This window comes from Trinickia symbiotica (assembly GCF_003028655.1).
Classification (GTDB): Bacteria; Pseudomonadota; Gammaproteobacteria; order Burkholderiales; family Burkholderiaceae; genus Trinickia; species Trinickia symbiotica_A.
In genome coordinates, this window is record NZ_PYUC01000021.1 from 1 (window position 1) to 57,671 (window position 57,671).

Annotated in this window: 52 protein-coding genes and 1 pseudogene (1 of these 53 running past the window's edge); 19 read left to right on the plus strand and 34 right to left on the minus strand. The window is 58.7% G+C overall.

What is annotated here, in order from left to right; translation table 11 throughout:
• Window positions 1–73: IS3 family transposase (locus C9I57_RS33720; RefSeq protein WP_146166288.1), on the plus strand; the 73-nt coding region annotated here is incomplete at its 5' end.
• A 290-nt stretch (window positions 74–363) separates the two neighbouring features.
• On the opposite strand, the gene C9I57_RS28915 is transcribed toward C9I57_RS33720, so the two are convergent.
• The 8 genes from C9I57_RS28915 to C9I57_RS28950 all read right to left on the minus strand — a co-directional run bounded on the left by C9I57_RS28915 (window position 364) and on the right by C9I57_RS28950 (window position 10,269).
• Window positions 364–3,327 carry an FAD-binding and (Fe-S)-binding domain-containing protein gene (locus C9I57_RS28915; protein WP_107153980.1) on the minus strand — a complete coding sequence of 988 codons (2,964 nt, stop codon included), beginning with the start codon at window positions 3,325–3,327 and terminating at the stop codon, window positions 364–366.
• Window position 3,328: 1 nt separating this feature from the next.
• Complete coding sequence (locus C9I57_RS28920; RefSeq protein ID WP_107153981.1) at window positions 3,329–4,357, minus strand: DUF1338 domain-containing protein; 1,029 nt, start codon at window positions 4,355–4,357, stop codon at window positions 3,329–3,331.
• Window positions 4,358–4,454: 97 nt separating this feature from the next.
• Window positions 4,455–5,900 (minus strand): NAD-dependent succinate-semialdehyde dehydrogenase, encoded by a 1,446-nt coding sequence (locus C9I57_RS28925; RefSeq protein ID WP_107153982.1) that lies wholly within the window; start codon window positions 5,898–5,900, stop codon window positions 4,455–4,457.
• A gap of 86 nt (window positions 5,901–5,986) precedes the next feature.
• Complete coding sequence (locus C9I57_RS28930; RefSeq protein WP_107153983.1) at window positions 5,987–6,355, minus strand: cupin domain-containing protein; 369 nt, start codon at window positions 6,353–6,355, stop codon at window positions 5,987–5,989.
• 190 nt (window positions 6,356–6,545) lie between these two features.
• Window positions 6,546–7,148, minus strand: a complete 603-nt coding sequence (locus tag C9I57_RS28935; protein WP_107153984.1) for a nitroreductase family protein — start codon at window positions 7,146–7,148, stop codon at window positions 6,546–6,548.
• 150 nt (window positions 7,149–7,298) lie between these two features.
• Window positions 7,299–8,216, minus strand: a complete 918-nt coding sequence (locus C9I57_RS28940) for a LysR substrate-binding domain-containing protein (protein ID WP_107153985.1) — start codon at window positions 8,214–8,216, stop codon at window positions 7,299–7,301.
• A 199-nt stretch (window positions 8,217–8,415) separates the two neighbouring features.
• The gene (locus tag C9I57_RS28945; protein ID WP_107153986.1) at window positions 8,416–8,916 is read right to left on the minus strand and encodes a flavin reductase family protein; all 501 of its coding nucleotides are present in this window, start codon (window positions 8,914–8,916) and stop codon (window positions 8,416–8,418) included.
• A gap of 27 nt (window positions 8,917–8,943) precedes the next feature.
• On the minus strand, window positions 8,944–10,269 hold the full coding sequence (locus C9I57_RS28950; protein ID WP_107153987.1) for an LLM class flavin-dependent oxidoreductase: 1,326 nt from the start codon (window positions 10,267–10,269) through the stop codon (window positions 8,944–8,946).
• Window positions 10,270–10,660: 391 nt separating this feature from the next.
• Between C9I57_RS28950 and C9I57_RS28955 the strand changes: the two genes are divergently transcribed.
• Window positions 10,661–12,118: an MFS transporter gene (locus C9I57_RS28955; RefSeq protein WP_258187882.1), complete on the plus strand. Its 1,458-nt coding sequence runs from the start codon at window positions 10,661–10,663 to the stop codon at window positions 12,116–12,118.
• Between the two features lie 17 nt (window positions 12,119–12,135).
• A complete protein-coding gene (locus C9I57_RS28960) occupies window positions 12,136–13,425 on the plus strand; it encodes an NAD(P)/FAD-dependent oxidoreductase (protein WP_107153989.1) in 1,290 nt (429 codons plus the stop codon).
• Window positions 13,426–13,727: 302 nt separating this feature from the next.
• Here C9I57_RS28960 and C9I57_RS28965 read toward each other — a convergent pair whose 3' ends face one another.
• From C9I57_RS28965 to nifH, 10 genes are all read right to left on the minus strand, one after another.
• Complete coding sequence (locus tag C9I57_RS28965; RefSeq protein ID WP_107153990.1) at window positions 13,728–14,879, minus strand: porin; 1,152 nt, start codon at window positions 14,877–14,879, stop codon at window positions 13,728–13,730.
• Between the two features lie 459 nt (window positions 14,880–15,338).
• Window positions 15,339–16,760 carry an amidohydrolase gene (locus tag C9I57_RS28970; protein WP_107153991.1) on the minus strand — a complete coding sequence of 474 codons (1,422 nt, stop codon included), beginning with the start codon at window positions 16,758–16,760 and terminating at the stop codon, window positions 15,339–15,341.
• Window positions 16,761–16,801: 41 nt separating this feature from the next.
• On the minus strand, window positions 16,802–18,157 hold the full coding sequence (locus tag C9I57_RS28975) for an MFS transporter (RefSeq protein ID WP_107153992.1): 1,356 nt from the start codon (window positions 18,155–18,157) through the stop codon (window positions 16,802–16,804).
• A 1,600-nt stretch (window positions 18,158–19,757) separates the two neighbouring features.
• Complete coding sequence (locus tag C9I57_RS28985) at window positions 19,758–20,930, minus strand: pyridoxal phosphate-dependent aminotransferase (RefSeq protein ID WP_107154034.1); 1,173 nt, start codon at window positions 20,928–20,930, stop codon at window positions 19,758–19,760.
• Between the two features lie 233 nt (window positions 20,931–21,163).
• Entirely contained in the window at window positions 21,164–22,420 is a 1,257-nt protein-coding gene (locus tag C9I57_RS28990; protein ID WP_107153993.1) for an ATP-grasp domain-containing protein, read from the minus strand.
• A 1-nt stretch (window position 22,421) separates the two neighbouring features.
• Window positions 22,422–23,495: a saccharopine dehydrogenase gene (locus C9I57_RS28995; protein WP_107153994.1), complete on the minus strand. Its 1,074-nt coding sequence runs from the start codon at window positions 23,493–23,495 to the stop codon at window positions 22,422–22,424.
• 1,182 nt (window positions 23,496–24,677) lie between these two features.
• A complete protein-coding gene (locus C9I57_RS29000) occupies window positions 24,678–25,475 on the minus strand; it encodes a DMT family transporter (RefSeq protein WP_107153995.1) in 798 nt (265 codons plus the stop codon).
• Window positions 25,476–25,760: 285 nt separating this feature from the next.
• Complete coding sequence (gene nifK / locus C9I57_RS29005) at window positions 25,761–27,320, minus strand: nitrogenase molybdenum-iron protein subunit beta (RefSeq protein ID WP_107153996.1); 1,560 nt, start codon at window positions 27,318–27,320, stop codon at window positions 25,761–25,763.
• 73 nt (window positions 27,321–27,393) lie between these two features.
• Complete coding sequence (gene nifD, locus C9I57_RS29010; RefSeq protein ID WP_107153997.1) at window positions 27,394–28,854, minus strand: nitrogenase molybdenum-iron protein alpha chain; 1,461 nt, start codon at window positions 28,852–28,854, stop codon at window positions 27,394–27,396.
• A 78-nt stretch (window positions 28,855–28,932) separates the two neighbouring features.
• Window positions 28,933–29,814 (minus strand): nitrogenase iron protein, encoded by an 882-nt coding sequence (gene nifH, locus C9I57_RS29015; protein ID WP_107153998.1) that lies wholly within the window; start codon window positions 29,812–29,814, stop codon window positions 28,933–28,935.
• A 509-nt stretch (window positions 29,815–30,323) separates the two neighbouring features.
• On the opposite strand from nifH, the gene C9I57_RS29020 reads away from it, so the two are divergent.
• Together C9I57_RS29020 and C9I57_RS29025 are read left to right on the plus strand one after the other, a co-directional pair.
• Window positions 30,324–30,932, plus strand: a complete 609-nt coding sequence (locus C9I57_RS29020; RefSeq protein WP_107153999.1) for a hypothetical protein — start codon at window positions 30,324–30,326, stop codon at window positions 30,930–30,932.
• Between the two features lie 216 nt (window positions 30,933–31,148).
• Entirely contained in the window at window positions 31,149–31,391 is a 243-nt protein-coding gene (locus C9I57_RS29025; RefSeq protein WP_107154000.1) for an FmdB family zinc ribbon protein, read from the plus strand.
• A 37-nt stretch (window positions 31,392–31,428) separates the two neighbouring features.
• Here C9I57_RS29025 and hisC read toward each other — a convergent pair whose 3' ends face one another.
• The 5 genes from hisC to nifB all read right to left on the minus strand — a co-directional run bounded on the left by hisC (window position 31,429) and on the right by nifB (window position 35,249).
• Window positions 31,429–32,496: a histidinol-phosphate transaminase gene (gene hisC / locus C9I57_RS29030; RefSeq protein WP_107154001.1), complete on the minus strand. Its 1,068-nt coding sequence runs from the start codon at window positions 32,494–32,496 to the stop codon at window positions 31,429–31,431.
• 199 nt (window positions 32,497–32,695) lie between these two features.
• Window positions 32,696–32,914, minus strand: coding sequence for a putative nitrogen fixation protein NifT (gene nifT / locus C9I57_RS29035; protein ID WP_102607366.1), 219 nt, complete (start codon window positions 32,912–32,914; stop codon window positions 32,696–32,698).
• A 31-nt stretch (window positions 32,915–32,945) separates the two neighbouring features.
• Window positions 32,946–33,224 carry a nitrogen fixation protein NifZ gene (locus C9I57_RS29040; protein ID WP_102607401.1) on the minus strand — a complete coding sequence of 93 codons (279 nt, stop codon included), beginning with the start codon at window positions 33,222–33,224 and terminating at the stop codon, window positions 32,946–32,948.
• Between the two features lie 11 nt (window positions 33,225–33,235).
• Window positions 33,236–33,631, minus strand: coding sequence for a nitrogen fixation protein NifZ (locus tag C9I57_RS29045; protein WP_102607365.1), 396 nt, complete (start codon window positions 33,629–33,631; stop codon window positions 33,236–33,238).
• A gap of 19 nt (window positions 33,632–33,650) precedes the next feature.
• Window positions 33,651–35,249, minus strand: a complete 1,599-nt coding sequence (gene nifB, locus C9I57_RS29050) for a nitrogenase cofactor biosynthesis protein NifB (protein WP_107154002.1) — start codon at window positions 35,247–35,249, stop codon at window positions 33,651–33,653.
• Between the two features lie 472 nt (window positions 35,250–35,721).
• On the opposite strand from nifB, the pseudogene C9I57_RS29055 reads away from it, so the two are divergent.
• The 6 genes and pseudogenes from C9I57_RS29055 to C9I57_RS29080 form a co-directional block, all read left to right on the plus strand.
• A pseudogene (locus tag C9I57_RS29055) lies at window positions 35,722–36,622 on the plus strand (homocitrate synthase); the annotation flags it as partial.
• Window positions 36,623–36,678: 56 nt separating this feature from the next.
• Window positions 36,679–37,017, plus strand: a complete 339-nt coding sequence (gene nifW / locus C9I57_RS29060) for a nitrogenase stabilizing/protective protein NifW (RefSeq protein ID WP_107154003.1) — start codon at window positions 36,679–36,681, stop codon at window positions 37,015–37,017.
• 14 nt (window positions 37,018–37,031) lie between these two features.
• A complete protein-coding gene (locus C9I57_RS29065) occupies window positions 37,032–37,880 on the plus strand; it encodes an electron transfer flavoprotein subunit beta/FixA family protein (RefSeq protein ID WP_102607362.1) in 849 nt (282 codons plus the stop codon).
• Window positions 37,877–38,992 carry an electron transfer flavoprotein subunit alpha/FixB family protein gene (locus C9I57_RS29070; protein WP_107154004.1) on the plus strand — a complete coding sequence of 372 codons (1,116 nt, stop codon included), beginning with the start codon at window positions 37,877–37,879 and terminating at the stop codon, window positions 38,990–38,992. Before C9I57_RS29065 ends, C9I57_RS29070 begins: the two co-directional genes overlap by 4 nt.
• A 10-nt stretch (window positions 38,993–39,002) precedes the next feature.
• A complete protein-coding gene (locus tag C9I57_RS29075; protein WP_102607360.1) occupies window positions 39,003–40,313 on the plus strand; it encodes an FAD-dependent oxidoreductase in 1,311 nt (436 codons plus the stop codon).
• On the plus strand, window positions 40,310–40,609 hold the full coding sequence (locus C9I57_RS29080; protein WP_107154005.1) for a ferredoxin family protein: 300 nt from the start codon (window positions 40,310–40,312) through the stop codon (window positions 40,607–40,609). The genes C9I57_RS29075 and C9I57_RS29080 overlap by 4 nt, the downstream gene beginning before the upstream one ends.
• A gap of 101 nt (window positions 40,610–40,710) precedes the next feature.
• Here C9I57_RS29080 and C9I57_RS29085 read toward each other — a convergent pair whose 3' ends face one another.
• The 8 genes from C9I57_RS29085 to nifE all read right to left on the minus strand — a co-directional run bounded on the left by C9I57_RS29085 (window position 40,711) and on the right by nifE (window position 46,226).
• Entirely contained in the window at window positions 40,711–41,184 is a 474-nt protein-coding gene (locus C9I57_RS29085) for a DUF2325 domain-containing protein (protein ID WP_107154006.1), read from the minus strand.
• A gap of 84 nt (window positions 41,185–41,268) precedes the next feature.
• Complete coding sequence (locus C9I57_RS29090) at window positions 41,269–41,838, minus strand: nitrogen fixation protein NifQ (RefSeq protein ID WP_107154007.1); 570 nt, start codon at window positions 41,836–41,838, stop codon at window positions 41,269–41,271.
• Window positions 41,839–41,854: 16 nt separating this feature from the next.
• Window positions 41,855–42,163 (minus strand): ferredoxin III, nif-specific, encoded by a 309-nt coding sequence (gene fdxB, locus C9I57_RS29095; RefSeq protein WP_102607400.1) that lies wholly within the window; start codon window positions 42,161–42,163, stop codon window positions 41,855–41,857.
• A 17-nt stretch (window positions 42,164–42,180) separates the two neighbouring features.
• The gene (locus tag C9I57_RS29100; RefSeq protein WP_258187883.1) at window positions 42,181–42,390 is read right to left on the minus strand and encodes a CCE_0567 family metalloprotein; all 210 of its coding nucleotides are present in this window, start codon (window positions 42,388–42,390) and stop codon (window positions 42,181–42,183) included.
• Window positions 42,390–42,884 (minus strand): NifX-associated nitrogen fixation protein, encoded by a 495-nt coding sequence (locus C9I57_RS29105; RefSeq protein WP_107154008.1) that lies wholly within the window; start codon window positions 42,882–42,884, stop codon window positions 42,390–42,392. Before C9I57_RS29105 ends, C9I57_RS29100 begins: the two co-directional genes overlap by 1 nt.
• Complete coding sequence (gene nifX / locus C9I57_RS29110; RefSeq protein ID WP_107154009.1) at window positions 42,877–43,293, minus strand: nitrogen fixation protein NifX; 417 nt, start codon at window positions 43,291–43,293, stop codon at window positions 42,877–42,879. Before nifX ends, C9I57_RS29105 begins: the two co-directional genes overlap by 8 nt.
• The gene (nifN, locus tag C9I57_RS29115; RefSeq protein WP_107154010.1) at window positions 43,290–44,705 is read right to left on the minus strand and encodes a nitrogenase iron-molybdenum cofactor biosynthesis protein NifN; all 1,416 of its coding nucleotides are present in this window, start codon (window positions 44,703–44,705) and stop codon (window positions 43,290–43,292) included. Before nifN ends, nifX begins: the two co-directional genes overlap by 4 nt.
• Before the next feature lie 21 nt (window positions 44,706–44,726).
• Window positions 44,727–46,226 (minus strand): nitrogenase iron-molybdenum cofactor biosynthesis protein NifE, encoded by a 1,500-nt coding sequence (gene nifE / locus C9I57_RS29120; RefSeq protein ID WP_107154011.1) that lies wholly within the window; start codon window positions 46,224–46,226, stop codon window positions 44,727–44,729.
• A 363-nt stretch (window positions 46,227–46,589) separates the two neighbouring features.
• On the opposite strand from nifE, the gene C9I57_RS29125 reads away from it, so the two are divergent.
• Complete coding sequence (locus C9I57_RS29125) at window positions 46,590–47,258, plus strand: ankyrin repeat domain-containing protein (RefSeq protein ID WP_258187887.1); 669 nt, start codon at window positions 46,590–46,592, stop codon at window positions 47,256–47,258.
• Window positions 47,259–47,270: 12 nt separating this feature from the next.
• Complete coding sequence (locus tag C9I57_RS29130) at window positions 47,271–47,777, plus strand: ArsC/Spx/MgsR family protein (protein ID WP_107154013.1); 507 nt, start codon at window positions 47,271–47,273, stop codon at window positions 47,775–47,777.
• A 54-nt stretch (window positions 47,778–47,831) separates the two neighbouring features.
• Here C9I57_RS29130 and C9I57_RS29135 read toward each other — a convergent pair whose 3' ends face one another.
• Window positions 47,832–48,026 (minus strand): 4Fe-4S binding protein, encoded by a 195-nt coding sequence (locus tag C9I57_RS29135; protein ID WP_102607351.1) that lies wholly within the window; start codon window positions 48,024–48,026, stop codon window positions 47,832–47,834.
• A 193-nt stretch (window positions 48,027–48,219) separates the two neighbouring features.
• Complete coding sequence (gene nifA, locus C9I57_RS29140) at window positions 48,220–49,890, minus strand: nif-specific transcriptional activator NifA (protein WP_107154014.1); 1,671 nt, start codon at window positions 49,888–49,890, stop codon at window positions 48,220–48,222.
• Window positions 49,891–50,300: 410 nt separating this feature from the next.
• Here nifA and nifV point away from each other — a divergent pair, with 410 nt between their 5' ends.
• Window positions 50,301–51,437: a homocitrate synthase gene (gene nifV, locus C9I57_RS29145; RefSeq protein WP_107154015.1), complete on the plus strand. Its 1,137-nt coding sequence runs from the start codon at window positions 50,301–50,303 to the stop codon at window positions 51,435–51,437.
• A 158-nt stretch (window positions 51,438–51,595) separates the two neighbouring features.
• Window positions 51,596–52,354 (plus strand): IclR family transcriptional regulator, encoded by a 759-nt coding sequence (locus C9I57_RS29150; RefSeq protein ID WP_258187888.1) that lies wholly within the window; start codon window positions 51,596–51,598, stop codon window positions 52,352–52,354.
• A 222-nt stretch (window positions 52,355–52,576) separates the two neighbouring features.
• On the opposite strand, the gene C9I57_RS29155 is transcribed toward C9I57_RS29150, so the two are convergent.
• Window positions 52,577–53,509 carry a LysR family transcriptional regulator gene (locus tag C9I57_RS29155; protein ID WP_102607347.1) on the minus strand — a complete coding sequence of 311 codons (933 nt, stop codon included), beginning with the start codon at window positions 53,507–53,509 and terminating at the stop codon, window positions 52,577–52,579.
• Window positions 53,510–53,599: 90 nt separating this feature from the next.
• On the opposite strand from C9I57_RS29155, the gene C9I57_RS29160 reads away from it, so the two are divergent.
• From C9I57_RS29160 to C9I57_RS29175, 4 genes are all read left to right on the plus strand, one after another.
• Window positions 53,600–54,610 carry an EamA family transporter gene (locus C9I57_RS29160; protein WP_107154017.1) on the plus strand — a complete coding sequence of 337 codons (1,011 nt, stop codon included), beginning with the start codon at window positions 53,600–53,602 and terminating at the stop codon, window positions 54,608–54,610.
• 268 nt (window positions 54,611–54,878) lie between these two features.
• The gene (locus tag C9I57_RS29165) at window positions 54,879–55,577 is read left to right on the plus strand and encodes an iron-containing redox enzyme family protein (protein ID WP_440130256.1); all 699 of its coding nucleotides are present in this window, start codon (window positions 54,879–54,881) and stop codon (window positions 55,575–55,577) included.
• A gap of 10 nt (window positions 55,578–55,587) precedes the next feature.
• Complete coding sequence (locus C9I57_RS29170; RefSeq protein ID WP_107154019.1) at window positions 55,588–56,823, plus strand: ATP-grasp domain-containing protein; 1,236 nt, start codon at window positions 55,588–55,590, stop codon at window positions 56,821–56,823.
• 213 nt (window positions 56,824–57,036) lie between these two features.
• A protein-coding gene (locus C9I57_RS29175) for a homocitrate synthase (RefSeq protein WP_107154020.1) crosses the window boundary here: on the plus strand, window positions 57,037–57,671 show its 5' portion. The gene runs 550 nt beyond the window's last position; 635 of the gene's 1,185 nt are visible here — the first part of the coding sequence; it begins with the start codon at window positions 57,037–57,039; the stop codon falls past the right edge of the window.

A 57,671-nucleotide genomic window follows, 5' to 3' on the forward strand; every position in this document is an offset into this window, starting at 1 on the left:
CTACAATCATGAGCGGATCAAACTCAAACTCAAGGGGCTGAGCCCCGTCGAGTACCGACTTCGATTCGCGTGAGATTCGTTCACCCACCGTCCAACTTCAGGGGTTCAGTTCAGATCTGGTGGGAATTAGGTTGCCGACTTCATGCCCTCATGAACAGACGGTGATGAGGCAACGCTTACGCCGTGGCGGCAAATTCGCATGTTGATTCTTTACCTCATTAGAACTGTCTTGACGGTCCAATCATGATATTGCTTGATAGTCGGGTAGCATCGTCCACACTGTCTCCGGAACAACGAGCATTGAGCGCCGCTTATGCTTGATCTGTCTGAATCGGCGCAAAGATGCACGGATTACAGCGGAATTCACGTCGCCCGCAATGCTGGATCTAGAACCAGATGGCCGGCGTTTGGGCTCGTGAGCGCACGAAGCACAAACTCGGCGATATGCAAGACCGGTCGCTTCACACCTTGTTGGATTTGCTCACGGCAACTGAAGCCGTTTGTGAGGATCAACGCATCACGCGGCGCTGCGCGCAAAAGCGGCAGTAGCTTGTCTTCCGCCACTCTCATCGACAGTTCATAGTGCTCGTTGTTGAAACCAAACGACCCGGCCATGCCACAGCATCCTGTTTCGAGCAGCTTCCAGCGCGCGCCGAGTTTGTCAAGCAGTGCGGCTTCGCCCGTCATGCCGAACAGCGATTTCTGGTGACAATGACCGTGCACGACGACTTCGGCATCGAGCGTCGGCCACTGAAAATCCGTCGCGACGAGGAAATCCGATAAGAGATGCGTTTGCGCTGAGAGCTTTCGCGCGATCCGATCCTGCGGCAACTGCTTGAGCAGTTCATCCTTGAACACGGACAAGCACCCCGGCTCGAGACCGACGACAGGAACGCCTAGCAGGATGTCCTCCGATAATTCGTCGACGGCGCGTCGCAACAATGCCTTCGCCTCATCGAGACGCCCATAGTCATACAGCGGACGCCCGCAACACAGACGTTTGCGGGGCAAGACGACGTCGTATCCGAGGAGTGTCAGGACATCGAATGCTGCGCTCGCGATTTGAGGCGAGAAATGATCGTTGAAGGTATCAACCCACAGAATGACCTTACCCGCCGGCCTCGCGTTCGGATGCCTGTCGTGGACGCGATGACGATCTGGAAGACGTCTGAACGGCTTCGGTGCGAACAGCGGCAGGTTGCGCTGCGGCGCGATGCCCGTGATCCACTTGCTGATAGGGGCCATGAAACGCGACGACGTCATGAGATTCGTTAGCCACGAAAAACGACTCGCCAGCGGCGCCCATTGCCCGATACTCCCCATGAACATCGCCTGTCTCGGCCGGCGATGACGCCGGTAGTAGTGAGACAAGAACTCGGCCTTATACGCCGCTATGTCAGTATGCGTCGGACAGTCCGACTTACAGCCCTTGCACGCGAGACAGCCGTCTAGCGCTTCCTTCACCTCGCGGCTGTTCCATCCGTCCGTGATGACTTCGCCTTGCAGCATTTCCCAGAGCAGATGCGCGCGACCACGGGTCGAATACTTTTCTTCGCGCGTCGCGCGAAAGCTCGGACACATGGTGCCGCCATTGAGAGAGCGGCACTTCCCCATGCCTATACAACGCTCTACAGCGCGCTGCAAACCATCGCCTTCGGGGCTAGCAAACGTCAGTTTCGTCGTGAGCTTCACGGGCTTGTACGAAGGCCCCATGCGCAGATTCTCATCCGCGCGATACGCGTTTACGACCTTGCCGGGGTTCAGGCGATTTCCCGGGTCCCAGATAGCCTTGAACTCTTCCATCGCCCGCATGATTTCAGGGCCGTACATGATGGGCAGGAACTCGGCCTTGGCTTGTCCATCGCCATGTTCGCCGGACAGGGAGCCGCCGTAGTCGACAACAAGTTGCGCTGCCTCCCGCAAAAACTCGCGCCACCTGATCACGCCCTGTGCCGCGCGAATATCAAAAGTTACGCGCGCATGCACGCAGCCGTCGCCGAAGTGACCGTAAAGGCACGTCTCGTAGCCGAAGCGATCGACGAGCGCCTGGAATTCGCGCAGATAGTCACCGAGACGCAGCGGATCGACAGCGGCGTCTTCCCATCCGACGATCGGATCGGGCTCATCGGGATCGATCGACAGCGCGACAGCAGATGCGCCAGTCTCGCGAATCGACCAGATTTTTTGCTGCTTCTCTTTCTCTTCGACGACGACGCCCGTCACGTTCTCGCCGCCCAATCCTGCTTTGAAAAATCGGTGCGCTTCGCGCGCTTGCGCGAGCGCAGCAGAAACCGTATCTGCGCCAAATTCCAGCACCACCCACGCATTGCCAACAGGAAGCAGCGCGATTTCTTCCGCCTTCAATCCGCGCACCTGCAAGCCGCGAATGATGGCGCGGTCCAACCCCTCGATTGCGATCGGTGAGAAGCGGTTGAAATGCGAAACGGCATCGGCCGCAGTGTAGATATCCTCGAAACCGAGGACAAGCAATACGCGGCACGACGGGCTGTGGACGAGCCGAACCTTGGCTTGAAGGGTCACGGCACATGTGCCTTCGGTTCCCACGAGGGCACGCGCCACGTTGAAACCATTTTCAGGCAGCAACTGATCCAGGTTGAAACCGGAGACGCGTCGCTTGATCTGCGGAAACGCGTCGCGGATGCGATCTGCATAGCGATCACGCAAATCGCGCAGCTTGCGATAGATCTCGCCCCGCCGCCCTCCTTCGCTGATGATCGCCTCGAGTTCGGCGTCGCTGGTCGGACCTACCCAGAAGCGCGCACCATCGTAGGTCACGATTTCGAGCGCTTCCACGTTCTCGACCGTCTTGCCCGCCATCACCGAATGCGCGCCGCATGAGTTGTTGGCGATCATGCCGCCGAGCGTACAGCGGCTGTGCGTGGCCGGGTCCGGCGCAAAGGTCAAGCCGTATGCTTCGGCGGCATCACGCAAGGTGTCACAGATTGCACCGGGTTCTACGATCGCGATGCGCGTCTTTGCATCTATCGATACGACGCGGTTCAAATATTTGCTTGCGTCGGCCACGACCGCCACGTTCACGCACTGCCCGTTCTGCGAGGTGCCGCCGCCCCGCGTCAGGAACGGCACATCCTTGCGACAACATACGTCGAGCGAGGCGACGAGATCATCGATATCGACAGGCACGACGACACCGAGCGGTATCTGCCGGTAGTTCGATGCATCCGACGCATACAGCGCTTTCGATCCCACATCGAAACGCACTTCGCCGCGCACATTCGCACGCAGTTCGGTTTCGACGTCCTGCAAAAGGCGCTCGCTCGCCCGAAACGGTGTGGCTTCTTTCACGTTACTTCGCCGCGTTGGCTGTCATCTTGAAGATACCGGTGGCGTTGCCTGCATCGAAGCGCAGGTCTGTCTGCCAACGGCGCTTTGCCCGATCGAACTCACGCTTGCGCGTAATGAACTCATAGAACGAGCCAGGCACCTCTCGGATAATCTCGCTCCCATCGGACGAGCGGAAGGCGCGGCGCACCGTGTCCGCCCTATAAGCTGTCTGAAACACGCGCCCCGAACGCGAACGTTCGACCTCGGGCTTTATTGGGCGGCCCTTCGACTTCTCATCTTCCGAGAGGCTGAACACGTCCTCGACGCGATCCGTTGCATGGTTGAAGGCGTTCCCCTCAGTCGCGATCCAGGCCATCTCGGCCGATTCGAGTAGTAATACGTCGTAATCCGTTTCCCGTGGAATGTCATGCTGACGGGAGAACGCACCGACGATCACGGGCAACAACTGTTCGGCAGCGTCGATGGGCAACGAACCATCCCGCTCCAGTTCCGAAAGCTGCGAGATCGCGAGCGCCGTCAGGGGATCTTTAGATGAAGCGACGACGTTCGTCACGGCCTGCTGGAACTCCTTCGAAAAACGCTCCGGGTGTAGCTCACTGACGAAGAACTGGGCGATCTCATCGGGGGCGTCCTCTTGCACATACGCACGGCCGGTCATGCCGAGCTTGTCGAGTGGATAGCGGCCGTTGAGCCTGAAGCCAAGGGGACGAAGAATGCGGGTGAACGCAGCCTCGCCGGGCGGCAGCGCGCCGTTATGTGGCCAGCGCACCGTGCGCAGCGCTCCGTGATCGAAGAACACTGAGCCGCCGCTCGCAATCGCTTGCTTCGTATAGGTGCGGCCGTTTTCCGACCGCTGTAGAAGGTCATCGAAGAGCGCCATATTCATCGCCTGGGCCAACTCAGCACGGGTTACAGTGCCTTCTTCCCAGTCGTTGAAAATGGAGGGGAAATTGAGCGTGGAAAAAAGGACACGAGTCTTTTCCTCGCCAAGTAGTACATTGAGCAGTGTGGATACATTTGCGTTGCGCATTGATCTATTCTCTTGAACTCACCGCCGCCGCGGAGTATGTGTTTGATGGTTTGCCTTGGCCCATGGGCCTTACACTCTGAGAAAGCGGTCAACGCCTCTACGTCGGTGATCCGCTTTTAACCGTGACGGCCTTGGTAACCAGGTAAGGTTCCAACGCCTCGCAACCACCTTCCGAACCGTAACCGGAATCGCCGACGCCGCCGAACGGCATTTCAGGCCACGGCGTAGCGCCCTGATTAATCCATAGCATTCCAACATTCAAACGTTGCGAAAGCTGATGTACGCTCTTCACGCTATTCGTGAATACGTATCCCGCAAGTCCATACGGAAGCCTGTTCGCTTCTGATATTGCTTCGTCGAGGTCATCGAATCCTCGTATCGCAGCAACAGGGCCAAAAGGCTCCTCATTGAAGATTGCCGCCGTCAATGGCACGTCGGAAAGCACCGTAGGCGCGAAAAAATTTCCTCGATCGCCGATCTGGTTCCCACCCGTCAATAATTTGGCGCCAGACTCGCGTGCGTCGTTAACGACCTCCTTCATGGCCGCCAAGCGACGTTTATTTGCCAATGGCCCTAGCGACGTACTTTTTTCGAGACCGTCACCTACTTTCAACTGTTCGGCATACGCGACCATCGCAGCCTCGAACGACCCGAGTAAGCTGTTATGCACCAGGAATCGCGTGGGCGAAACACAGACCTGTCCCGCGTTTCTGAATTTTGCGGCACCTAAAACTTTTGCAGCTTCCTCGACGTCAGCGTCTGCAGCGATGATCACCGGCGCATGACCGCCCAGCTCCATCGTCGTCCGTTTCATATGTCGGCCGGCCAAACTGGCCAGTTGCTTGCCGATAGCCGTTGATCCTGTGAATGTGACCTTTCGAACTGCCGGATGGGAAACAAGGAACTCAGAAACTTCCGTAGGGTTTCCGAAGACGAGGCCTAAAACGCCCCGAGGAACGCCGGCGTCCACAAATGCCCGAATTAGCGCCGCCGGCGAGGCGGGCGTCTCTTCCGGCGCTTTCACAATGAAAGAGCAGCCGGTGGTAAGCGCGGCCGAGAGTTTCCGAACGATCTGATTAACCGGAAAGTTCCACGGCGTAAAGGCTACGACCGGTCCGACGGGTTCCTTGAGCACCAATTGTTGAACATTCTGACTCCGCGACGGCACGACGCGTCCATAGACGCGCAAGCCTTCATCAGCGAACCATTCGATAATCTCCGACGCCGAGAAGACTTCCGCCCGCGCTTCCGCAAGCGGCTTTCCCTGCTCTTGCGTTAGGAGGGAAGCTATGGTCTCGACGCGCTCTCGCAGGAGCATTGCCGCGCCTCTCATCATCATCGCTCTGTCAACCGCCGCGACGTCGCGCCACTCAGCAAAGCCCGCTTCTGAAGCGGATGCAGCGCGTTCAAGGTCCTCCTTTGCTGCGCAGGCGACCACGCCAATCCTTTCGCCGGTAGAAGGGCTGATCACATTGATGGTCGCTCCATCAAGTGCGTCACACCAAGTTCCGTTAATGAATAGCTTGGTATCTGAATAGGTCATTTAACTACCTTCCGTCATAGTGCAGCTCAACGCGACTTTGCGAAGACGCTTCGCGAGTCAACTTGCGACGTCGTCGGTGACGCTTCTCAGGTGAGAAGAACGTATATTTTTCGAACTGCCTCGGTGACTCTCAAAGTTCCTGAGAAGCCGGCGGGAATAACGCCCGTGTCGCCCTTACAGAATTCGGTCTGCGGCGTGGTTTCGCTCTCGAGCGAAAAGGTACCCTCCAGGACGTGGAAGATCTCGTTTCGGTTTGATGGATAGACGAACTTCCAGGCGCCGACCTCTGCCTCCCAGAAACCGACACCCGGACGTGATGGTTCAAAGTCCACCAAAGGACGGCTGATTCTCTTCGGCTTACCAGTGATTAGCATTTCGTCAGCGGGATAGCTCATATTCTCCTGCAGCTGAGTCGGGTCGATCTTACAAATCCGTTCGAAAATCAACTGTTCCATAGTTTCTCCCAGTAAAAAGCGCTGTTAGGTAGCGCGTGTCATAAGGCAACGCGTATGAGACGGCGCATGCGGGCCCCTTCGGGCACCTTCTTGCTAGCTGCTGACACCTGGTCTGCACGCCGACGCATGCCAACTCCAATGGCCCCGAGGAACCCGCATGCATGCTAGAAAATGCTGTTTCTAAAAACAGCTATGTTCCGTCGACAAAACGTCCTTCCGCCGCCAACTCGACGAGCGGTCGACGCTCACTCGGCACCTCCTTTGCCTGGAGAAAATGCGGAAGTAGCGCAGCATCCCCAGCTCGGCCCAGTGCTATGCACGCTTCGATTGAAAAATCGTCTGGAATGCTCAGTTCGCTACGGATGTGGTCGCTGTTGATCCCTGCAAGAGCATGAGCGCCCCATCCTAGAAGGCTAGCTTGCAACGCAAGAAATGCCCAGGCAGCTCCGGCATCAAATGAATGCGTAGGCAACGATGCTTCCTCACTTTTTCCAGGAAGCCGAAAGGTCTGCTTTGACAAAACCACAACGATCGCCGCGGCACGGACTGCCCAGGAGCGGTTGAATTCGTTCAAAAACGAAAGAAACGAGACCCATTGATCTGTTTCACGACGGGCGTAAACAAACCGCCAGGGCTGAGAGTTATAAGAGGAAGGAGCCCAACGCGCAGCTTCGAGAATAGTGAGTATGGTACGCTCATCGATAGGATCCGATGTGAAGGCGCGAGGCGACCAGCGCTCGACGAACTGCGCATCGATTGGATAACTAGGTGTGCGAATCGTTTTGATAGCCATAGTCATAGCTCGATAACGATCTATTCGAAACCAAAAATAGACGCAACATTTGAGACGGATGTCTCAGGAGTCACGCCTGAGTCTTAATGTATTCATGACGTCAATCGAGACCGCCACTGCCACTGCAGGTTTAGAAGAGTCTCGGCAGAGTCATACATGACGTTTACAAGCTGCGGCCACCTCAGCGAACCATCGGTCACGACACTCCTTCATAAACGAAACAAATGTTCGCCCTACTTTCGACAACGGGCGAGATCTCGGGTATAGCAGTCCAACCCTGAAGGTTATGCAAGGGTCTACGAGACGGACCTCGACCCGATCAAGGTATCCGTGAACACTGAAAGGATCGATAAAACCGACACCCATTCCCAGTGCGGCCAACTCGCATGTGGAGTGGGAAAACGACGTATCGATACGCATGACACGGTGTATGCCTCGCGATTCGAAAAGGCGATCAACATGCGGCCGGGCTTGATAGTGTGCCGTGGTGGAGATAAACGTGCGCCCTTCGAAATCCGCCGGTGAAAGCATCGACTTTTCTCCGAGCTGATCCCCCTTCTTCATGACGGCGTAGTAGGGAACATTACAGAATTCGTCTACTGAAAGGTCTTCTCGGTCGTAAGGTACTTCTGCAAGACCAAGATCGATTCTTTCCGTCGCAATCCAGTCCTCCACCTTCGTGGAGCTTTGAACATCCAGTGAGATATCAACGTCTGGATGAGCTTCACAAAAACGGGCTATGACCGCGGGCAAAAAACTTATTCCTAGCGCCGGCATGCATGCGATCGAGATGCTGCCTACGCGAAGTTTCCTCACATCAGCGGCAAGTTCCCCGATCCTTTGGTACGCACGGAATGTGTTCTCTACTTGCTCGTGGATCATCCTTCCTTCAGGCGTCGGCACCAGCCTGCCAGCAGCGCGGTTGAACAATGTCACGCCGAGCTCCTTTTCGAGCTCGGTGATTAAGCGACTCACCGATGGCTGAGATAGCCCAAGTAAGTCCGCAGCACCGTTTACAGTGCCGACCATCATAGTCGTGCGGAATGCTTCAAGTTGCCGGATGTTCATAGTTTCCCAGTTGATAGCCCGCTTTCAACAGCCATCATCTATGTTTCGGACCAGCATCGCAAGGATGTGCCGACCATGGTGCTCGGACGGTCGGACATTTCTCGTGGTTCGCGGCTGGCACTGCTCAATAAGGATTCGATCACGATGAGCGATTACACTGGCCGACAATCCGTTCAACTTAAAGCACCGGCGTCTGCAGTCAAATAGTCAGAGGCGCACTCCGTGCAAAGCCGCGTTCGTGCCACAGAAGGCATCCCGCATCAGCGGTTTCATTAAATGCAATCTCTTTGATTACTCCAACGATGATGGAGTGGGTAAATCCGTCATGCTGATCACTGATTTCGCAGTCCAACGCAACCGTCGCATCAGCCAGGACCGGTGCACCAGTCACGAGAGATGCCCATTTGTTGGCTGTGAAGCGGGCTTGCCCTTTGGTTTTGCGAAATGTGTCAACGACCCCGCAGTGCGCTGTGGAGAGCAGATTTACGGCGAAACTCCCTGCTTTCAGGATCGCGTCGTGGGATGAAGCGCTCTTGTTCACGCAAACGATGACCGATGGCGGGTCGTCGGATAGACTGCATACCGATGTAGCGATGAGCCCGAATGGCTGTCCGTCGTGCCTTGCGGTAATAACTGTAACGCCAGCAGCGAACAGCGACATCGCCTGCTGGAAGTTGGCTCTGGAACCGATGGTTTGCATTTGGTCACCTGCCTCGACTATGACGGATCACGCAAGCTTGAAGACGCTGGGTTTGAGGCCAAGGTTCTCGCGCAGAGTTCGTCCTTCATAGCGATCCCTGAACAACCCGCGGCGACGCAGTTCCGGGATGAGGAAATCACTAATGTCGTCCATGCCACCCGGAAGGATGGCCGGGCAAAAATTGAAGCCGTCGGCGCCGTCATTCTTGAACCACTCTTCCATCTCATCAACGATGTCGCTCGCAGTTCCAATCGCGAGGCGTACCCAGAAAGTCGATGCGACGCGCTGGTAGAGTTGTCGAATTGAGAGTTTCTCGGTACGAGCCATCTCCAACAGGTTTGATGCGATGCTCCGGAGTTTCTGACCACCGATGTCTGGCACTGGCCCATCAAGCGGATACCCAGACAGGTCGCCCAGTGCGTTATAGAGCGAGGCCAGACCGCTCAGCGGGTGGATAAGCTCCTGAAGCTGGTCGAACTTGTCTTGCGCCTCTTGCCTGGTTTTACCAACGAACGGTGTAATGCCCGGCATGATTAGCAACTCTCCGGGCTCGCGACCATACTTCGCCAGCCGCGCCTTAAGATCGCGGTAGTAATCTTGCGCATGTTTCAGGTCGTGCGAGTTGCTGTAAACCACGTCCGCGCATCTAGCAGCGAGTTCACGTCCGGCCTCGGAAGCTCCGGCCTGCACGATGATCGGCTCTCCCTGCGGTGTGCGCGCCGAATTCAGTGGGCCGCGCACCTGGAAGTGCTTGCCCTTGTGGTCAGGAACGTGCAACTTGTCTTCGTGGTAGAAAAGTCCGCTTTCCTTATCTCGAACGAACGCGTCATCCTCCCAGCTTCGCCAAAGGGACTTGACGACGTCGACGAACTCGTCGGCTCGTTCGTACCGCTCTTCATAAGCAAGGTTCTCGTTCCTGTTGAAGTTTTGGGCTTCCTCATCTGACCACGATGTGACGACATTCCATCCCGCGCGGCCACCGCTGATATGATCGATCGAAGCGTATTTGCGCGCGATGTGAAATGGTTCGTTGTACGTGGTCGAGGCTGTTGCCACCAGGCCGATATTTGACGTCGTCGCGCCCAGTGCGGCGAGGAGTGTGATGGGTTCCAACTCAGCATTGCGCATATCACGCGCGAGCGATCCTTTCGGATTGTCGTTGGCTCGGATCCCCAGACCGTCAGCGAAGAAAACCATGTCGAGATGCGCTGCTTCCGCCTTGCGGGCCGTGTTCAGGAAGTACTCGAAACTGAGCGCGCCGTCAGCAGGCACGTCTGGATGCCTCCAGGCAGCCACGTGATAGCCGAGATATCTCATCGAGAGGCCGAGCCTCATTTTTCCGTCTTTCGTCATTGCAAGCGCTCCCATTCTTGAACTGGCCCGCCCGATACATGGCGGCATGAATAAATATTCGCGCTTCACTGTCCGATAAACAATGTCGCCAAACGCGGCCAACTATTTGAAAAATGGATAAGGGTATCCCCCTACCCCCAAAGAGAGCCGGACTGGCTGCGGCGTCGCCGCTGAACACTGGCTTGCATCTTCGTCGGTTCGCGGGTTCGGACCGCGTTTCTCGACCTCGACATTTGAGTCCGACGGCCGCGGGAATACTCGACGAGCGAGGCAATGAGGTGCCGAGTGAAGCCTGTATATGTATCAGGGGAAACCCTCTATACGAATTTCAAATACCCGACCTTTTTTGACGGCATTGTGTCCTTCACGCGGACGGCACACCATTCTGGTCATGCCGCCGGTGCATGGCCTGGCGGCGCAACGAATAACCCCGCAACTGGAAGACATCGATTTCGGCAGCAGATGCCAAGAAGCGACTGTCTCCCCCTGCTGTCGCGACGACAGGCGGCGATACACCTGTTGGGTGCTCGCGAGCACCGATGGCAAAGGAAACAAAATGCTGAACAGAGCCAACACCCTTGACCCCATTATCTGCTCGAAGACCGTAACGAGTAAGATGCGCGATGTCATTGCTGCGAACTTCGGCACATTTTTCGAGTGGTTCGACCTGCTCGTGTACGCGATGTTCGCGATCACGGTCTCGAAGCTATTTTTTCCTACCGGCGACGAGCAATCGGCGCTGTTGCTCAGCCTCCTGACCTTCGCTAGCTCATTCCTTATTCGTCCAGTCGGTGCGATCATCCTGGGTGTCGTCGCAGACAAATACGGCCGGCGCTTCACGTTAAGCCTCACGGCGTTCCTGATGTTGTGCGGCACTGCCTCGATCACCCTTGTGCCCACGTATGACAAGATCGGCGTGTTCGCGCCGATTATTCTAGTCGCAGGACGCCTGCTGCAAGGCTTTTCTGCAGGGGGCGAATTCGGAGCGGCCAATTCATTTCTGACTGAGCAGGATGCAAAGCGGAGGGGTTTTTTCGGGAGCCTGCAATGGTCGACGTCGGGTCTCGCTGTATTGGCGGCCTCGCTATTCGCCTACGGCGTGAATCGCTATCTATCGCCGCAACAGATCGATTCCTGGGGCTGGCGTCTGCCGTTCGCCTTTGGCTGTCTGATCGGACCGATTGGCCTCTACATCCGCAGGAAAGTGAACGAAACGGCCGCGTTCGAGCAAGCGAGCGACGTGGTGCCACACAAGCCGCTGCGCGAAACGGCACAATCACATATGCCAAGCGTGCTCATGGGCGCGATCATCTCGGGCGCGGGCGGCCTCGCGAGCTTTATGAACATCTACATGCCGACGTTCGCAATTCATAATCTGGGAATCAGCAAGGACGCAGCCTTTTTGTCATCGATTCTGAGTGGCCTCGTATCCGTCGTGTTCCCGATAATCGGTGGCATCGCAGCGGACCGGCTCGGCACCGTCAAGGTGATGCGTGCCGCGCTACTATGCGGAATGGTGCTGATTCTGCCGCTCTTTTACATGCTCACGCGTGCGCCCAGCACCGCAACATTGATCGCATTCCAGTGCACCCTTTCACTGGTTTTCTACAGCTTCTACTACGCGCCGGTGAGCTCGTTGCTATCACAACTGTTTCCCACGTCCTGCCGGACCACCGGCTCGTCGCTCGCCTACGTAATCGCGATGACGCTGTTCGGCGGACTCACGCCTGTCGTGACCAACCTTCTCGTAAAAATGACGGGCAGCATCATGTCGCCGGCCTATTACCTGATAGTGATTTCGACCCTCGCGCTCGTGGCTCTGATCGCCAGTCGCAAGCGCGTCAACTGACATATCTCCGAGCTAGCATGCTTCCCATCCACGAAATCACATCGAAGCCCGAATTGCCCAAGCAGGTCTCCGTCGCAATTATTGGCGGCGGAATCATTGGTATCAGTTGCGCGCTCGCGCTAGCGCGCAAAGGTGTCGACGTCGCGGTGTTCGAAAAAGGCACGATCGGTTGCGAACAGTCTTCGCGCAACTGGGGCTGGGTGCGCTCCGTCGGACGCGACATTAAGGAACTGCAACTGTCTGTCCTCGCGAACGAATTGTGGCAGTCAATCCAATCGCAAATCGACGTGGGCTACCGGATGACGGGACTCGCATATCTTGCGAAAGACGAGTCGGAGATGGCTCTGCATCAAAAATGGATCGACGCGTCCGGCGCCAGCGGTGTCCGCGTCAGGCTTCTCGGCAGAGCCGAACTCGCCATGTTTCTCCCGCAATCGAACCGAAAATGGGACGGGGCGCTATATAGTCCGATCGACGGTGTCGCAGAACCCACGATGGCGACACGGGGCATCGCCGAACTCGCTCGCGCGAACGGCGCATCGATCTTCGAACACTGTGCGGTGCGGGGCATTGATATGTCCGCGGGTCGCGTGTCGGCTGTCGTGACCGAGCACGGCGTCGTGAAATGCGCCGACGTGGTTTTGGCAGGTGGTGCGTGGTCGCGGCTGTTCTGCGGCAATCATGCAATTGACTTTCCGCAACTCAAGGTTCATGCGTCCGTGCTGCAAACAGCGCCTATCGACGCTAAGCTGGACGTCGCGATCAACGCGGGTGACTTCACATGCCGCAAGCGCTGCGACGGCGGCTACACAGTGTCGAAACTCGGCGCCTCGGTCGCTGATCTCACGCCCGATAGCATTCGCCTCAGCACAAGATTCCTGCGTGCCTGGCTCAAAGAGCGCAAGTATCTGCGACTCCGTTTCGGACGCCCCTTTTTTGATGAACTGAAGATTCCGCGCCGCTTCAGCATTGACCGCCCGACGCCATTCGAATCGTACCGCGTGCTCGATCCTGAGGCTAACAACGGTATGCTCAACGATGCAATGAATTGCCTGAGGCAGACCTTTCCATCGTTCGCCAATGCGACGATTGCACGTACGTGGGCAGGTATGATTGACGTCACGCCCGATGCGCTGCCGGTTATCTCGAAGGTCGAGCGGACACCGGGTTTCTATCTCGGTTCCGGCTTTTCAGGCCATGGCTTCGGCATTGGACCGGCCGCAGGCGCTGTGCTCGCCGATCTGGTGACAGGCGATCGTACGCAGGTCGGGATCGAGGACTTCGCCCTGAGCCGCTTTTGCTCGTAGGGATGGACGTTCCTCCTTTGACAGCGGGACCCATAGCTAGCACGAGTATATACGTCTGCACACCGCGACGCCGTCGAGCCCAATGGGGCTCGGAAAGCTCGACGGAGCGGCGGTGCTGCTGAAATGGGAGGACGACGAAGACGGCGAACCGGAGGCACCGGCGGACAAAGGCGTGTTATCGCTCATGATGGTCTGGCTCGTTCTCCACGCGAACAAAGAGACGACAGAGATATATCTTTCAAAACTACCACGGGTAGACGGCGCGCCGTCCCCCGTGGAGCATTGCTCTACGTCTTTGGATGTCAGAATCGGTGACGCATACCGACAACCATCAGTGTCTGGGAGCTACCGTTTCCAGTCAGCCCATAGGAACCGACCGATGCGACTGCGTCAACGAGCCCTCCTGCGGCCGTTCGCTGCGTTCCGCTCGCGTGCTGGTAAGCGGCAACCGCGTAGAAGTCCGTGCGCTTCGACAGGGCGTAGGTAGCGCCCGCCGTCACCTGGTTATACGTTGCAGACGTGTCACCTCCAGCGCGGGTGTAGATGTACCCGATTCCGCCAAGGAGACTGGGAGTAATCTGATACAGGGCATACACTTTTCCCGAATTGAAGTGCTCCTGCGATTTGAAGATCGACTGCGCGTCGGCGTTAAACGCCGCGTAGCTATACACGGTTCCCAAGGTCAACGCAGAAAGCTGGTAGCGGGCCGCTGCATGCGCGATTCCGATCGATGCAGCTGTTTGATAGCCGTTGCTGATGGGTCCGTCAAAAATCGAATCCATCGTACCGCTCCACGTGGTCCGCAGTTGTCCCGAGGCGGCCGCAGTATTCCTTCCATGAAGATAGCCTGCCGCGATGCTCAATGGTCCGCCGGTGTAACTAGCTGCCGCAGAGTAAGTATTTCCGGACCCAGGCTGCCCAGCCACACCGTTCAGTGCGTACAGCCCTTCAAACTGGATGCCTCCAAACGAGGGGCTAACGTATTTGACTGCGTTCGAGATGCGCGCACTGTTGTCATTGTTATCGACGTCCCCGGGGGTTGTGGCTGGAGATCCCAAGACGCTTTCGAGTGTCAACCCTTGAACCTTGTCAACCATCGGGTCATACTGCCGCCCCAGCTTAAGAGTGCCGACACTGGCGCTCGTGATACCGACCCACGACTGCCGGCCAAATTCGCGCCCACCTTGACCAAGTGCCCCGGTGCCAACATTAAAACCATTTTCAATCTGAAAGATTGCCGCCAACCCGCCACCTAGGTCTTCGACGCCTTTCAACCCCCATCGATCACCATTGAGATTACCGTTCATCATCGCGTAGCGGCTGCCTTGATTGGTGTTGACGTAGCCAAAACCTGCGTCAATCAGACCGTACAAGGTAACGCTCGATTGCGCATGGGCCACACCGGCGAGTGCGGTTGACGCCAACACGACAGCAGCAGACTTTTTCTTGTGCATTTGATCTCCATGAATCGTTGAATAATGACTGCGCAGACTGCGACACAGTGACCTGTTTCCTACGTTGTCCTAAGTTGATAACCTTCCGCCATGCCTGCCATGTCCATTTGAATTTGAACAAACGCGGTCGACAGCGCGTCCGAACCAAGTTGACTACGCCGCAATGAGGTTCCGGCTGGATTGCGCCAAGCTCGACCATCGCTATCAAACACGAACAGGTCGTGATCCAGACAACGACGACTGTTACTGCCGACAACCGCGGCCCCTGGTCTGCGGGCAGGCATCGGTGCCATGTCAGCGACGTTCGTACCCACTCCGCAAGCCGACCTGCCGCATGGACGACTCGCCTGCACGGGATGAGCGTCAGGCGTGGCACGCCGTCGGGGAGGCCAGCAGAGAGCGCGCGGTCCCGGCCCCACTGTGTTTGCCAGGCCCTCCGGGACTGCGACGGGCTCCTTCTCAGGCGGCTTGTTGCGGCAAGCGGGGGCTGAGTTCGGCAGGCATCAGACAGGTGAATGGGTCAAGCGCACTTTGTCGCCGGAACTCATCCTTGACGGCCGTAAGCAACCTATCGTCCGTCAAAACGTCCGCTCCGGTTGCCGCCATGACCTTTGCGGCATAGGCCAAACCCTTGCGGGCAGGATCCGAATTGCTCTGGGCTGTCCATTGCCATGTGTGGGACGGCGGGCCAATGACATGGGTGGCCGCCAGAAGCTGCACTGTTGGCACCGTGCGACTGACATCACCGACGTCCGTCGATCCCATGACTGGTTCAGTGACCTTGCGCAACGGCCAGACTTCGTCGCACAGTACCGTGTGCTCGCGCGGTGTGAGTTGCCACAACTCGTAGGAAGCAGCAATTTCTTTCGCCGAACAGGGCGCTTGAAAAGGCGTAGCGATTGCACGGTCGCGTTCGTCGAAGCCGGTAGGCCCCAACTTCGTCAAATTAGCGTGGAGCGCTTCTTCCAAGGGGCCATTGCGAAGCAGGCTTGCGACCGCAGCACGTACGTCTTCGCTCACCTCTGTCTCTGTCATCAACGCTGCGCCTTTAGCTACCTTGCGGACCCGTTCGGCAAGTTCGACCAATTCCGTCTGTTGGGGGGCGCGGATCGAATAACGTACCGTAGCGTGGCTTTGCACCACGTTAGGTGCGATGCCGCCTGCATCGATGATGGCATAGTGTATGCGGGCATGGCTCGACATGTGCTCGCGCATATAGTTGACGCCGACGTTCATTAGTTCTACGGCGTCCAACGCGCTGCGGCCGAGATGCGGCGTAGCTGCAGCATGGGCGGTTCGCCCCTTAAAGCTGAAGTCGATTCCGAGAGTGGCCAGAGAGCCAGAGTCCCATACCATGTTGAAAAAGGCTGGATGCCACGTGATGGCGGCGTCGACGTCGTCGAAGGCGCCTTCGCGCGCCATGAAAGCCTTGCCCGCTCCGCCCTCCTCTGCCGGACAGCCGTAGTAACGCACGCGGCCTCTCAATCCGTTGGCCGCGAGATAGTCCTTCACGGCCGTCGCCGCCAGAAGAGCCGCGGCGCCAAGGAGGTTGTGCCCACACCCATGACCGTGTCCGTCCTTTTCGACTGGCGAGAACTCGGCCAGTCCGGCCGCCTGACTCAGCCCTGGGAGCGCGTCGTATTCGCCCAGGAACGCGATGATGGGTCCGCCCTCTCCGGCCTCGCCCATGACGGCCGTCGGAATGCCGGCGACATTCCGGACAACGCGAAAGCCCTCTTGCTCTAGCATCGCCACATGCTCGGTAACGGACCTGAACTCGTTATAGGACAGTTCAGGCATTGCCCAGACCTTGTCACTGAGGACGAAGAAGTCTTCCTTTTTTGCTTCGACCAGTTTCCAGATCTCTTCTGCGACTGCCATTGATATGCCTCTCTGCATCAGTTGAAAATAGGTTCGAAACTCTAGTCTTCAGAGGTAAAAGCCCCCCTTAAATCCAACGCAATTCCATTAGCTTGATCGAACGGGTTAAGACCTTTTGGAAAGGCCATAACGGCAAACAGCATGACCGCGCTTGCCATAACCGCATAGAACGCAGGAGAAGCTGGATTACCGGTGTGTTTCAGCAGCCAGGTGACGACAATCTGTGCGGTGCCGCCGAAAATCGTGATTGGAACGGCATAGGTGACACTGAGGCCGAGAGCTCGTACGCGCGCCGGCAACGCTTCGCCGATCAGCGTAAGCACCGAAGGTCCCGCCACGGCCGGCATGGCACTCATCAACACAGTGGCGATGAGCAGGGTCGGCACGCTCTGCGAGAGAATAAGAAGGTGGTATGCCGGATAGATGCCCGCGAGCAGGACAGTGTATGGGAGCGCCACTATGACCCGGGCGTTATAGCGATCACAGAGCCACCCACCAAGCAAACCGAACACGATCAGCGATCCACCCAACACTAACGGCGAAAGCATGCCGATACGCGGCGGCATTTTCAGTACCGCGATGGAATATGTGGTCATGTAGACCGCTACATAGAAGACCGCGGTGCTAGCTCCGAGCATGGCCATGCCGGGCAAGATGACACGGCGATTGCGCCACAAATCGCGCCAAGGAGTGGCCGTGATATTCCCCCCACGGCTACGGCCATCGAAGGTCTCGGGCATCCGTTTCCGCAAATACAGCGCAACAGGAACTAGTAGGAGCCCAAGGGCGAATGCTAATCGCCATCCCCAGCTCTGCATGTTATCGGGCGCCAGTAGCGATGTGAACGTGACGCCGACGATCCCTGCAGCGAAACCCGAAATGCCCTGGCTAGCGGTCGACCAACTCGTATATAAGCCGCGTCGCCCCTCGGGGGCGGCTTCCATAAGGAACGCTACGGCCGGACCGACTTCGCCGCCCAAGCCGAACCCTTGTATGAGCCGGCTGATGACCACGATTATCGGAGCAGCGACGCCGATGGAAGCTTGGTCGGGAGTCAGGGCCAGCCCCACAGTACCGACGATAATTAGCGCGATTGTAAGGAGCAGGGCCGGCTTGCGTCCAAGGCGGTCGCCGAGCCGGCCGATGAGCAGCGCACCAAGAGGGCGAGTCACGAAACCCACTCCAAAAACTGCGACGGAAGCGAGAACTCCTGTCAGTCCGTCCAGGGAGGGAAAGAAAGCCTTTCCTGCGTAGACAGCGAAGAATGAGTAGATCCCAAAATCATAGAACTCAAGAGCGTTGCCGGCGATCGCCGCAACAACCGCTCTCCTCGGCACTTGCCGTTCCGATTTCGCCAATCGCGAGTGCGGCGACCCGCCCTCATCAAGCAGTGTCATCGTCTGTCTCCATCGAGGCGAACTCTTCGTTCGCGATTTGTGTTCCGTTAGTGTCCGCCTCCCGCGGCATGAATACGATGGTGCTTCTCCAAGACAAATGACACAATGCGGTCAAAATAGGTCAAGTATTCGAAATCCGTATAGGCGGTGTCCTCAGATAGTGACTCGACTCGGCAACGTTCAGTACGTCGCGTCTGTTGATTGTCGCCATCGGCTTCGCAATCACAACTAATGGGCAAGCGATCGTGTCGACCACCGTTTCACTGACCGTGTCTACGTTGCAGCCGTCTGGTTGCTGTTGCTCTTTGACGAGAGGAGTTAACAGGTTGTAAGCGTGTTTGTTTTCGGTACCGTCTCGACTCGTGACGGATAGTTGCAGAGTAATCCCCACCTGAACGTGGAGCGCTAGGACCACAGTTGGTATTTAGGCCCAACGTCACTGACGATTGCGGATGAACGTGATCGAGGATTCCGTTTCATCGTGACCGGATTCCTGGCTTTCTACCTAAGTCTCCATCGCCGACCGGCTCATGGGCTTTGCCGACTAGCTGGTGGCTGTCGGCTATGCGCGTACAGGTTGCGCCGTCAGCAAGCCCGTTTAGCTGAGCGCACATTCACCTCTATGTCAATTGTCAAGCGCTCGTTCAGGGCGTTTCCAGAAACACCGCCTGCGCTTGCCGCAGCCGGCGAAAAGGCTGGCGCCGATGCGTCGAATGGTTAAAGCGGTTGTGAGAAAGGTATGTGCGAGCGGTCGCGGCCGAAACGGGTACGGCGCGAAAGGCGGCGCGCGCTACGCCGACCGATCGATGCAGCATCGACATCGCGTCAAGCTGACCGGCGATTCACTGCGGCCGAGAAACGTAGAAGCCGCTCAAGGAGCGATCAGCCTGGCGAGGGCCGCCGGCGCGGCAAGTAAGCCGCGCGATAAATATGCAAAACACCAGCACAGCGCCAGGCGCAATTCAGCGCGAGCCGTCGGAGCAGGAGCGCCGACGGCAACGGAGAAAGTCAATTCAGCATGTGAATCAACACAACCGCCTTCCTCGGAGTTGCCCCGCTTGTACGCCGTTATGAGTAACGAAGCGGGAATTGACCGAAGGCCTGATCAATATCGCGGACGATCGCGTGATCGCCATGCTACATGCCAGAATGGGACGAGTACTTCGCTGCCTGAACCGTTCAGTCACGCATCGGAAACCTCGATCAAAGGGGAAAAATCGACTCATCGTGACCACACACCCTACAATCCGAACCGCGTTACGCAACCCATACGCAACGGTCATGTGGCGCCGGAATCCCGACCACGATCATCGGAAAGCATACGCGCGGCTTTCCCATCGACGACGCACGACGGAAAGTCGGGTACGAGTCCTGTCCGCAAGAACGTTGTCGAAACCCGCCGCAATCGCGTGAAAGAGGCGCACGTTCCGCAGTGTGTGGAAGCATCGAGGGGCCGGTCCCACCAAACGGCGACCTCAGCGTCTTAACTGTCCGTTCGCCCCGAAGCACTGCACAACAAGTCATGTGCGACAGAGAGCATCGCCGACTGGCGTTGGAACATCGAGATCTCGGCCGACGGGTGCACAAAAGGCCCGATACGTTAGTCAGGCTGCCGAACGAAATCCGCAATGCGGTCGCAGGCTTCAATCAGTCGCGGCTCGTCGACCACCAGTCCCAGCCTCACGAAACCGCTTGCGGTCGCACCGAAGAGACTTGCATCTAGCAGCGAAACGCCCTTCTCCCGAAAAAGTTGCCATGTGAAGTCGTACGTGCTCTGTCCGGTGCCGCGGATGTCAATCATGATGAACATGCCCGCCTCGGGAAGCAGGCAATTAAGCGTGTCGACGGCATTTAGGCGCTGAAACACCGTATCACGCCGGCGGCGATATAGTTCTCGCATCTGCTCGATCACGGAACGACGGTTATCGAGCGCCGCCAACCCGGCTTGCTGGACGAAACCGGGCAGTCCGTACAGCATGCAAAGAGCCAGTCGGCCAAGATGGCCGATCGCTTCCTCTGGGCCTATTACCCAGCCTAGCCGCCAACCGGCCATCGCATACGACTTAGAGAAGCTGCCTATCGTCAATGTTCGGCACGCCATGCCTTCCAGAGACGCGATGCTCGTGTGGTCGCGCTCAAAAGCGAGGTCTGCGTATACTTCGTCGGAAACGACCCATAAGTCGTGCTCACGCGCCAGCGCCGCGATCTGCTCGAGATGTTCGCGCGGCATCACTACGCCAGTGGGATTGCAGGGCGTCGCGAAGAAGATTGCGCGCGTGCGCGCGGTGACTGCCGCTTTTAGCGCCTCGCAATCAAGATGGAATGCATTCGCGGCGTCCACCGGTACTGTTACCAGCGTTGCACCGGAGGCGCGGACGGCAGCTTCGTACGTCAGATACATCGGTTCGGGCACCACTACTTCGTCGCCTGCCCCGCACAGGCAGAGCGACGACGCGAACAATCCGTTCTGCGCGCCCGCACAGACGAATACGTTCGCCTTGGTCACTGGCCGGCCTGTGTCTGTCCGATGTTCTGCCGCGATCGCCTCACGAAGGTTGTCCCGGCCAGCGACGTGGGTGTAGTGCGTATCGCCTTCGTGCAGGGCCGAGATTGCACGTTCCACGATGGGTGCGGGAGTCGGAAACTCTGGATCGCCGACACTCAGCACGATTACATCTTCTCCCCGAGCGGCTGCGTGCGTCGCCGCTCTGTGGATGTCCCACGCCGACGTCCGGTCGCCTTGCAAGCGGTTGACGAGATCTGCATATTTCAAGTTTGTCTCCATTCTTAGTGCGATGGCCATCGCTTCTGGCGACGGCTCAAAGGCGAGTCGTTCGGCACCGCAAGGTCGGGGAAGCAAGCTTGGGCACGAGGAGTGCAAAATCTTGCAGCGCACGCAGCGGCAGGCGACAGACGTGCTTTTGGCTGGGCGACGTCTGAAAACGCAGGGTTACTTCGTTTTGCGAACCAACCATTGCAGCCAAAAGAAAGCAGGTAGGTGCTCGCCTAAGCATGGAACAGATCTTGAAACATCCTTGATTCGATTTCTCGAAAGCGCAGGTAGTCCGCATGCAAGGCTTGATTATCGTTGGATAGGAGGAAGGCATAGCCCGGCCGCGCGACGCCGCCGTTTGTCTTTGAAAGATAATCCCCCACAGTCGGGAATACGATCATCCTCTCCAATGTCGCCAATTCGTCAAACTGACTTAGATCAGGATCGGTCACTACGTATCCTCCTGATTTGGAACACATGTAGACGAACCGTAGGTTTTTCTGGCTCGATTTACGCAAAGCATCCGCGCGATTCCTAAACTGCCCTGGGTTCATTACCGTTTCGATCGTCATTGAAAGCTGACTGTATCCCTGTGCCTCGTGGATAGCTGCGAAGAGCTGCGCTCCAGACAGGCGCGCGCCGCACTCGATAAGTCGCGGCCCATTGATCGTGAGCATTACTTCGCTGTGCGCAGCTCCGTTGCAAACTCCCAGCGCATCAAGCGCCGCAAAAACATATTCCTCAACGTCCTCGAAAACTTTTGTCCCTCGCATTATGAGATCAGCGTACTCGTCTGTCGATATCTCGCCTTTCAAACCACCAACACCTATCCACATATCAGTGATAAAATGATCCCCGTCGCAACTGACGCTATTAACCATCAGCTCCGAACCCTCTAGGCGCTCTTGGATTACAAATTCTGAATTCACTACCCCACTAGCGTTTAGATGTCCGTGGTTACTTACAAACGCAGCTTCTATCTCCTCGGCGTTCGAACAAAGCGCGACGCCATCCGACCTGCATCCCATCGTTGGCTTGAGGACAACTGTCCCCAACTCGGATGTCGAGTACCACGTGAGGATCTTGCCGAGGGAATCCGAAACGAACTGTTTCATATTCGATACCCCATCCCTCCTTAGAGCTTCGATCATATGATATTTATTTCTACGAGTCTGCGTTGTACTAATGTCGTTTCGACGGACATTAAAATTATCAGCCAATAGGTCTGCGAGGACGACGCCTGATTCACAGCCGGGAATTATTGCTTTGATCGAATAATCACCCAGTCTTTTCAGAACTTCAGGCAGCGCGATGCGATCAAGTTCGAAGTTTGCAATATAGTCGGCCTGCTTGTAGCCAAATCGCGATGTTTTTTCTGCGGAGCCAATATGAATGCACTCATACCCGTGTCCGATAAAGGCAGGCGCCAAATACCGACCAGACGACCATCCATTAACAATTACTATGATATTTTTTCCTCTAGTTTTCATTTTACATCCTCGAAAGGCTTGCAGCGAAACTTTGATATGCACTCCCCCACGCTGAGTCAAACGCATAGCCCCCGCTTATTACAAGTTCACAAAGGAAGGGAAATAGATCTCCGCTTAGGGTCGAGCTACTTTCTACAGGCAACAACGAGGCAACGTTGTCGATGGCAACCACATCGATGGAATTCATACCTCCGCCGCATCTTCGGGCTGGCTCAGAGAAGCTGGTCGATTCACGATAAATAGGCAATGGGTTATAGGGACTGGCGGCATCGCAACTTACATCGCCGATGATGGAAAGCCGGTGTGGTATTTCGAGAATTCTTGAGTTGAGCAGTGCCGGCGTCGCTTCATCCGCGCGTATGCAGTTAAAAACTATATCGAAATCTAAAATCTCATTATGCAAGTTGGATGCGGTCTCCGCTCTTCCCCAACATTCGTAGCTCATACCGAGAACATCCAGTAGGTGACGCACACCCGAGCCGGTCATTCCTCGCCCACCCATTATGAGGATACTGGCCTCTCTTGTGTTTTCCGTCTTACGTTTCATCATCTCGACGAGCTCAGGGAAGCTATTATGAGAGGTTTTTTCAAGTGACATTTCTGCGTCACCATTCATCTTTCTTTGCATAAGTTCTATCGTTACGGCCGCACCGCACACACCTGCCCAGAAACTCACCCCCGGGGTGACGAGTTCTCTACCGCGAAAGTCGCGAAGGTACTCGAGATCGAGCAGAACGCCTCCGCCTCGACGGAACCGGTGAAGAACTGCTGTCGCGCCGGCCTGTTGTTTGAAAACATGCCCGAAATAGATGTGGATGTGACGGACCTCCTCGACGTCCTCGCTTAGTTCTTTCAATCCCAGAATGTAGGCTTCCGAGGGCGCGTGTTGCCAAGAATGCGAGCCGACCATCTCACACCCGGCTTCTTCGTATTGTTCATCCGCGAAGCAACGCATAGGCGAACGTTCAACGGTCACGCTAACTCCTTTCTTGACCAGCATCGCGGCATGAGCGGGCATAAGCGGCGTGCGGCGCTCAAAGCATTTGGTTTCAGATCGAAGCCAGATGTGATTCATAGTGCGCTCCTGGTAAAAAACGAATTGGTATCGCTGCGCGACATGAACGCAAAACCCGCGCCGGCCTTCGAAGATCGCCGGAACAGCGCTTCTCCGTAGGAAAGAACGTCTAATTGGAGCATGCGCTGAAACAGGTCGAACATTTTGCGTCGCAAACCCGACAATTTTGACAAAGGCAGTCGACCAAGGGTCACTGAGCGCAGTCATCAGCTATACGCGCGCCTCCAAAATCAGCGCCTTGCTGGTGTAGCGGAGAAAGCCGAAGTGTCGAGTCGCTGATTACTAAGCGGCGTTTGGAGAGAGCAATCACGATCAGACCTTGACCTCAAAGTGCCGCTGAATGCGAGATCGAAATCATAGCCACCGCCATACAGCTGGCACACGCGGCAACGCGATTCCCCCCTTGATAAGGGGGTGCTGCAGTTCGACACTGACCAAACAGAGGGGGCCGGCGAATAGACTGAACGGAAAGCCAGTTGAGCTTGGGGATCGGACTCGTTCCTCATGCGACTTGCTGCTCGACTTGCTCATTACCATCGAGCGCTACGAAGTCGCTTCATCGATGCGATCCATTGATGCAACGCGTCGGCGCAAGCCCCAGACAAGGCCTGCTGTTACCAAAACTGTCGCGCTCGCTGCACTGCTACAGGTCGATCGCATCTGATTCGAACGCGATTGCCTGCGGGCAGGACCCCAATAGGGCGACCAGTTCTGGCAGTGCATACGTTTGTCTCATGGCGTCAACCAGCGTCGTCTTCTGCCGATTGCTCAGGAGCCGAGGGTGGTCGATGCCCAGGCCTTTTTAACAGTTCATTGGCTGGACTTCTTGCCGGAATAAATGAGACTACATCCCTCCGGAGGATTTTCGTCCAGGCTATTGATCGAAGTATGGGTTCATTCAGACTCATTCGTCGCCGCAACCATTCCTTCATGCGCTTTGCGGAGAAACCCCGGCAATCACATTGGAATGTTGTGGCGACTATCTAACGGCACGTTGTGGCGCCAGTGCGACCCGAAGACGACAAGGAAATGGCTAATCTGAAACTCATCCGGGAGGGAATGGCCGAACGAGTTTATCGACTCGATCGTGCGCATGGGACTGTCATTGCAGCACCAGCCACCGCGACGAAATAGGGCCGCACGGCTCGGGAGCCCAAAAAACCGTTACGTGGTCAACGAGGTTTAAAGCGTGGACGTCATTTCCGTTGCGCCGCCCTGATCACCGAACGGAGCGAGAAGTGATAAGGCCGCATTCCTGAACGCGATGGTCAGCATGATTTGTCCGGTGTCGGCTGCCACTCCTAGTAGCGCCATGTATCCGAAGTCCTCAATGTCCGGCATTACCCAGCGAACAGCAATAGATGCACCGCTGGCAATCGTTCCTATGATCGAGAAATAGAAAACAATGGCCGCCGGGTCCTCGGTCCCGGAGAGTTTCTTGATCTGAATAGCCGATCCTACTCCAAACATGGCGCTAAGTAAGATCAGCATCACTGCAAACAATGATGCACCGTTTCCGATCGACAACGAAACCAGAGCTACTCCTAGGAATCCTAGCATAGAAGCTATCGCTACTGCAGGGCAGAAGCGCTCGGACAGGAAAAGAACGGCGAATAAGACAGTGAAGATTGGCTTCGTGTAATGCAGCGTCACTGCGGTCGCCAAAGGCAAGTATGGCAAGCCGGCATAAAAGAATCCCACCGAGGCAAGCGCCATGGCAGCTCGCAAGAAGTGTCCGAAGAAGCGACGAACCGTCAAACCCTTCCGCCGACCCCCGCAAAACCGGAATATAAGGACTGCAGGAAGCAATCCGAATAGCATCCGGAAGAAGACAACATCGGTTTCCGGATATCTGACCGACGCAATTCGGGCGACCACATCGGCCACACTGAAAAGGAAATTCGCAAACGACATGAATGCGATTCCGCGAAGCTTCCGTCTGTTCAGTTTGCGGTAGATTACTGTCTTACTGACCAACATACTGTCGGGCCCTCGCAACCCGCCATTCGTTCCAGGCGTATATGAAGCACTCGAGTTCCTTCCCTGACGTTGCAATGGTTTGCATTTCGACGCTACGGCTCTTGCGCACGCGCCAAACAGATCACGCACGAGGAGCGCATTCCAATCGGTCGCAACGTACAATCTGGGTTCGGAGAGCCGTTGAATGACGCTAGTTTCACCAAGTCAGAAGCCAGCTTGCTTGTGCAGGGTCAGTCCGGCGGCCGGCCGGACTCCTGCATACCGGCCGCTAGCTTTGCCTCATCCTCAACGGACGATGTCATAGCCATAGTCGGTCTTCGAAAGCGCTATGGTGTTCGCATCAAGCGCCTCAAACATTTCGTCGAGCAGCATCACGAGAAGTCGCAATGCACCGGCATATCCCCACGTCGGGTACCGGTGGTAGTGGTGACGGTCAAAAATCGGAAAGACAAGTCGCACAAGCGGCGTCTTAGTGTCGCGTTCGAGATATTTCCCATAGGTGTTGCCGATAAGGAAATCCACCGGTTCCGTGAACAGCAACGAGCGCAGATGCCAAAGGTCTCGCTTAGGGTAGACCTTGCATTCCACACCGTACGGCGACGCGTCGAACAGCGCCTGTACCTTCGCCGCCCAGTCGTCGTTGCCATTCGTCGCAAGCACGTGCGCCGGCTCTGCGCCGAGCTCGAGCAGGAACTGTGTGTAGCCGAGCATCTGATCCGGATCGCCGTAGAGGGCGTAGCGCTTCCCGTGCAGAATTGCTTGGCTATCCGCCATGGCATCGACGAGCTGGCCGCGCTCCTTTTCGAGTTCAATCGGAATCGGTTTGCCCGTCACGCGTGAGATCTCCATCAGGAAATGGTCGGTACCCGCAACGCCAACGGGCGCGTTAAGTACGATGACCTCCTGCCCGTGCTCGGCAATGAATTTGCGGGTCTTTTCGCAGCAATACTCCTGGAACACGAAGGTCGCCTTCGCGTTGAGCGCGCGCTCGACCTCTTCCTTCGTTGTGCCGCCCTCGTACATTCGGAACTCCCCATCTGTCGGCGTGTTCCATGTCCCGGACGGATCGCAGATGACGTTGACCGTCACGCCGAACAGTTCAAAAATTCGGCGAATCTCCTTCATGTTGCCGACCACGAACCCGTCGAAGCCGCCAATAAAATTCACGCTGTCGTCCGGCGTGCGTGCAAGCGGTTCGGCCGTCCCGGCCTTTCCGTCCCAGAAGTGTTTGAGAATGCCGAGCAGCGCGTTGTCGTAGCCGGTCACGTGACTGCCGACGAACGCCGGCGTATGAGCAAATGGCACATCATAGTCCTCCGGTACACTACCCTTTTGCTTACTGTTCTTGATGAACGCGTCGAGGTCATCGCCGATCACCTCCGCCATGCATGTTGTCGAGACGGCGATCATCTCGGGCTTGTACAGGCTGTATGCGTTCGAGAGTCCGTCGACCATGTTGTTCAGGCCGCCGAACACAGCAGCGTCCTCGGTCATCGACGAGCTCACGCACGACGTGGGCTCTTTGAAATGCCGCGAGAAATGCGAGCGGTAGTAGGCGACGCAGCCCTGCGATCCGTGTACAAATGGTAGCGTCTTGTGAAAGCCGTTCGCGACGTATACCGCGCCGAGCGGCTGGCACGCCTTCGCCGGGTTGATGGTCAGCGATTCGCGAGCGAAGTTCTTCTGCTTGTAGTCCTCTGTCCTCGTCCATTCGACGGCCCGCTTGACGGCCTCCTCAGAATGATTGAATTCGAAGTTTTCCTTCTTGTTGCGAAAGATTGCCTGATACTCCGGCTCGCGAAACAGCATTTCGTAGTCGAGAATCTTTTCGACCGATTGGGTCATGAATCGCTCCTGAATCAATAACCTAAGCAGCGCGCGGCCGGCACCCCTGGGGCGCGGCCGCAACACGCCGCGCTTACATGGTCTTCTTCCACGGCGCCTTTGCTAGGCTCCAGACTGGACTCGCGATCGCCATGTCCATGTCGCGCGCGAAGATCGCAAAGCCATCGTAGCCGTGGTATGGGCCCGAGTAATCCCAGCTGTGCATCTGGCGGAACGGTACGCCCATCTTCTGGAAAACGTACTTTTCCTTGATGCCCGAGCCGACGAGGTCCGGCTGCACCCGCTCGACGAACTTCTCGAACTCGTAGCCGGTCACGTCGTCGTAGATGAGCGTGCCGTCCTTCACGTAGTGCGCCGTGCGCTGATAGTCGTCGTTGTGTGCAAACTCGTAGCCGGTGCCGACCACCTCCATGCCGAGGTCCTCGTAAGCACCAATCACGTGGCGCGGGCGCAGGCCACCTACGAATAGCATTACCTTTTTGCCAAGCAGGCGTGGCCTATACTTGGCGATGACGGCATCCATCAACGGACGGTATTTTGCAATCACCATCTCCGCATTCGCCTTGATCGTGTCATCGAATCGGCTCGCAATCTCCCGGAGGCTCTTTTCAATCATTGTCGGGCCGAAAAAGTTGTACTCGACCCATGGAATGCCATACTTCTCCTCCATGTGACGGCTGATATAGTTCATCGATCGGTAGCAGTGCAACAGGTTGAGCTTCGATTTCGGCGTGTTTTGGAGTTCGGCAAGCGTGCCATCACCGGACCACTGCGCGATCACCCGCAGCCCCATCTCCTCGAGCAGGATACGGCTCGACCACGCATCGCCGCCGATGTTGTAATCGCCGATGATCGCGACGTCGTAGGGCGTCGACTCAAGCGTGGACCGCTTCCTGTCATCGGTCTCGAACACGCAATCACGGATCGCGTCGTTCGCGAGGTGATGCCCGAGTGATTGCGATACACCGCGAAAACCCTCGCAGCGCACGGGCACGATCGTATGTCCTCCGTACTGCTTGCTCTTCCTCTTCGACACCGCCTCGATGTCGTCACCGATGAGGCCGATCGGACACTCGCTCTGGATCGAGATACCCTTGTTAAGCGGAAAAAGCTCCTGGACCTCGTCAATGATCTTTTCGAGCTTCTTGTCACCGCCGAACACGATGTCCTTTTCCTGGAAGTCAGACGTGAACTGCAGGGTGACGAAAGAATCGATGCCCGTAGTGCCGACGTAGTAGTTGCGGCGCGCGCCCCACGAGTACTGGCCACAGCCGACCGGCCCGTGGCTGATGTGGACCATGTCCTTGATCGGCCCCCAGACGACACCTTTTGAGCCGGCATAGGCGCAGCCGCGGATCGTCATTACACCAGGCAGCGACTTGATGTTGGATTTCACGCCACAATCGGGCTTGCCTTCCTCAAAGGAGCGCAAATGCTTGGCGCGCCGCTTGGCCATCTTCTCCGGATAAGCCGTCAGGACTTCGTCTATCAAGGCCTTATTAGCGGCCTTGCGTTCTTCAACCGTGGCGGTCATTGAATGTTCCATAAGTGAGCAACGTCATCACCGGACCCGGCCACCTTTAGATGCGCGGCGACCGTCGCCCAGCATTCGTCAGGCGGCCAGTTCCGCTGCGGTCTTGCCGACTTGCGACTCGTCGACTTGCACCATGATGCCCTTCTCCATCAATAGGTCTTCGAGCTGATCCATGGTGATCGGCGTCGGGATCACGCCATTGCCCGCGTTATGGTGGACTTTCTCGGCCAGTGCGCGATACTGCGCCGCTTGTGTGCTGTCTGGTGCGTACTCGATCACCGTCATTCGGCGTAGCTCTGCGTGCTGAACGATGTTGTCGCGCGGCACGAAGTGAATGAGCTTCGTGCCGAGCATCTTCGCGAGCGACTCAGCGAGTTCGAGCTCCTTGTCGGTCTTCCGCTCGTTGCAGATGAGGCCGCCCAAGCGCACGCCGCCACTGTTCGCGTACTTCAGGATGCCTTTTGAGATGTTGTTTGCTGCGTACATCGCCATCATCTCGCCGGACATCACAATGTAGATCTCCTGGGCCTTATTCTCGCGAATCGGCATCGCGAAGCCTCCGCACACCACGTCGCCTAGCACGTCATACGAAACGTAATCGACACCGTCGTACGCGCCGTTCTCCTCAAGGAAATTGATCGAGGTGATGACACCGCGTCCGGCGCAGCCGACGCCCGGTTCCGGACCGCCGGACTCGACGCAGCGGATATTCTTGTAGCCGATCTTCATCACGTCATCGAGTTCAAGGTCCTCTACCGAGCCGGCTTCTGCCGCGAGCGAAAGGATCGTGTCCTGTGCCTTCGCGTGCAGGATCAGGCGAGTCGAATCGGCCTTCGGGTCGCAGCCGACGATGAGGATTTTCTGCCCGAGATCACTAAGCGCCGCGAGCGTGTTCTGCGATGTCGTCGACTTGCCGATACCGCCTTTACCGTAGAAGGCAATTTGTCGAAGTTGAGTCATTAATGTTCTCCTGTTCAGAAATAATGAAACCAGGGTTGCAAATCTCAGCGCTGCAAAACCGCTACCATCCCTTCAGCCTGCGGTATCCGTCAGTCTTCTTGTGTCCAATCACGCATCGGCCGGAGCGCGTCCGCGCGGACCGCCCTCCAGCAGCTTTCGCGCCATCTCAACCTGGGTCCCCGCAATCCCAGGAGGACGGGGCTTCTGGCGCGCTTGCCAGAATCGCATCGGCTGACGTCAGCGACGTAGACTTCGCGACAAAGGGCGCGCCTTTTGTCGCAAACAAAACTGAAATTACAGAGGGCCGCCTTTACGTTCGTGTGCCCCTCTTCAGCAATGCGCTTGATCACGTGGCCGCTGGTGCGGTTATTGCGAATAAGAGGCCAACACCACGTTGTCAATTCGCGTTGTCGGATGCGCAATTGCGGCAGACGAGCCGCCGCGTTTTTCCGACCAAGTACGAACCGGCGTTCTCGTTGCGCCCAATTTATGGAAACAAGGAATAACTAATGACTTATACGCTCACCCGCAAGGATCTTGATGACACCGCCCTCGCCCGGCTGGAGCACGAAGGTCGACTACTCAACCCGGTCTTCAAGGGATTCATGAACACGTTCGGGCGAGTCGGCTTTCGCGGCGAGCTCGCACTGCGCTTCTCGCCGAGGCTCGCCGACGAGGCGCGTCCGCCCGAGCTTTCCTGCGAACAATTCATGGCGGTCGCCGACGTAGGCGAACGGCATCTGCCGTTCTTCGCCGGCTGGCTGCTAAGCTTCGAACACCTTAAGAACGTCGCAGAAGTGCTCGGCGACGCGCTATCAGCAAGTGGTAAGTATTTCTTGTTTTGCGACAACATTGACCTGAGCACGCGCTACCAGGTGCAGTATGAGAAGGCAATCTTTTATGTGATTCCGATTCTGGAATCGACCGTCTACAACGAGATCCTTGAGCTGCTCTACTTGGAGAAAAATGACCTGAAGAGGAAGGACACAGCCGGTAAACTCGACGCAATCGCTGACGCCGGAATCAAATTCGACGCCACGTTCGACTCGATCACCTATTCGGAGGGACTCGAACTGATGGGACCAGTGCGCAATCCAAACGAAAACCGGCCCGTTTGACGTTCGTTTGAACGCGCGTCGGGGCGCATTGAAATCGCTACCGCGCGTGACGCTCGACATCAGTCGCCTATCGCGGCTTGGAACTACAGTGCACGGCGCCCCTATGCCGTGCCGCCGACATGAAGGCGCAGTCGGCCAGGCACAGCAATCATTCGAGGGCTATGCTGCCGCCACTGCGGGCTGCGCGGCATCTTTCCTTTACACCGGAATCTCCTTATGCCCCTTTACGAATATCAATGTCGAAAATGCCGGTTGCAGTTCGAAACACTGGTGCGGCCCGGCACGATAGCCCTCTGTCCACGCTGCGGCAGTGCTGCGCTCGACAAGCAGGTCGCCGCCCCGGCTCCCCCTGGACGCAGCAAGGCGATCGTCGCATCGGCGCGGCGCCAGGCTGCGCGTGAAGGACATTTAAGCAACTACTCGGCACGCGAGCGCAGAAAGCTACTGGACCCGGCCTAAAGTGGACGCGGCAACGTAGATGTCCCATTCCATACGGTCAGTCGAGTATCTCGCGCAGCGCCGCGATCAATGCGTGGCACTCGTCGTCGGTGCCGACGGTGATGCGCAGATGCCTGTCGATTCGCGGTAGCTTGAAGTGTCGCACGAAGATGTCTCGATCTTTCAGGCGTTTTGCCAGAGCTTCAGCGTCGAACGACGCATGACGCACGAAAACGAAGTTGGCAGCGGACGGCACCACGTCGAAACCTTGCCTCTCGAGCGCCCGCGTGAGCCGTTCGCGGCTAGTGATCACGCGCTGGCAGCTGGACAGGAAATGGTCATCGTCCTCGTAGGCGGCCTGAGCGGCAACCTGCGCGAGCCGGTCGAGAGGATACGAGTTGAAGCTGTCCTTCACGCGATTAAGCGCTTCGATAAGCAATGCATGGCCGAATGCAAAGCCAACCCGCATGCCCGCCAGTGACCGGGCCTTGGACGTCGTGTGGACGACCAGCAGGTTCGGATAGTGGTCGATCAGCGAGAGCGCCGACTGCGCACCGAAATCGACATAGGCCTCGTCGATCACGACCACCGACGACGGGTTTGCGGTAACGATCTGCTCAATGTCCGCGAGCGAAAGAGCACGACCGGTCGGTGCGTTCGGATTGGCGAGCAGCACGCCGCCCGCGTCGCCGAGGTAGTCTCCCACGCGAATCGAGAAGTCGTCGGCGAGCGGGATGGCTTCATAGCGCACGTCATATAGCAGTGCGTAGGTCGGGTAAAAGCTATACGTAATGTCCGGAAAGCGCAGCGGCTTCTCGTGCTTGAGCAGCGCCCGAAAGGTGTGCGCGAGCACTTCGTCCGACCCGTTCCCGGCAAAAATTTGCTCCGGCTTCAGGCCGTGATGAGCCGCGACTGTCTCGCGGAGTCGACGCGCGAGCGGATCAGGATAGCGGCGGAGGCTCTCGCCCAATTGGCCCAGCTCGCGTGCAACCGCCGCGATGACGCGCGGCGACGGCGGGTAGGGGTTCTCATTGGTGTTGAGCTTAATCGGATCAGCACGCGCGGGCTGCTCGCCCGGAATATACGGCACCAGCCGCTGAACGACGTCACTCCAGTAACGGCACACTGCAGGGGCTCCTGACGGGAACACAAAGCGGTTGGCCGATCGGCGGTCTTGAAGCCCGGCCGCACGGCGCACGCGTCCGGCGCTTGCTTCTGATCATCACTATACCGGTCCGTCGCTCAGCACCCGCGGATTTCTGCACGGCATTCGTCGGCGCATGCAGGCCAACTCGATAATGACTCTGATCGACGCGACCGCCGCGTCAATCCACTTCGTCCTTCACGCGCCGAGCGTGAACCGTAATGGGCAGCATCGTGCCAGCCGCCATCTCGGGCAGCTCGAGCTGCCAGCCGTTCGCGAGCGTGACGAGGCCGCCCCACATCTGCGGTCGAGCCATCCACACAATCGGCTCCTCCAGGTCCTTCTTGGGTACATAGGCGGTCAGCGTGCCCATACTGTTCTTGCGGATCATGACTTTCACAACGGAACCTCCTAGGTGTAGTGAACGCGAACTACGCACGCCGGCACGGTTCTTCGGGCAACAGTCCGGCGGGGGCAGGCGCGATCTCATCCTCGGTGCAGCCGATAACCTGTCCGCCAAAATCGACGAGGTATACTGGCTCGCCTGTCTCGACGACCCGCCCAACATTGACAATCTCGCCGAGCGCGCCGGCTGTAACTAAGCGCCCTCCTTCGCCCCAATCCGGATAGCTGCCGTCGTTGCAGAGATCGTCCAGCGCGATGACGCGCATGCCCAACGAATACTCCGGCTGAATAAATTCGATGCTCATCCAGCGCACCCCTATCTTGTTTCGCGCGTGCGTGAAGATTCCCTCTCGCCGCCTGTCTCGCCAGCGCAACCCGTACCGATCGTGCGTAGCGCGGCGGCGCGCTCCCCGAGACGCGCCACGATGTCTTCGGGCAGTTTGTCGAGCGTGCATAGTTCCTTTGCCCGCATGCCGACTCGGTGACCACTTTCCACAAAGTCAACCGCGTAGATGTAGAACTGCTGCAGGAAGGTACCGATGTTGGTGACGTAGCCGACGTCGCCCTTGTTCACGAGTACCTCCCCAATATCTCTGCCGGCGTACGTGCCGTCGTTGCGGATAAGCGAGCGAGCGATCACGCGCTCGCCGAAGCCGAAGCGCGGCGGGGACGCTATCTCGATCGCGTCGTCGTCGCGGTTGATGTCACCCATGAGTCGCTCCTGCCAAAGTTCAGGGAGCCTCAGTCGTGCGCGTCAACGCACCCTGTCGGATCGCAGCGTCACCGCGAAACTTATGCACCACCGCTCCACTGCCGATGCGGCTGCGGTAGTCGTTGAACCAGGCAAGTGCGGCATTCTCGATGATCTCGCCAACGTACTTATCCACCAGCTCAATGCCCTCGTGCGAAAGTTCATCGCGCGGACACTCGCCGATCTTCGCGACCAGGACCGCGTGACAATCGTTGATCGCACGAACGACCGATGGCAGATTCTCTTCGTCGCCATAGCCGCCCTGGCAATATTGGTCCACCCTGCGATGGCCGATAAAGAGCACTTTAGTTGCGCTCACCTCGATAATCTGGAACTCCGAGGCGTGGCCGAAATGCTCGTTCACGCGCCCGCCGCCCTTGGTCGCGACCGCGACCAGCACTTTCAGGTCGTCTCCGGCCATGCTGACCGCCTGTGAGAAGGCCAGCGCCTTTTGCTTCGCCTCGCGCTGCGCGTTGCGCTCTACCTCGACCCGCCGCTGATATTTGCGGCGACGCTCGAGGTCATATACGACCTCCATCTGCTCAATGTTCTCGAATGCGAACTCCTCGTTGCGGTCCTGGCCCAGCAAGCCCACCGCATCCGCGCGGCACTGCCGACAGTGACGCATTACGTTAGCACCACCCTTGCATGCGTCCTGCACAGCCTTCAGCTCCTGCGCGGTCGGGCCGCGCTGGCCATTAAGGCCGAAGTACGTGCCGTGCTTGGGCTCTGAGATCAGCGGCATGATGTTGTGCAGGAACGCACCGCGCTTCTTTACCTCACGATTTACCTCGACCAGATGCGCGTCGTTGACACCCGGGATCAAGACCGAGTTGACTTTCGTGAGTACACCACGGGCAGTCAGCATCTCGAGTCCCTGCATCTGCCGCTCATGCAAGATGCGCGCGGCCTCGTAGCCTTTCACCCGGCGGTGGTCCCAGAAAATCCACGAATAAATCTTTTCACCGACGGCCGGATCGACCATGTTGATGGTGATCGTCACGTGGTCGATGTCATACCTGCAGATCTCGTCCACGAGGTCCGGCAGCGCAAGACCATTGGTCGACAGGCACAACTTGATGTCACCAGCCTGCTCCCGGAGCATCCGGAAGGTGTCAAAGGTTTTCGTAGGGTTGGCCAGCGAATCGCCTGGCCCAGCGATTCCGAGCACCGTCATCTGCGGAATCTCGTTCGCGACCGTCACCACCTTTTTTACAGCCTGCTCGGGGGTCAGCTTCTGCGATACGACGCCGGGGCGCGACTCGTTCGAGCAGTCGTACTTGCGGTTACAGTAGTTGCATTGGATGTTGCATGCAGGCGCGACTGCCACATGCATGCGCGCGTAATGGCGATGCGCATCTTCCGAGTAGCATGGGTGATTCTTGACCTTTTCCCATACCTCCGCCGGCAGCTCCTCGGGGCTGCCTGACAAACCGCAGTCCGCCTCGCCATCACCGTGCTGGGAACCGCAGCCGCTGCGCGTGACCGGCGCTTCCATGGTCGATCCCAGGGGCTTTATCTGCCCGATGCCGATGTAGGCGGAAGCGGGCAGCGTGCAGGCGTTGGCGCTATCTTGCATCGATCTCTCCTCACAACCGACAGTGACTACACGGCGGGTGACAGCCAGATCCATGCCATTCGCGCCCGGTCCACTGAAACGCTGGCTAAACGGGCCGCTCATGCGTTTCATCTCGTTGCACCGGCCCCCAAAAAAAGCAACAAGCGCACCGATTTCTGTCGCAAACACAACGAACGTGACTTGTGACCCAGCGCATGTAACGGACAAAACTAACAACCCAACCGAAAAGCAATGAGAGTTGCCAATAAAAACAACGGTGGCATGGTCGTTGCAAACTGCGAGACGCGCTCTCTTGAAGGATGACCAGCACGATGCAAACGCCACAACAACTTGTCTCCACCGCACAGCCTCCCTTCGCTGCGCACGCAGCCTCGAGGCACCAGGCCGACTCACGCAGCCTGCCGATGTTCGATTGCCCGAACGCAGTTTATTGCGCCAAAGCCTATGGGCGATAACCGGAGAGATTGATCAAATGCCCGTACCGATCATCAACGACACCACCCTATGCGACGGCGAACAGACTGCTGGCGTCGCATTCACGCTCGAGGAAAGATGTGCGATCGCGGCGGCGCTGTCTCGAGCCGGCGTCGCCGAAATCGAAGTCGGCGTCCCCGCCCTGGGCGAAGACGAAATCGCGTGCATCAAGGCGATCGTCGACTTGAATCTCGACGCCGGTGTAATGGTATGGGGGCACCTGACTCCACGAGATCTTGCCGCGGCGTTGCGCTGCAATGCCGATATCGTCCACCTCTCAATTCCCGTTTCGGACATTCGTTTGCAGGACAAGCTGCAGAAGCCGCGCAGATGGGTGCTGGAGCAAATCGCGCGCGTCATCGCCGAGGCAGTGAAGAGCGACCGCAAGATTTCCCTCGGCATGGAAGACGCCTCGCGCACAGACCCCGCCTTCCTCGTGCAAGTGGCGCGCTGCGCGCAGCAACACGGCGCGCAGCGCGTGCGCTTCGCCGATACCCTTGGCGTGCTCGATCCGTTTTCGACCTACGAGGCCATCGCAAGGCTGCGCGATGCCGTCGACCTCGAGATCGAAATCCACGCGCACGACGACCTCGGACTCGCCACAGCCAACACGCTCGCTGCCCTGCGGGCGGGAGCCACCCACGCGAACACCACAGTCGACTGCTTGGACACGGGAGCCGGCAATGCGGCACTCGAAGAGATCGTCGTCGGCGCGCAGCACTTTCTAGGACGGGACACCGGGGTCAATACCGAGGCCCTGCTCGCAGTTCGTCGGTTGATCAAGAGTGCGTCGGGCCGCATCCTCTTCTCCAACAAGAGAATTTGCCGGTAGCGGCGTCTTTACGCCGCACCCTGGCAATCACACCGGCGGCATTGCGAAGCACCGGAGAACACGCGAGTGAATCGATTCCTTCGAACTCAGCCGGCAAAGTACGTTCAATAGGGATTAGAAGACATGCAAGGACTCATGGATCAACTGAAAACCCTCTCCTCGGCCGAGGATTTCCTGCAATTCTTTGGCATTGCATTTGACCAGAAGGTGGTGAATGTCAGCCGCCTGCACATCCTCAAACGCTTCTTTCAGTATCTCCGGCAACAGGAAGCTGTGCCGCAGGACAATGAGACGCGCCTCTTTACCGTCTATCAATGCCTGCTGCAACAAGCCTACAACGATTTCGTCGTGTCCACGCCCGCGGCGGAGAAAGTGTTCAAGGTGTTCCAGGATGTCGACGGACGACAGCAAGTCTCCCTCGACAATCTGCACGCGTCATTACCGGCCGGCGGCGCCGCCTAACTCGGAGTGCTGCAATGCACATCGTCGTCTGCATCAAGCAGGTTCCGGATTCAGCGCAGATCCGGGTCCATCCTGTCACCAACACCATCATGCGCCAAGGCGTGCCGGCGATTGTCAACCCATACGACCTGTTCTCGCTGGAGGAAGCGCTGCGGCTGAAGGACCGCTTCGGCGGCAAAGTCACGATGCTATGCATGGGACCGCCACAGGCCGAGGATGTATTGCGCAAGTGCATCAGCTACGGTGCCGATGACGCGGTGCTCGTCACCGATCGAGCGTTCGCTGGCGCCGACACACTCGCGACCTCGTATGCGCTCGCCAGCGCGATCCGACAGATCACGAAGGAACAGGCAGTGGACATTGTTTTCACAGGCAAGCAGACGATCGACGGCGACACTGCGCAAGTCGGCCCCGGCATCGCCAAGCGCTTGAGCTTGCAATTGCTCACCTACGTTTCCAGGATCGTAGAGACCAACCTGGGTACTCGCACGATCGTCGTCGAGCGCCGCGCCGAAGGCGGCGTACAGGTGCTGAAAACTGCGCTGCCATGCTTGGTGACGATGCTGGAGAACACGAACGAGCTACGCTTCGCGACACTGCCGGCGATGATTCATGCGGCGGGCTTTCCGGTGCGCAAATGGAACCGCGAGCAGGCTGGCATCGAGGACGTAAGCAAGATCGGGTTAAAGGGCTCCCCGACAGTGGTGAGCAAGGTGTTCGGTCCGACGCCGCGCAGCGAAAAAGCCGAGATGCTAGAACTCAACATGTCGAGCCTGCCTGACGTGTCGCTGAAACTGCTGCATAAGTTATTCACCCGCCATCCGACATTGGAGGCAGACCTGCTGATGAAGAGGACTTCATGAACTCGCCCGCCACCTCGGACAAGAAGCCGGCCGCGCCCACTAAACCGGCCGGCGGCCGCAACTTCGAACTACCCGAACACCTGAAAGTCTACAGGGGCGTGTGGGTCTTCCTGGAGCACGACCGCGGCCACGTGCACAGCGTGTCGTGGGAACTGCTCGGTGAGGCACGCAAGCTCGCGGACAAGCTCGGCAGCGACGTCGCCGTCGCGGTGCTCGGCGGCTCCGATGAGCCTCTCGAGCAGTTTGCCGAGGAGGCCTTCTGCTTCGGCGCCGATAAAGCGTACGTCATTCACGATCCAGTGCTGCTCGGCTATCGCAATGAGCCGTTCACCAGGGGGCTGACCGATCTCGTCAACAAGTATCAGCCGGAGATCCTGCTGCTCGGCGCCACCTCGATGGGCCGCGATCTCGCGGGCTCGGTCGCGACGACGCTCGCCACTGGCCTCACCGCCGACTGCACGGCGCTGAACATCGACCCGACCTCGCGCGCGCTCGCGGCCACGCGGCCGACTTTCGGTGGCTCGCTGCTGTGTACGATCATGACGCTTGCGTACCGCCCGCAGATGGCGACGGTGCGCCCGCGCGTCATGGCGATGCCGCAGATTCAGGCGGGCCGCGGCGGCGAGATCGTTCAGGAGACGCTTGACATGATCGAGGCCGACATCGTGACGAAACTGATCGACTTCATCGCCGATACGGAGAGCAACCGGATCAACCTGCCCTACGCGAACGTGATCGTTAGCGGCGGTAAGGGGCTGAAGAGTCCTGAGAACTTTCGCCTCGTCTTCGAGTTGGCGCGCGCGCTGGGTGGCGAAGTCGGCGCGACACGTCCTTGCGTGCAGGCGGGCTGGGTCGAGGCCGACCGTCAGGTTGGGCAGACTGGGAAGACGGTACGGCCGAAGCTCTACATCGCGGCGGGCGTCTCGGGAGCGATCCAGCACCGCGTCGGCATGGAAAGCTCGGACCTAATCGTCGCGATCAACACAGACCCGAACGCGCCGATTTTTGACTTTGCGCACTACGGCATTATTGCCGACGCACTGCAGGTACTGCCGGCTCTCACGCGCGCGTGCGCAGACCGTCTGGCACTATGCGACAGAGCAATCGCGTGAGGAGAATCGGATGAAAATACCCTCGCAATTCGATGCGATCGTCGTCGGAGCCGGACCTTCTGGCAACGCCGCGGCCTACGTGATGGCCAAGAGCGGACTGAAGGTGCTGCAGATCGAACGCGGCGAATATCCCGGTAGCAAAAACGTGCAGGGCGCAATCCTCTATGCGAATGCACTCGAAGAGATCATTCCCGATTTCCGTGACGACGCGCCGCTCGAGCGCCACATCATCGAACAGCGTATGTGGATGCTCGACGAAACGTCGTTCGTCGGCACTCACCTGCGCAGCGACGACTACAACAAGCCGCCATATAACCGCTACACGATCATCCGTGCGCAGTTCGACAAGTGGTTCTCATCAAAGGTGCGCGAAGCCGGCGCGTTGCTAATCTGCGAGACGACTGTGAATCACCTGATCTTGGACAACGACCAGGTCGTCGGCGTGCAATGCGACCGTGAACAAGGCGACGTCTATGCCGGCGTCGTGATTCTCGCTGACGGCGTGAATTCGACACTCGCACGCAAGGCCGGCTTTCACAATGAAATTCAGGCGAGCAACGTTGCCCTGGCCGTTAAGGAAATTCTCTTCATGCCAGAAGAGACCATTGGTCAGCGCTTCAACATAGGCGACGAGGAAGGTGTCGTGATCGAGATGGTCGGCCGTATCACCGACGGGATGGTGGGCACAGGCTTCCTGTACACGAACAGAGAATCGCTGACCATCGGCGTCGGCTGCATGCTGAGTGACTTCAAGAAAAACCCAAACCGCACAAGCCCGTACGTCCTGCTCGAAGAGATGAAGCATCATCCGGCAATCGCGCCGCTGATTGCCGGTGGCGAAATGAAGGAGTATTGCGCGCACCTCATTCCAGAAGGCGGCTTCAACGCGATTCCGCAGGTTTACGGCAACGGCTGGATGATCGTCGGAGACTCGGGTGGCTTCGTCAATGCCGCGCATCGCGAAGGGTCCAACCTCGCAATGACGACCGGGCGCCTCGCCGCCGAGACCGTGATCGCGGCGAAAGCAGCCGGGCGCGGTTACGGCGCAAATGAGCTTTCGGTGTATAAGGCCGCGCTTGACGACAGCTTCGTGATGAAGGATCTATACAAGTATCGCGACATGCCGAACATCCTGCACCGCAATCCACAGTTCTTTACGACATACCCGGACCTCGTCGCAAACGCGGCCCGCACGATGTTCACTGTCGACGGCGTCGACAAGAAAACCAAAAAGCACGAGGTCATGGCAAGCTTCCGTAGAAGCCGCTCGCTCACTGGCCTTGTCGGCGATGCATACAAGCTTTGGAGGGCCTTCCGATGAGCAACATCGCTGTCAACATCGAGGAAAAGCTTTTTCAGAACCGCTACCGCGTGGACGCGGGCCGGCCCCACGTCCAGATCAGGAATGCGGACGTCTGCACCGACGAATGTGGCGAGAAAAGCTGCACGTTCGTTTGCCCGGCATCGTGCTACAGAGTCGAGAGCAACGGCACGGTCACACTGATCGCCGACGGCTGCCTGGAATGCGGCAGCTGCCGCATCCTCTGTGCGGACCACAATAACATCGAATGGGAGTACCCGCGCGGCGGGCACGGCATACTGTTCAAGTTCGGCTAGAGGAACGCGGCAATCACAAGCCGCCACTGCACCGTGGCACCCGTGTTCGTGCCACCCGGAAGGCAGACGCCGTTGCAAGGATTCTGCCCGAGTACTGTCACTCACCCCCTCATGCAGAATCCGGGGTGCGGCAATGCTGCACGACGGCACGGCTTGCAGGCCGCTTTCAGCAAACCTGCCACGAAGCTCCCCACACTCGAGGTCCGCAATGCGATCCACGGCACGCCGTGGCGCGAACAGAGAATACGCAGCGCGGACAGCGACTCTGGATCAATGGTATCGAGCGGACACAGCACAGCGTCGACACCACTCAACAGTGCTGTAAATCGCCTCTCACGGGCGCTTCCGTCAGCGTCAATCAGGGCAATGTGATGGATGAATGTGCCCCCGTTATGCGCCAACCGCTCCCGCAAAACTGCGTTGCTTCGTGGACGACCTCCGACATAGACAAATCGACGTCCTGCCAGCAACTCATTCAGCGCGCCACCATCGAGCAGTACCCGCTCAACCCACTGCAGCTCATGGGCGAGACTCGCGAGGTGGGCGTGGAGACGCCCTTCACCAGACGCCGTCATCGCACGCTCTCGTACAAGTGCGCATAGCACTGGCTGTCATAGGTCGGATACCTCGTTTGTGAGTTTTATTCCGGGAGGAGCTTCCTACTCAGGCCCGAAGCAATGCGCCCAATCGGGACAAAGGCCGCAGCTCGGCGCCTTGCAGACAACCAGCCCCTCGCGTTCGCACAGTTGCTTGTAAAAGAACTTCTTCCACTTCATGCCGTAAACGTTTTTTGCCGCGAGCAGCGGAAACCAGTAGCCAAGCAACGCCGACAGTTCGCGCCGCGACGGGAGCCTCAGGTCCTGCCAGAGGTGATTAGCGCCCGGAAACGCGCAGGCCAATGCGTGGGCCACGCAATGCACTTCGTCGGTCGTCCCGGCGCCTGGATCAGCACCTGCCTCGAGCAAGACTACGAGGTCTTCCATCTCGTCGTGCCGCGACGCGCACCGAAAAGCTACATCCGATGAGTCCCATCCCAGCGACAATGCACTGTCAGCACCTGGAAACCAGTGTGCAAGCAACCACTGGGTTTCTAGGGCGTCTAATCCACGGATAGGCAGAACGTGCACACCGGCCACCTCAAACGCCGTCGAAAGCACGCCAGCGAGCGCCAGTATCGTCGGGCTGTCGGCGCTTACAGCATGGCGCATTAAAGTCGCGTGGAATTCCATAGCCGTGCGGTCTTGGTCAGAGCTGAGCCACCGCGTGCGTGTAGCACTTTTTCGGACAAATCCTCGCGCATGCGGTACAGCCAATGCACGGGGCCCTGTGCGCGATCGTCATCACTTTCTTTTCGTACTCGTCGTCATTGCTGTCGTCGCCGTCGAGCGGAACATAGGTACCGCTCGCGTCAAGCCCCACGAGTTCTAGTACACCACGCGCACAAACCCGGAAGCATCGTCCGCAGCCGATACATTTCTCCTGGTCGAGCGTGGACACGAAGGTCGGTGTCCACATCTCGCCACTCGGAAGCTTCACACTGAAAGTCTCGCTCACGTCAGTCTCCCGCACGGTCACGCCGACGCCGCTGCGGCCTTGCGCGCTTCCATCAGCGCAGCGTGAGCGTCGTAGCAGCGCTGCGCAACCGCCAGAATCCGCTCCCAATTCGTCGGCAGTTCCTCAGATAGATCGTGCAGATCAAACTTCGCTTCCAGGGCCTGTGCATGGAGCCTTTTGAGGCGTGCCTTCATGACTTCCGTAGTGTTCATCATTTCCTCGCTCATCACACGCCGTACTTGGCAACTGCCGGCCAGGCGCAGATCATTTCGATGGATTCACTCACCAGGTTGCTGCCCGCCTTGGCCAGCTTCTCGAGCGACGGAAAACCGAAGCGGTGCACTTCGCGCAGCTGCTTGTTGACGACCACAAGCCGGCCCGCAATCAGCACTATCCGCCCGAATCCCTCATGGCTCATCTTCGTCATCGGCGAGACCATCTGTCCAGTTTCGAGTTCAATCGCCACCGCGATTGCGTTATAGAACAGCTCCAGCCGCAAGAGCGTCTCGGGATTCGGGTCGCCCACGATCGGAATCGCGCGACGCTCTTCCGCGGTCAGGATGTACGGCTTCAGCAATCTCTGGTCGCTTGTCCCATTCCACGAGCCGTGGGGCAGCTGCGCACGCAGCTGCCAGACCAGCTGCTGGACGAACGGGGTTGCAAGAAGCACCTCTTCGCTCGCCGCATCGACGGCGTCCTTCTCAAGATTGCCTTCACTCATGAGCTACCTCGTCGTCCTGAGAAAAATCGTACGACCGCAGCCGGTCCTTCGCGAGCGCTTTGCGCAGCCAGGGCGGTGGCGTACCTTTCAGCACGCCGCTCACCTTCTCGAGAACATCTTCGATCAGCTCTGCCCGCGGCACCTTGATCGGATGGATCTTTAGCGCCACGACGCGCGCCGCCCCCGCGCCGCCAATCGCGGCGACATACAGGATCGCGCAGTCTCGGACGGCCTCGAGCTTGGGCGCGAGCTTGTCGTCGTCACCGTCCTCCTCCAGATCGCCGCCGAAGTCGAACGCCTGGACAAACTTATGGCCGTCGGTCGTCACGTCGTACGTGACAATAGTCTTCGCCGAGCCGAAGTGTGCGTCGATGTGCACTTTGTCCTGAGTTGCAAATGCGATTTTCATGGGGTGGGCTCCTCGTAACATTCGTAGCCGGTCGCAGCGACCGGAATCTCTACTCCTCGGGCGGGATCGCGCGCGGCCAGATCAGCCGCCGACTGCGGAAGCGCCCAGTCGGCGGGGCCGTAGCGAGGAATCTGCTCGATCATCAGGTTTGCGACCTCGAAGATGAGGTTCATCGTGCCTCGGTAGCCGACTTGGCAGCGGTGAGCATTTCCGATCCTGTCGAACACGGGAAAGCCTACGCGCATGAGCGGCTTGCTGAGGCGCTCTGCCATCTGCCGACCGTGGGAATTTGTGATAAGGAGATCGCAGCCGCTTGCGGCGCTCTCCATGTCTTCGAGATCGCCGAGCACGACTTCGCTTGCGGGCAGAAGTGCGTGCGATGGCGACGCGGTCGTGCTGACGCAGACCGATAGTTCGGCGCCCATCTCGTGCAGCAGTGAACCGAGCGCGAGCAGCAGGTCCGGCTCGGCGCCGAGCGCCACCTTGATGCCGCCCGTGTAGAAGTGTCCGTCGAGCATTGCATCCAGCAGTTGGCTACGTTGCCGGCAGTACTTTGCAGGAACCGACCGGCCCGACAGCTGAGCAAGGCGCTGTAGCAACCGATCGTTGGGTTCCAGTCCGGTGAGCCGCTCGAAGATTTCGAACGGCGTACCTGCCAGCGCCTCTAGCGCCTGAGCCCCCTCGCGGGTCTGCTCGCCCACGCCGATTGTCAATGCCGATGCACCGGCCGCACGTATCCGATCTAGCGTCGTACCGCCAAGCGTCGTGCCGCGCCAGTCCTGAGGGATGTGACCATCGAGCGAGCCAGACAGGTCCGGCAGCACGATTGCATCGAGCCCGAACGCGCTGATGGTTGTGCGCAGTTCGTCGATGTCGCCCGGCGACAGATGGCTACCGGGCAGCACCGTTACCTGCCTCGCGACGCGCGGCAACGGCTTTACCAATGCCTTCACGATCGCGCCGAGCGCACGACTATAGCCATCCTCGAAGCCACCGACATAGTCTGGCGTCGACACGTAGATGACCTCCGTGCTATCCAGCTCTGGCTTGCGCTTGCGCACCATCGCGAGATAGCCCTCGACATCGTCGCCCTTTGTTTCAGTGAGCCCTGTCGAGCAGACCGCAATGACCTTTGGCGCCGCGCGTTTGTGGATATTCAACAGTGCTGTTTCGACGTTGTCGTATCCGCCAAGAATGGTCGTGACCTCGTTCATTGCAGTAGTCTGCAGGGGGATAGCCTCCTTGAAATGGCGCACCATCAGCACGAGACCGAACGACGTACACCCCTGGGGACCATGCATCACCGGCATGCACGCGTCGAGCCCCATGAACGCATAGCACGCGCCTAACGGCTGGCTCATCTTCAGTGGGTTGACCGCACACGCCTTGTTGGATTCGACAACGACAGCCATTGTCTCCGCTCCCCGCTGTGCTTAAGACGCGAAGGCCGACTCGACACCTACTGCGCGGGCGCGCACGCTTTCCAGCGGCGGCACGGGCGTGGCGAGCTCGGGTACCTGTCGCTGCACGGCATCGAGCCTCTCGCCGTCGTCCCCCCACGGCGCCGGGATACGGACCTGCTGCCAAACGGGGTTGTGCATCGCGCGGTCGATTTCGCACACCAGTTCGACGATGCCCTCATACCCGGCGTATGGATGATGGCGCTCCTGGTTGATATCGAGCCAGGGCATGCGCGCCTTCAGCGCAACGAATTGCGAACGCCCGCCGGACAACATGATGTCAGCCCTTGCGTCGCGGAGCATCTTGTACATCTCGTGTGGCGCCATATTGTCGATCATCTGCGCACCGTCGCCCATAATCTCGTGGATCCTCTCTCTATCCTCCTTGGTACTCTTCTTTACGCTTGTTCCGACAATCTCGAGCCCAACCTCCTGCAGCGCGGCGACAACAGACCACGACTTCACACCGCCCGTAATAAGCAGTACGCGTTTGCCCTGCAGGCGCTTGCGGTACCGCGCGATCCGCCCCCACGCCCGAGCCTCTTCTGCCGCAATCAGGCGCTCTGTCCGCCCTATCAGGTCATCGGGTGCGCCCTGTTGCACCAGCAGCCTCACCATCTGGCGCAGCGTGTCGCTTACGTCGCCTATCCCATAGAAGGAGCCCTCGAAATACGGAATACCGTAGCGCTGCTCCATCTTCGTCGCGATGTTGATCATTGACTTCGAGCACACCATCACGTTGACCTTAGCCCGGTGCGAAGTCGCGATCTCGCCGTATCGGCCGTTGCCAGAAATGCACGAAAGAATACGAATACCGAGAGCGTCGAGGAGCGGCTTCGTCTGCCACAGTTCGCCCGACAGGTTGTATTCGCCGATGATGTTGATGTCGAATGACGTCGTGTGTGCCGGCTCACGTGTGCCGATCACGTAATCGAGAATCGCCTCGGCGCCGAGCTTGTTACCGAGATTCTTCGAGCCCGCGAAGCCGGGCGCGTTCACCGGAACGACGGGTTTACCGAACTTTTCTGACGCCCGCTTGCAAACCGCTTCGACGTCGTCGCCGATTAACGCGGTCACGCAGGTCTGATAGACGAACACGGCGGGCGGGTCGTATTTCTCAATGATTTCGCGCACGCTCCTGAACAGCCGCCTCTCACCGCCGTATACGACGTCGAGTTCATTAATATCAGTCGTGAAGCCAGTGCGATAGAGCGTCGAGCCCGAGGATGCCGCATTGCGGTTATCCCACGAATTTCCTTCACACGCGATCGGCCCGTGCACGAGGTGCGCCACGTCGACGACTGGCTGCAGCGCGACCTTTGCGCCGTCGAACGCACAGCCGCCCGCTGACGCGCCTGGCGAGAGCTGCCTCGTGCAGCCGGACTTGCGCTCCTTCTCGCTTTTGGCTTGGTTCCTTTCGCAACCGCGTTCGTCGAAGACCTCGGCAATCTTTGCCTTGAGGGAGGCAGACATACAAGCTCCTGACTATCTGGTCCGCACCAACTCGCAAGTTCCGCACCATGATTTCCGTCAGCGCGGAACGCGCCGCTGCGCCGCTTGGTCCTATCTCCGGTTGTCCTCCTCGATAGCTACATTGGGATGCGAGCGCGACTGTCGTGTCTTGCGCTTCCGATGTCAGCTTCCGCACAATCGGAGCAGTCCTTGTCGCGAAGGGAACGCACGCTCTGACCGCTGAACCCGCGTCTCGCGCTCTGAGTGGCATTGGGTCGATTGGCATGGTGGTTGCACCAGCGCTGGCCACCAACACACCCACACGCTTTAGTCGTCCCGCCCGTGGCTCAGACGCCGCCTTACAACTGCAACAGGACCATGAATATGCCTTTTCCTCTCACACCGCTATCAAGAGACACCGACACGGAGCGAGCACTGCGCGCCGACAATGACGCGACACCTCTCCCCGCGCTAGTCGCGACTTGGCTCGCGCGGAACGACTTTCCTCATCCCCTTTCGCGCAGCGTCAACGGCCTTACGCCATTGATGCTAGCCGTGCGACAAGACGATCACGCTGTGATGAACGCGCTCATCGCGCTTGGCTTGCAGATCTATGCGGTCGACGACGCCGGCAACAACGCGCTTTGGTATGCGAGTACCGGCGGTTCACCTGCATCGATCGTTCGCCTCGTCGATGCAGGTATCGATATTGACCACGCGAACGATGACGGTATCACGTGCCTCATGCAGGCAGCGGCGAACGGCAGGACCGAGGTAATGCGGTTGCTAATTGCGCAAGGCGCGAATGTCACACTATGCGCGCCGGACGGACGCAGCGCGATGGACATCTTGGCAGATCGCGACCGTGACTTGCCGTGCGCGACACTTCCGGTCGATCGCCGACAGATGCCGCACCTTGGGCTTATGTTATCGGCGTCTAGATTATCTGCATGCCGCAGTGCCAATGACAGTTCTTTTTATACCGGCGCATCTAAAGATCACGAGTTTTGCGCTCGTCCTACACGAAGGCCAACCGTGAAACCATTCCGCTGAAATCGATCCAAAATGACACACGTGATTTTTTACGAAAAACCCGGCTGCAGCGCGAATGCGGCGCAGAAGGCGCTACTCATCGCCGCCGGGCACACGCTCGAGGTGCGCAATCTGCTGCGCTGGCCATGGACGCCAAAAACGCTGTTCGCCTTCCTCGAGCCGCTGCTTGTTCCCGAATGGTTCAACCGCGCGGCGCCCGAGATAAAGTCGGGTCGGCTCGCGCCCGAATTGCTGGATGCTGCAAGCGCACTCGCGTGCCTCCTTGCCGAACCACTTTTGATCCGCCGTCCACTAATGGAAGCTAACGGCATGCGGGTAGTCGGTTTCGATGCCGAGCATGTGGACGCGTCGATTGGGCTCGGCCCACTGAAGAAGGCCCAGATCGGCGGCAACTGTCCGCTCGGAGACCGTTCGGCGGCGAGCTGCACGCGAGTATCCTCGGAGCCGCTCCGCGACGACTCCAGCACCGCGTGCAAGAGGAGAATTCAACGCAACCTTAATGCGGAGTGGCGCGAGTAAAGGCTGCAGCGCGGCAGATAATCGCTCAACCGCGACCCAATCGAAGATCGGGGATTAACAGTGCACTATGCACCCGTCCACAGGGCACACAGCGACGCACTGCGGACTATCGAAGTGGCCTTCGCATTCCGTGCACTTCTTCGGGTCGATGGCAAACACACCGCCTTTCTCGGTGATCGCGACGTTCGGACATTGCGGCTCGCAAGCCGAGCAGCCTGTGCAGGTTGACGCAACAATCTTGAGGCTCATGGAGATGCTCCTTGTCGATACGATCTATCAGATCACCGACGCGAGATCCGTGCCAAGCGACAATACCTCCCGTGCATTTAGCGACGTCGTTACAAAGTGGACAACGCAAGTCAACTCCGCCCACATCCAACGGCGTGCGAGGCGCAGTTCACTTGCCGCATGGCGGGGAGCACACGGTGCGCGTCGGTGACGATCAGAAGCGCCGTACCTTGATCCCGTGCTTGCGCAGTGCGTAGCCGATCTGTCGCGGCGTGATTTTGAGAAGCCGCGCCGCCTTCGCCTGCACCCAGCCGCAGCGCTCCATCGCCCAAATGAGCCGTTCGCGCTCGCCATCCGGCCTGTCGTCACCGTTCGGCAGGTTGAGCCCTACGTGATCGCGATCAGTGCCATTGACCCTGCTCGATGGTGGCATCGCGGCGCTCCGCAGCGAGTCTGGCACTTCGCTAATTGAGATGTCTGACGGGCCTGCAGGGCGCACGGCGTCCTCTCGCTGGATATGGTGCAACACTTTCGCGGTGCATCGATCGGACTCGCAGAGGAATGAAAGGCGATCGATCGTGTCATGATGCGTCATCGTCGCCGTACGCTCAATGCAATTCTCGAGCTCGCGTACGTTACCGGGCCAATGACAGCTCATCAGCACGCGCATCGCGTCATCGCTGAAGCACAGCGAGCGACCGTGGTCGCGATTGAAGCGATCGAGAAAGTGCTGCGCCATCGCGGGAATGTCGTCGCGCCGCTCGCGCAGCGGCGGCAATGGAATACTGACGACGTTGATCCGGTAGTACAGATCCGCACGGAACTCGCCGTCCCTCACCATCCGCTCTAGATTTCGATTGGTGGCAAAGATCAGCCTCACGTCGACTTTCACTGGTCTCACGCCGCCCACTCGTTCGAACTCGCGCTCCTGCAACACGCGCAAAAGTGTTGCCTGGAAGGACGGCGAAATATCGCCGATCTCATCGAGGAAGAGAGTCCCGCCCTGCGCCAGTTCGAATCGTCCCTTGCGTTGACATTGCGCACCCGTGAACGCGCCTTTTTCATGGCCAAACAGCTCGCTCTCCAGCAGCGATTCCGTGAGCGCCGCACAGTTGACCGAGACGAATGGTTGCTCCCTGCGCGGTGACAGGCGGTGAATCGCACGTGCGATCACTTCTTTGCCGGTGCCGCTCTCGCCGCGTAATAACACCGTTGTGCGCGTCGGCGCGACTTGATGGACCTGTCCGAATACCTCCTGCATCGGTGCGGACGTACCGACCACTTGATCGAGCTGCAGAACGGGACGGACCGTCTTCCGGATGCGCCAGACTTCGTCCTGCTTGCCGCCGCGCGTCGTGCTCGCCCCCAGATGGAGCAAAAGCGCCTGCGCCATCGGCGTCGCAACCACCTTCATCAGGTGCAGGTCGCTCGCCAACAGGCGGTTGCCGCCTGGATTCTCGCAGAATGCGACCAGCACACCCAGAGGGCGCCATTCGTGCCGAATCGGCACCCCGAGCAGGGCCACGCTATCATCGTCGGGAGCACCCGCGCCCCCTGTGCGGTCGAGGAACATCGGCTCGTCGCGCACCGCGGGCACGATTACGGGCGACCCGATTGTGTAAATCCGTCCGACGATCCCTTCGCCGGGCAGAAAGCATACGCGCTGCCGCCAGTCCTCCTGCAGCCCCGTGCTGCATAGACCCCGCAAACGTCCGTCTGACTCTGCAATGGCAATGAACGCGGAACGCCAGCCGAGCGCATATGCCATGTAACGCAACGACGTATCGAATGTCTGCCTCACGTCCTCCGATGAGATGAGCGTCTTGCATATTTCATAGATCACATCGAAATCGCAAGAAGTCGCTTTGGCATGGATGTTCGGCATGGGTTTATTCGCTCCAGCGATGGGCTCTCCGGGATCATTGTGCGCATGCTAGACGCGGTGGCGAGCCACAATCCGTACCGGTTCGTACGAATCTGGACGGCGCGGGCACGTGCATCCACGAAGCCGACAACAAAATCGCCGCTGCAATGTCGGAAATGAACGACAAAGACAACAACACGTTTCACTGAGTCCACGATGCTAACCGAAAAAGTGCTGGCGGGACCGTGCGACTTCCTCTATCTAATTCATTTTGACTCCGCTCCACAATGGACGAAATGATGAAGAAAATTGTCGGGAACAAGACACTCACGACATGCCGACGTCCTGATTGTCGCTCGGACTCGTAGCGCCAAGAGAGGGTTGGCCCGCACCTTGCAGGTACAACCGCAAAGACTCGAGGGATCGCACCCATGTCGACTCCGATCATCAACGCCACGACCTTGCGCGACGGCGAGCAGACTGCCGGCGTAGCATTCACTGTCGCAGAGAAATGCGCAATCGCGACCGCGCTATCTGGGGCTGGCGTCCCCGAGCTCGAAGTCGGTATTCCCTCGATGGGGCCGGAGGAAATTGCGTGCATTCAAGCAATTGTGGACTTGCGTCTCCAAGCCAGAGTTATGGTATGGGGCCGGCTAACGCTCAGCGATCTAGCTGCCGCGCTGTACTGCAATCCCGACATCGTTCACCTGTCCATCCCAGTATCTGACACTCACTTGCAGTACAAGCTGCGGCAGCCACGAACATGGGTGTTTGCACAAATCAGGCGAGTGGTCGGCGAGGCAGTGAAGGACGGCCTCAAGGTGTCGCTCGGCGCAGAAGACGCGTCGCGCGCGGATCCCGCATTCGTTGCCCAAGTCGCGTGGCTCGCCCAGAATTGCGGTACACAGCGGATCCGCTTCTCGGACACAGTCGGTGTACTCGATCCATTCTCCACCTATGAGGCAATCGCGCGGCTGCGCGACGCGGTTGATATCGAGATCGAGATTCATGCGCACGATGATCTAGGGCTCGCGACTGCAAACACGCTTGCCGCGCTACGTGCCGGCGCCACACATGCGAACACGGCCGTCAACGGCCTCGGCGAGCGAGCGGGCAATGCATCGCTCGAAGAAGTCGTGATGGCCGCGCGCCATCTTCTCGGCCGGGACACAGGCGTTGATACGACGGCGCTCGTCGGCCTTTCGCGGCTCGTCGAACAGGCCTCGGGCAGGACCGTTGCGTTTGGCAAGAGCATCGTAGGAAGTGGTGCTTTCACGCACGAATCGGGGATCCGTGCCGACGGTCTTGCGAAGAACCCCGCTACGTACGAGGGCTTCGACCCGGCCCAACTTGGCCGCAAGCGCTCGCTCGTGCTAGGCAAGCACTCCGGTTCGCAAAGCGTGCGCCAAGCCTATGGCGCGCTCGGCCTGACGCTCAGTGAGCGGCTCGTACCGGTTCTGCTCAAACGGATCCGCCACCACGCGACCGAACGCAAGCAAGAGCCCGACGAGCGTGATCTATATCGCTTCCTGATGGAAGCGAGCAACGTCGCGAAAGAGCCGCCATAAGCGACATCCCTCGTGCCACGTTCGCTTCAGGCTGCAAGGCGATCTCGATGCCGAACGCACTGCTCGACAAGCCTATACGTGCTCGATCCCGCCGATCGGCTTGCGCTCCGCATTTAAAGCCCAGGTCACGTCCCCCCCCCACAAAACATAGGCACCGCATGCGACCAAGACCAATCCCCGAAACAAGCGCCGAGGGCGCCGCCACGCTCGACCGTGCATTCGCGATTCTCTTTGCGTTCCGCTTGTCCGGCCAGAAAGGCCTCTCATTCGAGGAGCTTGCCGCGCGCACCGGGCTCTACAAAAGCACGGTCCTACGATTGACAGCGTCGCTCATGCAACTCCGGATGATCTATCGAGACGACGACGGCCGCTACCAAATTGGACCCACAGCGCTGCAACTGGGCGCGCTCTATCAGCGCGGCCTGCAACTTTGTGATGCAATTTTGCCGTCGATGCACGCACTGCGCGACGACAGCGGTGAGAGCCTCTCGTTTCACGTAATGCGCGAGAAGTTAATCGTCTGCCTATGCCGCTTGAATTCGTCGCGCACGGTCTGCGATCACATTCAAGAAGGCGACGTACAGACGATGACCGAAAACGCCGCCGGCTATGTGCTAGCTGCATTCAGTCATGCACCCGGTAAGCGCTATGAGCAAATCCGGTACGACTGCTGTTGTGTATTGCCAGGTCAGCATGAAATGGATACCGCCAGCATCGCCGTTCCGGTGTTCTCGGCGATGCAGTCGCTCGCTGGCGCTCTCGCGTTGACAGGAACCGCGTCGCGCATCGACGTAACTCGGCTAGGCCGGATGAAGCGGCCGATGATTGAGGCGGCGATCGCCGCGAGTAAGCGATTGGGCAGCGATGCCGCACCGCTGCGCGCCGCACTAAGGTCAATCGAGCGAAAACAGAATTAGCAAAGCCGATTGTTAACGGCGGCACTTGTTGATGGATACGGAATCGGATTGCCTTTCTACCACAATACCCAATTATGATGATGAAAGTCGTTCGGATCGCTATCATTATTCATGTGGGGAGAAATGCACTGTGGGCTGAATGCTTCACGCGTCCAGCGAAGCTGCGCGAGCGCGAAAATTGCCAATTCCCTCCTCCACCCAATCCGCGACTCGTGCAGAAAATCACGAGCTGCAGCGGCCTGTTGATGCGCTCCCTCTCGAGTGGAGCACGTCGTCATCGGACGAACCTAGCTGCAGCGCCCGAAATAAGAAGCGCTGAAGCGTCGTTGCCGCTGGCGTGCAGCCGTCCGCATTTCCGTGGCTGAACAGCCCGAATTCGGCCACGGGCGGCGTCGGCAGACCGGCAACACACGGATCAATTGCATGCATCGTATCGCGGCGCACATTCCAGTCGAGTAGCACAGCAACACCGAGCCCGGCCTCGACGGCCGACTGGATTGCGGACAGGCTCGTGCTCACGCACGCGACGCGCCACGCGATGCCGGCTTCGCGCAACGTCTCGAAGAAGTTTTCCTGCCATCGACATGCTCCGCTGAATGCCACAATCGGTAGGGGGCCGCCGCGTAAGTCAGCACTGCGCGTACGCGCGGCTGCCCAGCGAAGAGGATGCCGCCAAGTGACGAGCGGTTCGGCGTAGATGTGCGCAGGATCGCCGATCGCGAAATCGAGCGTGTTGCTCGCGAGCCGCCGGGATAGCGCGGGACTCGAGTCGACGACGATTTCGAGCGCGACATCGGGAAACGATGCCGAAAACTGGCGCAGCGCGTGCCGAAGGTGACTCATTGCGATATCCTCGAGAATGCCGACCCGTACCGCGCCTGAGATGTCGCCCGCGTTCAGCGCGGCACGCGCGGCGAGGCCGATTTCGAGCAGCTTGTGCGCGTACGGGAGTAGCACGCTGCCCGCCGGCGTCGGCTTGACGCCGCGCGGCGAGCGCTCGAGCAAACGCTGACCGACTTGGTCTTCAAGGCGTCGAAGCGCCATGCTGATAGCAGCCTGAGTGCGATTGAGTGCTATCGCGGCATTGCTCACGCTACCCGTTTCCACCACAGTCACAAAGATACGCAGTAGCGTGCTGTCGAGATCGCGAACCATCAATTTTCCTCATGCAAACATAAACATTATCAGCTTACACCAAGCGTACAGCTGCGGTTAGCATCCTCATCAAGGACGCGGAGAGGATGCATGAATCAAGAATTAAATGCAAAGGAATTAACGGCAAAAGAACCCGAGCGCAAAGCGCCGAATTTGTCAAAATTGTTCTCACGCGCCGTTGCACCGCTGCTCGTCGTCGCATCGATGTGCAGTGTCCAACTCGGCGCCGCGCTGTCGCGGCCTGCGACGCTAGAGTACGGCACCATTAGCATAACTTGGCTGCGGCTCTGCTTTGCGGCCTTCGCCCTCGCGGCCATCATACGGCCGCCGCTGAACACGTATTCGCGGAAGCACTGGTTCGCCGCGATCGCGCTTGGCAGCGCGGCAGCATGCATGACGCTGTGCTTCTTCGAGGCAGTGCGCCGCATGCCACTCGCGCTTGCAGTCGCGATCAACTTCCTCGGGCCGCTCGCGGTCGCGACGTTCAGTGTACGCAAACCGGCATTGCTGGCGTGGCCGGTTCTCGCGGCAGCCGGCGTGCTACTACTCATTCGCGATAACGGTACGTGGGTTGTCGCCTTGGCCGACCTGGTCTTCCCGATCGGGGCGGCGTGCGGCTGGGCCGCGTACATCGTGTTGACGAAGCACGTCGGGACACTGTTCGAGGGACTAGAAGGACTTGCCGTGTCACTGATCACGGCTGCCGTCGTCACGACTCCCTTCGGACTCTTACAAAGTGGGGGCCATTTGCCTCCCAGACAACTGATTGACGCCGCGTATCTTTCGGTGCTGGTACCGCTCGTCCCATACGCCCTAGAACTGATCGCGCTGCGCCGAATGAGTGCGTCAGTGTTCGCCATTCTAATGAGCGCGGAGCCTGCGATTGCGGCCGCAATCGGCTTCATCATACTTCAACAACCGATGAGCACGTCCCGGATCTTTGGCACGCTCTGTGTTATCACCGCGAGCATCTGCGCGATTCTGGTGGAGAAACCGATCTCGCTGTCAGCAAGGCGGCGCGTTCGTGCAAGGGATTCACGACAGTCGGCGCTACGACCAGAAACGCGGAATCAACCCGCTTCTCCCGACGCAGATCAATGAAAGGGGCATCGAAAGCTTTGACGTGCCCCGTCTCACAAAGGCGGGGTTGGACTGGAATCGTCGAAAAGTGTTCCGCAGTACCGCCTTCTCATCGCGCAATGACTTGCCGCGGTTTCGGCATGGCAGTAAGGGGTTTTCCGCAAGTTCGAACATACAGAATTGCTTCATCTACAGACCACCTGGCTCCCGGCTTCCCACGATCGGAGTGGGGACGGCACCGGTTGCACCGTATTCCTGTCTTTGTTTTCTGATTTTATCTGGAGGTTGAATGATGGTAAGGAACGACCGTGCACGTCTCGAACAAGTAGCGGCGCATGGAATGCAGCAGATGTTCACCGCTTCGCCGGAAACCGCGGCGTTTCATCGTGGCGAGTGGATCGACAGCGAATACTATCGTCGGCACCTCGTCGAAACAGTGCTGCGTATCCGCCTCAACAATGAAGTCGACGCATTCGCGCTTTACAAGATAGGTTCCAAGGACAACGCGCTCGCGCAGACTCTCGCGCAATACATCTCCGAGGAATATGGGCACGAAGGGCTATTCCTGCGCGACATTGAGAAATTTGGCCTGACGGCCGATCAAGTGGACCACATCGCGCCATTCCACAGCACCGACAAGCTGATCGGCTACTTGTACCTGAGCATCTGCCGTGACGGTCCGCTGCCGACGATGGTATGGAACTGGTTCGTCGAATGGTATTCGGATCTCTACAACAAGACGATCACCTCAGCTGCCGCCCGCGTGTTCGGCGACCAACACGTGCAGGGTTCGCGCCGCCATATCGAGTATGACGAAACGCACTTTCATGACGACCTGATGTGGGCCGCCGTGCAGCGGTCAATCGACAGCTGGGGTGGAATCGACAAGGCGGAAACGTATCTGCGCCACTTCATCGCGCTGATCGGCGAATACTTCGATGAGTTGCGCGCCGCGACCGTTCCGCAGCCCAAAACCGCCGCAGCGTAGGGAGCGTTCCATGACCGCAGTCATCGTCGTCGAACCGGCATCGTCGGGCACGGCGCTTATCGCTGCCGCTGCGCGCCTTGGAGTCGCCGCGCACGTATTCTCCGCCGACCGCGACGAGCGCGTTGTGCCACCTGAACTGCGCGCTGCGGCCGCTTCTTTCACGACGGTGGATACTGCGTCGGAAAACGCGGTTGCGGCAGCCGCGCGTGCCGTCGGCGCCGATGCGATCGTGCCCGGTTTCGAATACACGGTCTGCCCGGCTGCGGAAGCGGCCGCGCAGCTCGGCCTGCCGCATCTGCCGCTGGAAGCGGCGACGCTCGCGCGCGACAAGTACCAGAGTCGGAAACGCCTCGCAGACGCCGGACTCGCGGTGCCACGCTTCGCCCGAATAACAGATTCGCAAGACATCGTGGCGGCGGCTTCGCTGGTCGGCTTCCCGGCCGTCCTGAAACCTGTCGACGGCTGCGGCAGCCAGCTCGTCACGCGAGTCGACTCCCTGCAGGAACTGCGGTTTATGGCCGAGCGCGCCATGCGCGCGGTTGTTGTCGATATGGGCTGCAAGATCGGCCAAGCTTTGCTGCTTGAGCAATATCTCGAGGGCCCCGAATACAGCATCGAAGGCTACATCGGTCCACTTGGGCCGCGCGTAGTGGCAGTGACCGAGAAGCTGCTCGGCCCAGAGCCATATTTTGTCGAGATGGGACATGTCGTCGAAGCGCCGCTCACACCGGACCGTCGAGCGACACTTGTTGCATATGTCGAGGCGGTCGCGAAGTGTATCGGCCTCACGCTCGGCGTGTTCCATGCAGAGGCTCGCATTACCCGAGACGGCCCGGTGTTGATCGAAATGGCCGCGCGGCTCGGCGGTGATCGGATCTACCGGCTCGTCGAACTCAGCAAATCGATCTCGCTGCCGGAAGTAATGATACGTGGTCATCTCGGCGACGTGGTTCCGACGCCCGACTGCAAAGAGGCGCTCGCGACGTGCGTGAGCGGCGTTAGGTTCCTCGCGACCTCAGCGGAGCGGTTCGCCGGTGCCGCGGGCATCCAAAAAGTGCGCGCACTGCCCGGCTTCCAGGAGGTCGAGGTCTACTCGCACATCGGCGGTACGGTGCCGCAGCTGACTGACTTTCGCGGCCGCGTCGGGCATGTACTGTTTACCGCCTCGGATCGACCGACGCTCGATTTCCGCCTCGCCGAAGCCCTGCGCATGCTTAGACTCGATCAATCCTGTATCGACAATTGATGATGCCATCTTGCCGCGGCGCCATCACGCATTCGGCCGCAAGGTCTGCTAAGGCACGGTCCTCGCGCGGTTCCGCTACCGCGACGCATCGGAAAACGAAATCGCCGCAGCAATCCGCGCGGTGCCGCACGATTTCCGCATAGCGCTCACGGATGTCATGAGCGCGAATTCATGCGCGAGAGGCCATGGGCGATAACCCGAGAGATTAGTGAAATGTCTGCACCGATTATCAACGACACCACCCTATGCGACGGCGAGCAAACCGTCGGCGTCGCGTTCACACTCGATCAAAGATGCGCGATCGCGGCCGCGCTGTCTCGAGCCGGCGTCGCCGAAATCGAAGTCGGCATCCCCGCCCTGGGCGAAGACGAAATCGCGTGCATCAAGGCGATCGTCGACTTGAATCTCGACGCCCGCCTGATGGTATGGGGGAACCTGACTCAACGAGACCTTGCCGCGGCGTTGCGCTGCAATGCCGATATCGTCCACCTCTCAATTCCCGTTTCGGACATTCGTTTGCAGGACAAGCTGCAAAAGCCGCGCAGATGGGTGCTGGAGCAAATCGTGCGCGTCATCGCCGAGGCAGTGAAGAGCGACCGCAAGATTTCCCTCGGCATGGAAGACGCCTCGCGCGCAGACCCCGCCTTCCTCGTGCAAGTGGCGCGCTGCGCGCAGCAACACGGCGCGCAGCGCGTGCGCTTCGCCGATACCCTTGGCGTGCTCGATCCGTTTTCGACCTACGAGGCCATCGCAAGGCTGCGCGATGCCGTCGACCTCGAGATCGAAATCCACGCGCACGACGACCTCGGACTCGCCACAGCCAACACGCTCGCTGCCCTGCGGGCGGG

Coding starts and splice junctions, on each gene's coding strand:
- C9I57_RS28920 (WP_107153981.1), bottom strand. CDS start 4,357: ATGCGCAACGCAAATGTATCCACACTGCTCAATGTACTACTTGGCGAG.
- C9I57_RS28925 (WP_107153982.1), bottom strand. CDS start 5,900: ATGACCTATTCAGATACCAAGCTATTCATTAACGGAACTTGGTGTGAC.
- C9I57_RS28930 (WP_107153983.1), bottom strand. CDS start 6,355: ATGGAACAGTTGATTTTCGAACGGATTTGTAAGATCGACCCGACTCAG.
- C9I57_RS28935 (WP_107153984.1), bottom strand. CDS start 7,148: ATGGCTATCAAAACGATTCGCACACCTAGTTATCCAATCGATGCGCAG.
- C9I57_RS28940 (WP_107153985.1), bottom strand. CDS start 8,216: ATGAACATCCGGCAACTTGAAGCATTCCGCACGACTATGATGGTCGGC.
- C9I57_RS28945 (WP_107153986.1), bottom strand. CDS start 8,916: ATGCAAACCATCGGTTCCAGAGCCAACTTCCAGCAGGCGATGTCGCTG.
- C9I57_RS28950 (WP_107153987.1), bottom strand. CDS start 10,269: ATGACGAAAGACGGAAAAATGAGGCTCGGCCTCTCGATGAGATATCTC.
- C9I57_RS28955 (WP_258187882.1), top strand. CDS start 10,661: ATGCCGCCGGTGCATGGCCTGGCGGCGCAACGAATAACCCCGCAACTG.
- C9I57_RS28960 (WP_107153989.1), top strand. CDS start 12,136: ATGCTTCCCATCCACGAAATCACATCGAAGCCCGAATTGCCCAAGCAG.
- C9I57_RS28965 (WP_107153990.1), bottom strand. CDS start 14,879: ATGCACAAGAAAAAGTCTGCTGCTGTCGTGTTGGCGTCAACCGCACTC.
- C9I57_RS28970 (WP_107153991.1), bottom strand. CDS start 16,760: ATGGCAGTCGCAGAAGAGATCTGGAAACTGGTCGAAGCAAAAAAGGAA.
- C9I57_RS28975 (WP_107153992.1), bottom strand. CDS start 18,157: ATGACACTGCTTGATGAGGGCGGGTCGCCGCACTCGCGATTGGCGAAA.
- C9I57_RS28990 (WP_107153993.1), bottom strand. CDS start 22,420: ATGAAAACTAGAGGAAAAAATATCATAGTAATTGTTAATGGATGGTCG.
- C9I57_RS28995 (WP_107153994.1), bottom strand. CDS start 23,495: ATGAATCACATCTGGCTTCGATCTGAAACCAAATGCTTTGAGCGCCGC.
- C9I57_RS29000 (WP_107153995.1), bottom strand. CDS start 25,475: ATGTTGGTCAGTAAGACAGTAATCTACCGCAAACTGAACAGACGGAAG.
- nifK (WP_107153996.1), bottom strand. CDS start 27,320: ATGACCCAATCGGTCGAAAAGATTCTCGACTACGAAATGCTGTTTCGC.
- nifD (WP_107153997.1), bottom strand. CDS start 28,854: ATGACCGCCACGGTTGAAGAACGCAAGGCCGCTAATAAGGCCTTGATA.
- nifH (WP_107153998.1), bottom strand. CDS start 29,814: ATGACTCAACTTCGACAAATTGCCTTCTACGGTAAAGGCGGTATCGGC.
- C9I57_RS29020 (WP_107153999.1), top strand. CDS start 30,324: ATGACTTATACGCTCACCCGCAAGGATCTTGATGACACCGCCCTCGCC.
- C9I57_RS29025 (WP_107154000.1), top strand. CDS start 31,149: ATGCCCCTTTACGAATATCAATGTCGAAAATGCCGGTTGCAGTTCGAA.
- C9I57_RS29040 (WP_102607401.1), bottom strand. CDS start 33,224: ATGAGCATCGAATTTATTCAGCCGGAGTATTCGTTGGGCATGCGCGTC.
- C9I57_RS29045 (WP_102607365.1), bottom strand. CDS start 33,631: ATGGGTGACATCAACCGCGACGACGACGCGATCGAGATAGCGTCCCCG.
- nifB (WP_107154002.1), bottom strand. CDS start 35,249: ATGCAAGATAGCGCCAACGCCTGCACGCTGCCCGCTTCCGCCTACATC.
- nifW (WP_107154003.1), top strand. CDS start 36,679: ATGCAAGGACTCATGGATCAACTGAAAACCCTCTCCTCGGCCGAGGAT.
- C9I57_RS29065 (WP_102607362.1), top strand. CDS start 37,032: ATGCACATCGTCGTCTGCATCAAGCAGGTTCCGGATTCAGCGCAGATC.
- C9I57_RS29070 (WP_107154004.1), top strand. CDS start 37,877: ATGAACTCGCCCGCCACCTCGGACAAGAAGCCGGCCGCGCCCACTAAA.
- C9I57_RS29075 (WP_102607360.1), top strand. CDS start 39,003: ATGAAAATACCCTCGCAATTCGATGCGATCGTCGTCGGAGCCGGACCT.
- C9I57_RS29080 (WP_107154005.1), top strand. CDS start 40,310: ATGAGCAACATCGCTGTCAACATCGAGGAAAAGCTTTTTCAGAACCGC.
- C9I57_RS29085 (WP_107154006.1), bottom strand. CDS start 41,184: ATGACGGCGTCTGGTGAAGGGCGTCTCCACGCCCACCTCGCGAGTCTC.
- C9I57_RS29090 (WP_107154007.1), bottom strand. CDS start 41,838: ATGGAATTCCACGCGACTTTAATGCGCCATGCTGTAAGCGCCGACAGC.
- C9I57_RS29100 (WP_258187883.1), bottom strand. CDS start 42,390: ATGAGCGAGGAAATGATGAACACTACGGAAGTCATGAAGGCACGCCTC.
- C9I57_RS29105 (WP_107154008.1), bottom strand. CDS start 42,884: ATGAGTGAAGGCAATCTTGAGAAGGACGCCGTCGATGCGGCGAGCGAA.
- nifX (WP_107154009.1), bottom strand. CDS start 43,293: ATGAAAATCGCATTTGCAACTCAGGACAAAGTGCACATCGACGCACAC.
- nifN (WP_107154010.1), bottom strand. CDS start 44,705: ATGGCTGTCGTTGTCGAATCCAACAAGGCGTGTGCGGTCAACCCACTG.
- nifE (WP_107154011.1), bottom strand. CDS start 46,226: ATGTCTGCCTCCCTCAAGGCAAAGATTGCCGAGGTCTTCGACGAACGC.
- C9I57_RS29125 (WP_258187887.1), top strand. CDS start 46,590: ATGCCTTTTCCTCTCACACCGCTATCAAGAGACACCGACACGGAGCGA.
- C9I57_RS29130 (WP_107154013.1), top strand. CDS start 47,271: ATGACACACGTGATTTTTTACGAAAAACCCGGCTGCAGCGCGAATGCG.
- C9I57_RS29135 (WP_102607351.1), bottom strand. CDS start 48,026: ATGAGCCTCAAGATTGTTGCGTCAACCTGCACAGGCTGCTCGGCTTGC.
- nifA (WP_107154014.1), bottom strand. CDS start 49,890: ATGCCGAACATCCATGCCAAAGCGACTTCTTGCGATTTCGATGTGATC.
- nifV (WP_107154015.1), top strand. CDS start 50,301: ATGTCGACTCCGATCATCAACGCCACGACCTTGCGCGACGGCGAGCAG.
- C9I57_RS29150 (WP_258187888.1), top strand. CDS start 51,596: ATGCGACCAAGACCAATCCCCGAAACAAGCGCCGAGGGCGCCGCCACG.
- C9I57_RS29155 (WP_102607347.1), bottom strand. CDS start 53,509: ATGGTTCGCGATCTCGACAGCACGCTACTGCGTATCTTTGTGACTGTG.
- C9I57_RS29160 (WP_107154017.1), top strand. CDS start 53,600: ATGAATCAAGAATTAAATGCAAAGGAATTAACGGCAAAAGAACCCGAG.
- C9I57_RS29165 (WP_440130256.1), top strand. CDS start 54,879: ATGATGGTAAGGAACGACCGTGCACGTCTCGAACAAGTAGCGGCGCAT.
- C9I57_RS29170 (WP_107154019.1), top strand. CDS start 55,588: ATGACCGCAGTCATCGTCGTCGAACCGGCATCGTCGGGCACGGCGCTT.